44 protein-coding genes and 1 tRNA gene are annotated in these 47,692 nt (G+C 61.8%); 17 read left to right on the top strand and 28 right to left on the bottom strand.

From position 1 onward, the window contains the following. Positions 1–1,320 (bottom strand): CTP synthase (locus tag R3F00_RS17085; RefSeq protein ID WP_371282936.1); only part of this gene is annotated, 1,320 nt, incomplete at its 3' end. A 254-nt stretch (positions 1,321–1,574) separates the two neighbouring features. Between R3F00_RS17085 and parE the strand changes: the two genes are divergently transcribed. After that, on the top strand, positions 1,575–3,476 hold the full coding sequence (gene parE, locus R3F00_RS17080) for a DNA topoisomerase IV subunit B (protein ID WP_371282935.1): 1,902 nt from the start codon (positions 1,575–1,577) through the stop codon (positions 3,474–3,476). Between the two features lie 197 nt (positions 3,477–3,673). Here the strand turns inward: parE and R3F00_RS17075 are convergent, their stop codons facing one another. From R3F00_RS17075 to R3F00_RS17060, 4 genes are all read right to left on the bottom strand, one after another. Further along, a complete protein-coding gene (locus tag R3F00_RS17075; protein ID WP_371282934.1) occupies positions 3,674–4,912 on the bottom strand; it encodes a cation:proton antiporter in 1,239 nt (412 codons plus the stop codon). 272 nt (positions 4,913–5,184) lie between these two features. Continuing rightward, positions 5,185–5,985 carry a hypothetical protein gene (locus tag R3F00_RS17070; protein WP_371282933.1) on the bottom strand — a complete coding sequence of 267 codons (801 nt, stop codon included), beginning with the start codon at positions 5,983–5,985 and terminating at the stop codon, positions 5,185–5,187. 140 nt (positions 5,986–6,125) lie between these two features. Then, on the bottom strand, positions 6,126–7,718 hold the full coding sequence (locus R3F00_RS17065; protein WP_371282932.1) for a sulfotransferase: 1,593 nt from the start codon (positions 7,716–7,718) through the stop codon (positions 6,126–6,128). Between the two features lie 301 nt (positions 7,719–8,019). Then, positions 8,020–8,433 carry a hypothetical protein gene (locus R3F00_RS17060; RefSeq protein ID WP_371282931.1) on the bottom strand — a complete coding sequence of 138 codons (414 nt, stop codon included), beginning with the start codon at positions 8,431–8,433 and terminating at the stop codon, positions 8,020–8,022. Between the two features lie 131 nt (positions 8,434–8,564). Between R3F00_RS17060 and R3F00_RS17055 the strand changes: the two genes are divergently transcribed. Then, entirely contained in the window at positions 8,565–10,289 is a 1,725-nt protein-coding gene (locus R3F00_RS17055) for a DUF1800 family protein (protein ID WP_371282930.1), read from the top strand. 4 nt (positions 10,290–10,293) lie between these two features. Beyond that, complete coding sequence (locus R3F00_RS17050; RefSeq protein WP_371282929.1) at positions 10,294–11,670, top strand: DUF1501 domain-containing protein; 1,377 nt, start codon at positions 10,294–10,296, stop codon at positions 11,668–11,670. 202 nt (positions 11,671–11,872) lie between these two features. On the opposite strand, the gene R3F00_RS17045 is transcribed toward R3F00_RS17050, so the two are convergent. Beyond that, positions 11,873–12,991 (bottom strand): alkane 1-monooxygenase, encoded by a 1,119-nt coding sequence (locus tag R3F00_RS17045; RefSeq protein WP_371282928.1) that lies wholly within the window; start codon positions 12,989–12,991, stop codon positions 11,873–11,875. A gap of 112 nt (positions 12,992–13,103) precedes the next feature. On the opposite strand from R3F00_RS17045, the gene R3F00_RS17040 reads away from it, so the two are divergent. Further along, entirely contained in the window at positions 13,104–14,141 is a 1,038-nt protein-coding gene (locus R3F00_RS17040) for an AraC family transcriptional regulator ligand-binding domain-containing protein (RefSeq protein WP_371282927.1), read from the top strand. A gap of 217 nt (positions 14,142–14,358) precedes the next feature. Next, positions 14,359–14,736 carry an HU family DNA-binding protein gene (locus tag R3F00_RS17035; protein WP_371282926.1) on the top strand — a complete coding sequence of 126 codons (378 nt, stop codon included), beginning with the start codon at positions 14,359–14,361 and terminating at the stop codon, positions 14,734–14,736. A gap of 209 nt (positions 14,737–14,945) precedes the next feature. On the opposite strand, the gene R3F00_RS17030 is transcribed toward R3F00_RS17035, so the two are convergent. From R3F00_RS17030 to R3F00_RS17015, 4 genes are all read right to left on the bottom strand, one after another. Next, positions 14,946–15,356, bottom strand: a complete 411-nt coding sequence (locus R3F00_RS17030) for a hypothetical protein (RefSeq protein ID WP_371282925.1) — start codon at positions 15,354–15,356, stop codon at positions 14,946–14,948. Between the two features lie 36 nt (positions 15,357–15,392). Next, positions 15,393–16,841 (bottom strand): magnesium transporter, encoded by a 1,449-nt coding sequence (gene mgtE / locus R3F00_RS17025; protein WP_371282924.1) that lies wholly within the window; start codon positions 16,839–16,841, stop codon positions 15,393–15,395. A gap of 304 nt (positions 16,842–17,145) precedes the next feature. Next, positions 17,146–17,592: a hypothetical protein gene (locus R3F00_RS17020; RefSeq protein WP_371282923.1), complete on the bottom strand. Its 447-nt coding sequence runs from the start codon at positions 17,590–17,592 to the stop codon at positions 17,146–17,148. After that, the gene (locus R3F00_RS17015; protein WP_371282922.1) at positions 17,589–18,176 is read right to left on the bottom strand and encodes an RNA polymerase sigma factor; all 588 of its coding nucleotides are present in this window, start codon (positions 18,174–18,176) and stop codon (positions 17,589–17,591) included. The genes R3F00_RS17020 and R3F00_RS17015 overlap by 4 nt, the downstream gene beginning before the upstream one ends. A gap of 118 nt (positions 18,177–18,294) precedes the next feature. Between R3F00_RS17015 and R3F00_RS17010 the strand changes: the two genes are divergently transcribed. Then, complete coding sequence (locus tag R3F00_RS17010; RefSeq protein ID WP_371282921.1) at positions 18,295–18,624, top strand: DUF6249 domain-containing protein; 330 nt, start codon at positions 18,295–18,297, stop codon at positions 18,622–18,624. A 79-nt stretch (positions 18,625–18,703) separates the two neighbouring features. Here the strand turns inward: R3F00_RS17010 and ssb are convergent, their stop codons facing one another. Further along, positions 18,704–19,183: a single-stranded DNA-binding protein gene (ssb, locus tag R3F00_RS17005; protein WP_371282920.1), complete on the bottom strand. Its 480-nt coding sequence runs from the start codon at positions 19,181–19,183 to the stop codon at positions 18,704–18,706. Between the two features lie 410 nt (positions 19,184–19,593). On the opposite strand from ssb, the gene R3F00_RS17000 reads away from it, so the two are divergent. The 9 genes from R3F00_RS17000 to R3F00_RS16960 all read left to right on the top strand — a co-directional run bounded on the left by R3F00_RS17000 (position 19,594) and on the right by R3F00_RS16960 (position 28,981). Beyond that, positions 19,594–21,735, top strand: a complete 2,142-nt coding sequence (locus R3F00_RS17000; protein ID WP_371282919.1) for an FAD-dependent oxidoreductase — start codon at positions 19,594–19,596, stop codon at positions 21,733–21,735. Positions 21,736–21,738: 3 nt separating this feature from the next. Next, positions 21,739–22,557, top strand: coding sequence for a DUF547 domain-containing protein (locus tag R3F00_RS16995; protein WP_371282918.1), 819 nt, complete (start codon positions 21,739–21,741; stop codon positions 22,555–22,557). Between the two features lie 77 nt (positions 22,558–22,634). Further along, a complete protein-coding gene (locus tag R3F00_RS16990; RefSeq protein ID WP_371282917.1) occupies positions 22,635–23,678 on the top strand; it encodes a methyltransferase domain-containing protein in 1,044 nt (347 codons plus the stop codon). Next, positions 23,672–24,373: a glycosyl transferase family 2 gene (locus R3F00_RS16985; RefSeq protein ID WP_371282916.1), complete on the top strand. Its 702-nt coding sequence runs from the start codon at positions 23,672–23,674 to the stop codon at positions 24,371–24,373. The genes R3F00_RS16990 and R3F00_RS16985 overlap by 7 nt, the downstream gene beginning before the upstream one ends. Further along, positions 24,370–25,059 carry a DUF2064 domain-containing protein gene (locus tag R3F00_RS16980; RefSeq protein ID WP_371282915.1) on the top strand — a complete coding sequence of 230 codons (690 nt, stop codon included), beginning with the start codon at positions 24,370–24,372 and terminating at the stop codon, positions 25,057–25,059. Before R3F00_RS16985 ends, R3F00_RS16980 begins: the two co-directional genes overlap by 4 nt. Beyond that, the gene (locus R3F00_RS16975) at positions 25,056–25,895 is read left to right on the top strand and encodes a sterol desaturase family protein (RefSeq protein WP_371282914.1); all 840 of its coding nucleotides are present in this window, start codon (positions 25,056–25,058) and stop codon (positions 25,893–25,895) included. Before R3F00_RS16980 ends, R3F00_RS16975 begins: the two co-directional genes overlap by 4 nt. Beyond that, a complete protein-coding gene (gene arsS, locus R3F00_RS16970) occupies positions 25,888–26,844 on the top strand; it encodes an arsenosugar biosynthesis radical SAM (seleno)protein ArsS (RefSeq protein WP_371282913.1) in 957 nt (318 codons plus the stop codon). Before R3F00_RS16975 ends, arsS begins: the two co-directional genes overlap by 8 nt. A gap of 49 nt (positions 26,845–26,893) precedes the next feature. Further along, positions 26,894–27,916 (top strand): XdhC family protein, encoded by a 1,023-nt coding sequence (locus R3F00_RS16965; protein WP_371282912.1) that lies wholly within the window; start codon positions 26,894–26,896, stop codon positions 27,914–27,916. A gap of 60 nt (positions 27,917–27,976) precedes the next feature. Further along, positions 27,977–28,981 carry a polyprenyl synthetase family protein gene (locus tag R3F00_RS16960; RefSeq protein ID WP_371282911.1) on the top strand — a complete coding sequence of 335 codons (1,005 nt, stop codon included), beginning with the start codon at positions 27,977–27,979 and terminating at the stop codon, positions 28,979–28,981. A gap of 812 nt (positions 28,982–29,793) precedes the next feature. Here the strand turns inward: R3F00_RS16960 and rfbB are convergent. The 7 genes from rfbB to R3F00_RS16925 all read right to left on the bottom strand — a co-directional run bounded on the left by rfbB (position 29,794) and on the right by R3F00_RS16925 (position 36,927). Beyond that, complete coding sequence (gene rfbB, locus R3F00_RS16955; RefSeq protein ID WP_371282910.1) at positions 29,794–30,849, bottom strand: dTDP-glucose 4,6-dehydratase; 1,056 nt, start codon at positions 30,847–30,849, stop codon at positions 29,794–29,796. 42 nt (positions 30,850–30,891) lie between these two features. Beyond that, on the bottom strand, positions 30,892–32,016 hold the full coding sequence (tgt, locus tag R3F00_RS16950; protein WP_371282909.1) for a tRNA guanosine(34) transglycosylase Tgt: 1,125 nt from the start codon (positions 32,014–32,016) through the stop codon (positions 30,892–30,894). Positions 32,017–32,075: 59 nt separating this feature from the next. Next, positions 32,076–33,134, bottom strand: a complete 1,059-nt coding sequence (queA, locus tag R3F00_RS16945) for a tRNA preQ1(34) S-adenosylmethionine ribosyltransferase-isomerase QueA (RefSeq protein WP_371282908.1) — start codon at positions 33,132–33,134, stop codon at positions 32,076–32,078. 103 nt (positions 33,135–33,237) lie between these two features. After that, positions 33,238–33,840: a response regulator transcription factor gene (locus tag R3F00_RS16940; protein ID WP_371282907.1), complete on the bottom strand. Its 603-nt coding sequence runs from the start codon at positions 33,838–33,840 to the stop codon at positions 33,238–33,240. A gap of 73 nt (positions 33,841–33,913) precedes the next feature. Continuing rightward, on the bottom strand, positions 33,914–35,107 hold the full coding sequence (locus R3F00_RS16935) for a sensor histidine kinase (RefSeq protein WP_371282906.1): 1,194 nt from the start codon (positions 35,105–35,107) through the stop codon (positions 33,914–33,916). A gap of 138 nt (positions 35,108–35,245) precedes the next feature. Then, complete coding sequence (locus tag R3F00_RS16930; protein WP_371282905.1) at positions 35,246–36,031, bottom strand: ABC transporter permease; 786 nt, start codon at positions 36,029–36,031, stop codon at positions 35,246–35,248. Continuing rightward, positions 36,028–36,927 carry an ABC transporter ATP-binding protein gene (locus R3F00_RS16925; RefSeq protein WP_371282904.1) on the bottom strand — a complete coding sequence of 300 codons (900 nt, stop codon included), beginning with the start codon at positions 36,925–36,927 and terminating at the stop codon, positions 36,028–36,030. The genes R3F00_RS16930 and R3F00_RS16925 overlap by 4 nt, the downstream gene beginning before the upstream one ends. A gap of 279 nt (positions 36,928–37,206) precedes the next feature. Here R3F00_RS16925 and R3F00_RS16920 point away from each other — a divergent pair, with 279 nt between their 5' ends. Together R3F00_RS16920 and R3F00_RS16915 are read left to right on the top strand one after the other, a co-directional pair. Continuing rightward, positions 37,207–38,718, top strand: coding sequence for an aminotransferase class III-fold pyridoxal phosphate-dependent enzyme (locus tag R3F00_RS16920; RefSeq protein ID WP_371282903.1), 1,512 nt, complete (start codon positions 37,207–37,209; stop codon positions 38,716–38,718). 105 nt (positions 38,719–38,823) lie between these two features. Continuing rightward, positions 38,824–39,147 carry a PsiF family protein gene (locus R3F00_RS16915; RefSeq protein WP_371282902.1) on the top strand — a complete coding sequence of 108 codons (324 nt, stop codon included), beginning with the start codon at positions 38,824–38,826 and terminating at the stop codon, positions 39,145–39,147. A gap of 74 nt (positions 39,148–39,221) precedes the next feature. On the opposite strand, the gene pip is transcribed toward R3F00_RS16915, so the two are convergent. From pip to thrS, 10 genes are all read right to left on the bottom strand, one after another. Beyond that, positions 39,222–40,184 carry a prolyl aminopeptidase gene (pip, locus tag R3F00_RS16910; RefSeq protein WP_371282901.1) on the bottom strand — a complete coding sequence of 321 codons (963 nt, stop codon included), beginning with the start codon at positions 40,182–40,184 and terminating at the stop codon, positions 39,222–39,224. 123 nt (positions 40,185–40,307) lie between these two features. Beyond that, positions 40,308–40,384: transfer RNA gene (locus tag R3F00_RS16905), tRNA-Pro, on the bottom strand. Positions 40,385–40,481: 97 nt separating this feature from the next. Then, the gene (locus R3F00_RS16900) at positions 40,482–40,838 is read right to left on the bottom strand and encodes a MerR family transcriptional regulator (protein WP_371282900.1); all 357 of its coding nucleotides are present in this window, start codon (positions 40,836–40,838) and stop codon (positions 40,482–40,484) included. Continuing rightward, a complete protein-coding gene (gene ihfA / locus R3F00_RS16895) occupies positions 40,816–41,118 on the bottom strand; it encodes an integration host factor subunit alpha (protein WP_092403997.1) in 303 nt (100 codons plus the stop codon). The genes R3F00_RS16900 and ihfA overlap by 23 nt, the downstream gene beginning before the upstream one ends. 1 nt (position 41,119) lies before the next feature. Beyond that, positions 41,120–43,498 carry a phenylalanine--tRNA ligase subunit beta gene (pheT, locus tag R3F00_RS16890; RefSeq protein ID WP_371282899.1) on the bottom strand — a complete coding sequence of 793 codons (2,379 nt, stop codon included), beginning with the start codon at positions 43,496–43,498 and terminating at the stop codon, positions 41,120–41,122. A 157-nt stretch (positions 43,499–43,655) separates the two neighbouring features. Beyond that, a complete protein-coding gene (gene pheS, locus R3F00_RS16885; protein WP_371282898.1) occupies positions 43,656–44,651 on the bottom strand; it encodes a phenylalanine--tRNA ligase subunit alpha in 996 nt (331 codons plus the stop codon). A gap of 102 nt (positions 44,652–44,753) precedes the next feature. After that, positions 44,754–45,113, bottom strand: coding sequence for a 50S ribosomal protein L20 (gene rplT / locus R3F00_RS16880; protein ID WP_371282897.1), 360 nt, complete (start codon positions 45,111–45,113; stop codon positions 44,754–44,756). A 12-nt stretch (positions 45,114–45,125) separates the two neighbouring features. Beyond that, positions 45,126–45,323 (bottom strand): 50S ribosomal protein L35, encoded by a 198-nt coding sequence (gene rpmI, locus R3F00_RS16875; protein ID WP_371282896.1) that lies wholly within the window; start codon positions 45,321–45,323, stop codon positions 45,126–45,128. 142 nt (positions 45,324–45,465) lie between these two features. Beyond that, the gene (gene infC, locus R3F00_RS16870; protein ID WP_371282937.1) at positions 45,466–45,987 is read right to left on the bottom strand and encodes a translation initiation factor IF-3; all 522 of its coding nucleotides are present in this window, start codon (positions 45,985–45,987) and stop codon (positions 45,466–45,468) included. 42 nt (positions 45,988–46,029) lie between these two features. Continuing rightward, positions 46,030–47,692, bottom strand: a 1,663-nt coding sequence (thrS, locus tag R3F00_RS16865) for a threonine--tRNA ligase (RefSeq protein WP_371282895.1), incomplete at its 5' end; no start/stop codon positions are given.

The following is a 47,692-nucleotide window of genomic DNA, read 5'->3' as shown; positions in this document are numbered from 1 at the left end:
GAGACGCATCGTGCCGCCGAGGTCCGAACTCTCGTCGCGCTTTTCGACGTCACCCGAACTGGTCGTCCACTCGGTGATCAGGGCGATGACCGGGTCCTTGCAGGCGCGATCGTTCTCGCTGGAATTCGCGCCCTCGAGCCCGGCCACGTTTCGCGCGAATTCCACTACCGCAGCGTGCATGCCATAGCAGATGCCGAAATACGGCACGCGATTCTCACGGGCGAATTTCGCCGCCCCGATCTTGCCCTCGAAACCGCGCTTGCCGAATCCGCCCGGAACCAGGATGCCATCGACATCCCTGAGCGCATCACCGCCGCGGCGTTCGACTTCCTCGGATTCGACCCAGCGCAGGTTGACCCGCGTGTGCTGCTTGAGGCCGCCGTGCCGGAGTGCCTCGCCGAGCGACTTGTAGGCATCCTTGTGCTCGACGTACTTGCCGACGATGGCGATGCTGACTTCATCCTTGGGATGCTCGATCGCCTCGACCGCAGCTTTCCATTCGCCGAGATCGGCCGGCTTGGCCTTGAAGTTGAGCCGGTCGAGAACGATGTCGTCGAGGCCTTGCTGGTGCAGCCATAGCGGAAGGCGATAGATGATGTCGACATCGACCGCGCTGATGACCGCCTTTTCCGGAACGTTGGTAAACAGGGCGATCTTGCGCCGGTCCGATTGCGGCAACGGCTGCTCGCAGCGGCACAGCAGCACGTCGGCCTGGATGCCGATCGAACGCAACTCCTTGACCGAATGCTGGGTCGGCTTGGTCTTGATCTCGCCAGCCGCCTTGATGTACGGCACCAGAGTCAGATGCATGAACATCGACATTTCCGGGCCGTGCTCGATGCGTATCTGGCGAATCGCCTCGAGGAAGGGCAGAGATTCGATATCGCCCACGGTTCCCCCGATCTCGACCAGGGCAACGTCGTAGCCACTGGTGGCTTCGTAGATTCGGTGCTTGATCTCGTCGGTGATATGCGGAATCACCTGAACGGTGGCGCCGAGATAGTCGCCGCGACGCTCCTTGGCGATAACGCTTTCGTAGATCTTGCCCGTGGTAATCGAGTTCTTGCCGGTCAGGCGGGTGCGCATGAAGCGTTCGTAGTGACCCAGATCGAGGTCGGTTTCCGCACCGTCGTCGGTGACGTAGACCTCGCCATGCTGGAATGGGCTCATCGTGCCCGGATCGACATTGATGTAGGGGTCCAGCTTCATCATGGTCACGCGCAGGCCGCGCGCTTCAAGGATGGCCGCCAGAGACGCGGCAGCAATGCCCTTGCCAAGCGAGGACACCACGCCACCGGTCACGAAAATCAAGGGGGTCATGGAAAGCCATCCGCAGGAAAACCGTATTCTACCGGCTAAAGTCGGTGGCTGCGAGAGGCGGCCGGCTGTCGATGGCAAGCGGCAGGCAGGCTGCATGAAGGCGGCAAGGCGCTCCGGCGAAGCGAGTGACCTGCACGCCGCCGCTTCTCGCTATTCCCGCCAGGCGCGCGTTCGCTTGCCGCAGCCGGGCGACTCTTGCCAGTTCTGATGGTTCCCGCCACCATGCGCGGTCACCTTTCCAATCTCCCAATTCAATGAGCAGTCGCTACAACGCCGCAGATATCGAAGTACTTTCGGGGCTGGACCCGGTCAAGCGTCGTCCCGGCATGTACACCGACACGACGCGACCGAATCATCTTGTTCAGGAAGTCGTCGACAATTCGGTGGACGAGGCGCTGGCCGGCCATGCCAAATCGATCCAGGTGGTCGTCCACGCCGACGGCTCGGTCTCGGTCAGCGACGACGGTCGCGGCATGCCGGTCGACATCCATCCCGAAGAAGGCATACCGGGAATCGAACTGATCCTGACCCGGCTGCATGCCGGCGGCAAGTTTTCCAACAAGAACTACCAGTATTCCGGTGGACTGCACGGTGTCGGCGTGTCCGTGGTGAACGCGCTTTCCACGCGCGTCGAGGTCCTGATCCGTCGCGAAGGCCAGATTCATCGGATGGATTTCAAGGATGGCTTCCGGGCCACGCCACTGGAGGTGGTCGGCAGCGTCGCCAGGAAGCAGACTGGAACAACCCTGCGCTTCTGGCCGGATCCCAGGTATTTCGACTCGCCGAAGATCCTGCTCGGCAAACTCAAGCATGTACTGCGCGCCAAGGCCGTGCTTTGCGCAGGTCTGACTGTTGGCTTGACCGACGAAGCCAGCGGCGAGGAAACCACGTGGCACTACGAAGACGGCTTGCGCGACTACCTGCGCTCGATGATTGGAGATGCCGAACGCCTCCCGGCGGAGCTGTTCATCGGTTCGCAGCAACGCGAAAAAAGCGCGGTTGATTTTGTCATCGCCTGGATGCCGGAGGGCGAGTTGACCCAGGAGAGCTATGTCAACCTGATACCCACCGCGCAGGGGGGTACCCATGTCAACGGATTGCGTACCGGACTGACCGAAGCGCTGCGCGAGTTCTGTGACTTCCGCAACCTGCTGCCCCGCGGCGTCAAGCTGGCCCCGGAAGATGTCTGGGATCGACTCTGTTTCGTTCTTTCGCTGCGCATGCAGGAGCCGCAGTTCTCCGGCCAGACCAAGGAGCGCCTGTCCTCACGCGATGCCGCAGGGCTCGTGCAGGGCGCTGCGCATGACGGCTTCTCGCTCTATCTGAACCAGCATGTGGAGATTGGAGAAAGGATCGCGCAGCTCGCGATCGAGCGCGCCGCCCTGCGCCTCAAGGCCGAAAAGCAGATCGTGCGCAAGAAGATCACCCAGGGACCGGCCCTGCCCGGCAAGCTGGCCGATTGCGCTTCCAGCGATCTCTCGCGCACCGAGCTCTTCCTCGTCGAGGGCGATTCCGCCGGCGGCTCGGCGCGGCAGGCGCGCGACAAGGATTTCCAGGCCATCCTGCCCTTGCGCGGCAAGATCCTGAATACCTGGGAGGTGGAGTCTGGCAGCGTGCTCGCTTCGCAGGAGGTGCACGATCTCGCCGTCGCCATCGGCTGCGATCCGGGCAAGAACGACATCACCGGCTTGCGCTACGGCAAGATCTGCATTCTTGCCGATGCCGACTCTGACGGCCTGCATATCGCCACGCTGCTTTCAGCCCTGTTCCTCAGGCATTTCCCGGCGCTGGTACGCGAAGGGCACGTCTTCGTGGCCATGCCGCCGCTGTTTCGTGTCGATGTCGGCAAGCAGATGTTCTATTGCCTGGACGAGTCCGAGCGAGATGCGATTCTTGATCGCATCGAACGCGAAAAGATTCGCGGCACGGTCAACGTGACCCGCTTCAAGGGCCTCGGCGAAATGAATCCCAGTCAGCTTCGCGAATCAACCATCAATCCGGATACGCGCCGGCTGGTCCAGCTGACGATCGAGGGTATCGACAGCACCGATGACAGCACGCGAAAGATCATGGACATGCTGCTCTCGAAGAAGCGTGCTGCCGATCGCAAGAGCTGGCTCGAGGAAAAAGGCGATCTCGCTTCGCTGGACGTCTAGGGCAACGCTGAACAAGTGGCGCAATCGTCATGGCATTCAGAAGGTCTGCCAGTCGTGCTGCGAGGCGAAGTGAAGGCGGGTGGCCTTGGCAAGATTCGCGGTGCGGCTGGCGGGCTTTCTGAAAGCCACCTGTTTCAATAGAGAATCAATCGGTCAGGCGGCGCCTGCCGGAATGTCTGAAACCACTGCGCGCCGATTCAATCCGGTGCGTGCATGGCACGACGTACGACCCTGCCGATCGACAGTCCCTGCCCGAGTATCGAGAAGACCACGACGGCGTAGGTCATGGCCAGCACGACGTTGCGCTCGGAACCATGCGGCAACGACAGCGCCAGGGCGACGGAAATGCCACCGCGCAACCCTCCCCAGGTCAGCACCTGCCATGAGCCGCGAGGCAGGGCGAAAACGCGCCCCAGGGCGGCCACCGGCGCGCCGACAGCCAGCAAGCGGGCAAGCAGGGTTATCAGGACCGTGCCGAGCGCAGCGACCGCCAGATTCGGAGAATAGGGGATGACCAGCGCTTCCATACCGATCAGCACAAACAACACCGAGTTGAGGATTTCATCGAGCAGCTCCCAGAACATGTCGAGGTGCTGGCGGGTCTTGTCGGACATGGCACGGGCGCGACCGTGGTTTCCAATGACCAGACCGGCGACGACCATCGCCAGCGGGCCGGAAACATGCAAGTGCGTGGCCAGCAGATAGCCACCGAGTACGGCCGCCAGAGTCAGCAGCACCTCTTCCTTGTAGCTGTCGATGCTCTTGAGCAAACGAAACGTGACATACCCCAGCATCAACCCGAAAGCGATGCCACCCCCGGCCTCATGGAGCAGCAAGGTGCCTGCCTCGGCGGCCGTAGGTGTCTGACCCAGAGCAATGGCGCCGAGCAGGATCGAAAATACAACCACGCCGACACCGTCGTTGAACAGGGATTCTCCGGAGATCACGAGCTCCAGGTTCTTTGGCGCACCGGCAGACTTGAGGATGCCCAGCACCGCTATCGGGTCAGTCGGTGAAATGAGCGCACCGAACACCAGGCAATACATGAACGGCAACTCGATCCCGGTCATCGGCAGGAAGACCCAGACGCAACCTCCCACGATCATCGTGGAAGCCAGGGTGCCGAGGACCGCCAGCGATCCCACCTGCCAGCGATAGGTACGCAACTCGCTCAGATCGACATGCATCGCGCCGGCAAACAGCAGCACGGACAGCATGCCCTCCATGAGCACGTCGGAAAAATCGATGGATGCCAGCAAGGAGACTTCGAGATCGTGCAACTCGCTGAAGCCAAGCTTGTCGAGGCCGATCAGCGCCAGCGAAAGGATCAGGGCAATCGCCATGACGCCAATCGTCGTCGGAAGGCCGACCAAACGATGGTTCACATAGGCCAGCAGGGCAGTCAACACAAGGAAAATGACGGCAATTTCAAACACGTCTGCACCTCGACTTGCCAGACGCCTGACCGATACGGGAAAGTGGCCAGCCTGGCCTGGCGAGTGTGGCTGATCCCAGCGCCGCACGGACAACTGGCACACTGCGGGTCGATGGATTGCCGGGCCCCTGCGTGAATACCCGCGCCCGTCGGAATTCCCGGCTACCCTCCGAAGCTTGCGCAGGATGCCACTTGAACAGTGCTAGCGCCCAGGCCAAAAAAACCGGGGGCCCTGAGGGCCCCCGGTCGATGCAGCGATGCAGCAAATGAGTATCAGCGACGCGAGCGGCGACGCAGGCCGAACATGCCGAGCATGGCCAGGCCAAATGCACCGAGCAGCATGCTCCACTGTCCGAGGGTCGGCAGTTCGCGAGCCGGAGCCAGCGGCGTTCCGCCACCACCCACCGTGCCGACGATCTGGAACAACTGGTCAGGGTTCGTGCCGCCACCCACGCCACAGGTAAGAACCGGTGTGAATGTCGTGCAGCCCGAGCCGAAACCGTCACCCGGATTGGACCAGACGGCCTCATTGCCAGTCTGAGTTGTACGATTCGACCAGAAGATCTGCCCGTTCGTTGCAAAGTTGACGTCAACCTGTACGGCTACCCAGTAGGTACCTGCACCGATGGCGCAAGGCGCATTCAAGGTAATGGTCGTATTCGTTGCGGTCACGTTTGCAGCAGCTCCGGGAGAGCTGCAGGCGGGTGCTGCGGCCGGCAAACCGCCGGCGTCCGGGTAGATGTTGACCGTGGCGGTCGTCGCCAGTGGCGTGCCAACCGTGGAGACGATGTTCACCGTATCGATGGTCCAGCCGCCGGCCGGCACCACGAAATCATCCGCGCCTTCGGAGTCATAAGCATCATAGCTGGCTTCGAAATTCTGGACCGGAAAGCCGTTGCCTGCCGCGTTGTCGGTCTGGTCGTACAGCACCACCGATCCGCCATTCGGAGCTGGGAAATTGGGCTGAACTGCCGATCCTGGATTGCTTGCAACCGGCGCTGCAATACCCGCGCTGGACATGGCGAAGACGGCCGCAGCCACACCGCTGGCGAGCAGGTTTTTACGATTGATCATTTCTATCCCCAAAAGTAGTTGAATACGCTCCGCCGACCCCAATCAGGCGGGGCGGATCTGAAGTCGCTGGCGCAACCAAACCGAAACGTAGCAAAGTGTGATGCGGCGCGCAATAAGCACAGGCAAGGATTTGCGGGACTTCAGGCCTGTCGACAGGCGCTCAAGGCGTCTCGAAGGGGCGCCAATGCCTGCCCGTACTTCGCGGCACGAGCCGTGGTTTGACGCAAAGGCTGACGGACCTGGGCAGCGCTCGCCGTGCGTACGCTGCGCGTCGATTCATGAAATCTCAGGCAAGCCTCATCGAACGGCAATCCACAGAACGCGAGCAGTCGCGAAGTTGCTTCTCGTGGCTCGGCCAACAATTCTTCGTGTATCACCTCGTGGACCTGCCCCGGGTAGCGTTCGCTCCAGTGACGGCTCAGTCGATCGAAATCGGACCAGTAGGCAGCCAGTTCATCCATCCTGTAGCTGTATTCCTGACCGCGTGCGAACAGCTGATGGAAGCAGGAAAGGCACGTCTCGAGCGGGTCTCGGCGGCATATGACGACTCTTGCCGACGGCAACATCGCGAGGGCCGCCCCCACGTATTGCCAGTTGAACAGGCCCTTGTCGGTGGACAGGGGACGCTCAGTACGCCAACGGCGGGTCGATTCAAGATAGGACTCACCCAGTCTTGTCCAATCTTGCGGACTCGCATCGACCACCCAGTCGGGAAACGCGACTCCCCTGCGCCTGGATTCCCCTTCGATCACGTTGGGCAGGTCCGGGAGCTCACTGGCCCCCTCGACCTGCGGATGGGCAGCCAGAATCTGCTCCACCAGTGTCGAACCCGAGCGCGGAAGACTGACGACAAAGATGACTTCCTTGCCGTTGTCGCTCCTGCTTGCGGCGGAGACTCCAACGGGAAACGCGGACAGCAGTGCATCAACCTTGGCCGAAAACGCAGCGGCATCCCAGCTCAGTTGTCTGCGCTTGCGCGCATTGGCCAGTACAAGACCGGCAAAAGCGTCCTCGTGCCGACCCGCATCCTCAAGCGCCTTGACGCGGGCAAATCCCAGTGCAATCCGATCGTCCTCGTTCAGATCAGGCAGGGAGAGTGTGTGGGTCATGCGAGCCAATTCCTCGGCAGAGAATCGAACCGTCTTCAGATTGGCCAGTGAATACCATGCATTGCCTGACCTCGGATTCAGGCGAATCGCCTCCCGGAACGAAGCCGCAGCGCCGTCAATGTCGCCGGTGGCCTTGCGCGTATCGCCCAGCACGATTCTGGCTGGCGCGTGCTCTGGCGAGAGTTCGACCGCCCTTTCAAGTGCAACACGCGCCTCATCAAGATCGGCATGTGCCTTGCAGGTCTTGCCGAGGTTGAACCAGGCTGCGGCAAGACCGGGATCGAGCACGGTTGCTTGCCTGAAACTGGCCACGGCGGCCTGGACATCGCCTGACGCGCGCAGGGTGCTGCCCAGATTGTTGTGGATCAGCGGGTCATCCGGATTTTCGACCAGGGCAGCGCGAAGCGCGCGCTCGGCCTCGGCATAGCGTCCCTGGAGATGACTGAGCACCCCTTGCATGCGCAAGACTTCGGGATGCCGCGGCGCCAGGGCCAGCACACCCACCATGGCGCGACCAGCCTCCGTGAAGTTGCGGCTTTCGATGCCTGCCGCAGCTGCTTGCAGCATTCGCTGAGCCGCAGGATCCAGTCCCTGCAGACGCTGGCGCCAATCGGATTTTCCCATTCCCGGCGCACCGGACTTGCTGGACTTGCTGGACTTTTTGCGCTTCAAACGGTGACCGACCATGGCTGAGCCTGAGACCAATACTCTAACCGGAACGCCGCGCCGGGCACCTGCCACACTCCAGGAGCCCACAAACCCTTTGGGTCATCCGATCCGAAGCGTCGCTTTCCCGGGTATCCCGAAGGTCCCGCCAACGCCGCAATTGGCGCGCTGCTTTGGTGTCGAAGGCCTTTTCTATAGCCAGCATGCCGGCTATTCAGCGACTTCCATTTTCAGGCCCCCGCTGAATCGGTGACCGGCCTCAGTCGAATCCGTCGGCAAACAGTTCCGGCACCACACGGATGGATCCCATCATGCCCGATGCGAAATGGAAGTCGCAGAAATAGGGGTATTCGCCCGCTGCCACTAGCATGGCTTCGCCCAGGGTACCGCTGGTGAAGGGGCCAATCGGACTGGCAGGATCGATGGTAGCCACTCCCCCCGACACCGTGCCGCCGAACAAGGGGTGCATCCCGAAATTCGGCACTGCGCGGAACTCGACCAGCGTGCCTTCGCTGATGGTTACGCAGCGCGGCCGATAGCGGAACATGTTGGTGGGATCGTCATTGGCGATCTGGACGACAGCCTCGCCCCGCCTGTCCGCGAAATCATTGTCCAGGCAGTTGTTGAGGGCAAGAGCCGAAGTCGCAGCAGACTGCAGCACCACAAACAGCACTATTGGCAATATCCGGAACTTGCACAGTGATCGCGCAGTGTGAGCCATGCTGTGACTGGCCTCACATCGCTGCACGGTCAATGCCGATACTGTGCCGTTCCGGGATGCGGCGGAGCGGACGAGGGGCTGACATGAAGATTTCATTCTTGCGGGTTGCATTGTCTCTGATCCTACTCGGCCAGTTGCCGCAAGTCTGGGCTGGTGATCACGTCTTCGACGCGGGGTTCGAGCATCGCGCAGAAGGCCCCTACACCGATGCCGACGCGGCACGTTTCCTCACCCAGGCCACCTTTGGCCCGAGCCTCGAGGAAATTTCACGCCTGCGCGATATCGGCTATAACGCCTGGCTGTCCGAACAGGCAAGTCTCCCCGCCTCGCGCCACCGCCCCTATCTCGAAGCGGTCGCCACTAGCGGTGAAGACGTCTACCAGAACATCCGCCAGGAGATCTGGTGGCAGCATGGCATAACCGCGCCGGACCAGTTGCGCCAGCGCGTCGCCTTCGCACTCAGCGAACTGCTGGTCATTTCCGATCAGAATGGTGCGATCGAAGGCTATCCAGTCGCGATGGCCAACTACTACGACCTGCTGGTCGATGGCGCATTCGGCAACTACCGGACCCTGCTCGAACAGGTGACCCTGAGCCCGGTCATGGGTCACTACCTGTCGATGTTCAAGAACCGCAAGCCGGATACCGACCTCAACATCCGCCCGGATGAAAACTACGCGCGCGAGATCATGCAATTGTTCTCGGTGGGCCTGGTGCGGCTGAATCCGGACGGCACCGTGCAAACCTCCGGAGGTCAGCCGATACCTGCCTACGACCAGGACACGATCAGGGGCTTCGCCCATGTATTTACGGGCTGGAACTGGGCCAATTGTCCGCGTACCGATGGCGGTCAATGGTGGGAATGGGAATATTGCCCTTCCGGACCCGTGGACTGGCCCAATCCGGGCTGGGATGCCTGGTGGATGGTCCCGATGGAGCCATGGGAGAGTTACCACGCCTCCGAAGAAAGCAAGCAGTTGCTCGCCTATTCCGGGTCAACCCTGCCCGGCGGCGTCCTGCCTGCGGGCGGCACCGCCGACAGTGACCTGCAGGCGGCGCTCAACAACATCTTCAATCACCCGAACGTTGCGCCGTTCATTGCCCGCCACCTGATCAAGCGAATGGTCACCAGCAACCCTTCACCGGCCTACGTCGGTCGCGTGGCCGCCGTCTTCTCCAACAACGGCATGGGCGTACGCGGTGATCTTGGCGCCACGGTGAGGGCATTGTTGATGGATACCGAAGCGCGCACGCTGCCGAGCCTGGCCAGCAACGGCGGCAAGATGCGTGAGCCCCTGCTCAAGCTGAGCCACCTATGGCGTGCATTGGATGGCCGCGCCGACGATGGGCGCTATCGCGAGTGGTACAGCGATTACTACCTGGCCCAGGCGGCCCTGCGTTCGCCAACCGTGTTCAACTTCTTCCTTCCCGACTACAGCCCTCCTGGCGAGTTGTCCTCGCTGGGGCTGTCCGCACCAGAGTTCCAGATCACCACGGACACGTCGATTGCCAGTGTCTCCAATGGCCTCGGTTACAAGATTTTCTACGATTGGCGTGGCCACAACGGTCAGACCAGCGAGGATATCGTCGTCGACCTCGGGACGGAGCTCGCGATTGCCGCAGATCCGGTGCAGCTGGTCGATCGCTACGACCTGCTGTTCATGAGCAGGACCATGTCGGACTTCATGTTCGACACGCTCGTGACTCACCTGCAGACGTTGCCCAATACCAGCACGGGGCGGCGTCAGCGCGTCCAGGACGCGGTCTGGCTGATCCAGAGCTCCCCCGAATACGCAATCGAACGGTGATGCCATGAAACGACGTGACTTTATCCAGCGCGCCCTGTGCGCAACCGCATCTTCGGCACTGTTCACGAGCTTCGCCGGCAAACTGTCGATTGCCCACGCTGCGGCGATGTCCGGTCGCCGCCTGCTCGGCACCGACTATCGCGCCCTGGTCTGCGTATACCTGTACGGCGGCAACGACGCGTTCAACATGCTGGTTCCGACCAGTACCGCGCTTTACAACGACTATGCCGCGGCGCGCGGCGCCCTGGCTCTGCCCCAGGCGGAACTTCTGTCGCTGAATCCGAGCGTGCCGCCCGTCGGTGGCGGAACCTACGGCCTGTCGCCATCGATGCCGCTGCTGCGCGACCTGTTCAACCAGACCCAGTCTCCCCTCGCGATAGCGGCCAATGTCGGCCCGTTGCTCTACCCGATCACCAAGCCCGAGTACCAGGCCGGCTCGGTGCCGGTGCCGGCACAGCTGTTCTCGCACAGCGATCAGACCGTCGTCTGGCAACGGCCTGCGGCCGACGCGCAGGATCGCCGTGGCTGGGGCGGACGACTTGCCGACATGTTCTTCGAAACAAACAACAACCAGCAGCTTTCGATGAACATCTCCATCGATGGCGAAAATGTCTTCCAGGCCGGAGACGAAGTGGTTCCGTATTTCGTGGGTCAGAACGGTGCCGAGGGCGTTGCCTTCGTTGAAGACTGGCAACCGGAGCGCAGGGCCGCCTTTCTCGCCTTGCGCGATGCCCCGCATGGCAATGCCCTGCAGCGCCAGTATGCAACGGTCATGCGCCGCTCGATGAACAACGAGGTGATGATCAACGAGGCACTGGATGGCGAGACGCCGCTTGCGACATCCTTCCCGAATACGCACCTGGGTCGCCAGCTGCGCATGATCGCGCGACTGATCAACGTGCGATCCTCGCTCGACATGCAGCGACAGATCTTCTTCGTCGGGCTGGGCGGGTTCGACACCCATGACAACCAGCTCGCCGATCAGGCCGATCGGCTCGCCGATCTGGATGGCGCGCTTGCCGCTTTCCATGCGGCAACGGTCGAGATGTCCCTGGATGATTCGGTCACGACGTTCACGGCATCGGAATTCGGCCGCACGACCAGCGTCAATGGCGACGGCACCGACCACGGCTGGGGCAGCCACCACCTGATCATGGGTGGTGCGGTCAACGGCCGGCGCATCTATGGGACACCCCCCAACCTGACCGTCGGCGGCCCCGACGATGCGGATTGGGGCCAGATCATTCCAACCACTTCGGTTGACCAGTATGCGGCAACCATTGCCCGCTGGTACGGCGTGCCGCCGAGCGACATGTCCACGGTATTCCCGAATATCGGTCGATTCTCTACTCCGGATCTCGGATTCATGAGTCCCGGCTGAGGCCGTCAGGTCTTGCATGCACCCCCATGTCCGGCAGGCGTGTCTGCAACCGGGCAGAATTCGGGTGACTGGCTTTCTGCGACCGACGGCCGTACCACGGTGCTCGCCTTGCCCTAGGCCAAGGCGCCGACCCTTGACGCACACTGCTCTGCGTATTTCGTAGTCGGATGGTTGATCTCGTCAGCCTTCTCGAGACCCGTCTTCAGCCCGGCTGGACATTGGCGCGCCGGATATCTCCCTTGTAGTGATCCAGCACACGATGATCCATGACAGCAAACCAGATACGCGGGAAATGAACCACGGGGATCAGGGCGGCATAGCCGACCGGAAGCTGCGGGCTGTCGTCGAAGTGGCGCAAGGTCTGATAGGCGCGGCGCGGGTTCGCGTGATGGTCTGAATGACGCTGCAACTGGTACAGCATCAGATTGCTGACGATCTGGTTGGCGTTCCAGGAATGCTCGGGCGCGCAACGCACGTATCGACCCGTGTCGTCCTTGCGTCGCAACAGTCCGTAGTGCTCGATGTAGTTGACAGCTTCGAGCAGGGCAGCCCCGTAGAACGCCTGCACCACAAGAAACGGCAGCGCGGCCCAGCCGAATACGGCAACCAGCGCGGAATACAGCACAAGAGTCATCAACCACGCCTGCAGGATGTCGTTGTGCAGGCTGATCGCCGACTTGCCCTGAAGTGCCAGTCTGGCTTTTTCTATTCGCCATGCCGAACGCAGGCTTCCGATCATGGTTCGCGGCAGAAACTGCCAGAACGTTTCGCCCAGTCGCGCACTGGCGGGATCCTCCGGCGTCGCCACGTTCTTGTGATGGCCGCGGTTGTGCTCGACATGAAAGTGACCATAGGCCGCTGGCGCCAGACTGAGCTTGGACATCAGGTCAGCAAACCATCCGCGCTTGTGGCCCCACTCGTGTGCGGTATTGATGCCTCCACCGCTGACGATACCAACCGTGATCGCCAGACCCAGCCATTGCAGTGCATTCAGCTCTGCCGTCGTCGCTACCCAGACACCAATGACCGTGCCCATCATCTGCAGCGGAAAGGTCGCCAGCAGAACACCGCGATAGTACGGATCACCCTCCAGCCGTTCGATGGCGGTTTCCGGAGGATTGCCGGCATCGCTGCCGACCCACCAGTCGAGCAGCGGCACCACGCCATAGATGACAACGGGCCCCGTCCACCAGAACCAGGCTAAACCGCTGAGTTCAACCAGCCCGAACGCAATCAGGGCCAGCGAGGGAACCACCAGACTGATCGGCCACCAATAGCGGCGCCGGTCAACCCAGCCGGGACGGGCAGCGAGTTCGGTCATCATTTGACTCCGCGAAGATTCGGCAGCGGCATTTTCTCTGCAATCCGACATCCTGTCTGGTCATTTCCAGCCATGCTATTGTCAATTCCAGCCACGCTTGCGACCGTTCCCGATGCCCTCCTCTGCCCGAACCCGTGCTTTCCTGCCCGCACGCTACTACGCCCTGCTGGTGCACATGATCCATGGGCCCGACCTTCCGGCAAGCGAGCTGCTGGAACCGATCGGCCTGGATCTCGAAACGCTGGACGATGCGGAGACGATGCTCAGCCCGGATCAGGTTGATGCCTTGCTCAAGCGCGCCGAGCGCATGAGCGGCCGCGATGACCTCGGCATGCAACTGGGCCGCCTGATCAAACCCAGCAGTCATGAGTACCTCGGCTACGCGTTGATGACCTCGGCCACCCTGGGGGACGCCTTGCAGATTGCGGCCCGATACTGGCGCCTGATAACACCGGCCTTCAGGCTGAGTCTGGCCCGGGAACAGCATGGGATTCGCATCATTCTTGAACCCGTTGTCGCGATGAGTCTGTCTTGCCTGCGCTTTCATGTCGACACGATTGCGACAGCGTTCCACGAAGAACTTCGCTTTCTGCTCTCGGGACACGTACCCGCCTATGAGGTTCACCTGCCCTCTGAACTGACGATGGGTCCGGGTATCCGGCGCTGGCTCGCACCGGCACGCGTGCATTTCGACGCGCCGGGAATGACACTCCAAATGCTCATTTCCGAACAGGTCACAGCGCGTCCACTGGCCCTCGCCGATCGCTCGGCATTGAGGATCGCGCGCCAGCGCTGCGATGAAGCCATGGCACGCATGACCGTCCGGGGATCGCTCGGCGACTGGGTCAGGCTGATGCTTGAAAAGGCCAGCGGTCATCAGCCGCGTCAGCAGGAACTCGCCACCATGCTGCATGTTTCCACACGCACGATGAACCGGCGGCTTGACGCCGAAGGCACCAGTTTTCGCCAGCTTGGAACCATTGTCCGCCAGGCCAGGGCTCGACGCATGCTGATCGAAAGCGACCTCAGCATCACCCGTATCGCCCTGCAACTGGGGTATGCGGACACGGCCAACTTCACTCGTGCCTTCCGCATCGAAAACGGAACCACGCCCGCACGATTTCGCAGCCTGAATCGCTCGCTGCAATGAATACTGCCGTTCCGGCAGGCGCGAGACGGGTCAGCCGGAATGGCAGACAACCCGGCACTTGACGCGTGCGGACAGCCGAGTTCCGGTCCGAACCGCAAAAAAACGCGGTGAAACACGTCTAAACCTGCTGTAAAGTGCTTGGCGGCGGGTCCGGCATGCACTACATTCCGACTTGCTACTCGATGGCACCCTTTACACCTCAACAGAAAGAAATCAAATGACCAAGAAACCAGCAAAGAAAGCCGCACCGAAAAAAGCTTCCGCCCCGGCAGCTGCACCGAAGCCGATCAAGGAAGCGATGAGCAAGTCCGGCCTGGTTGCGCACATCGCCGCAGCTACCGAACTCGCCGCCAAGGATGTCCGTGCCGTTCTTGCACACCTCGAAGCGACCATCGCCGGCTCGTTGAGCAAGAAGGGCGTGGGTGAATTCACCCTTCCCGGCCTGCTCAAGATCACCTCGGTCAAGGTTCCGGCCAAGCCGAAGCGCAAGGGCATCAACCCGTTCACGAAGGAAGAGCAGTGGTTCGCCGCCAAGCCGGCTTCCACCAAGGTCAAAGTGCGTCCGCTGAAGAAGTTGAAAGACGCCGCAGCCTGATCATTCAAGGCTGGGGGCAAGGTTTCGCCCCCAGCCGATTTTCCTGCCTCCCGCAGCGGGATGTACGGCAGACATCATCACGCCACGCTTCACTTGCGGCAGATTTGAATCCGCTTGCGCAACGCATTCGGACTTCCCATCCCTGCCCGCTTGCGTATTCCCCGCAGTCCGCATTGCAGCTGGCAGCTCAACGGCATGGCCGGGCCGATTCAGAATCGATGTATCAGGATGCTTGCACAGTAGCAGGCCAGAGCCAGGGTGATGCCTGCAAGCGGAATCCGGAACCAGTAAAGCCAGCCCAGCACCAGAAATCCGGCGAGCATGGCGAAGCCCAGAGCGAGCAGGAAAACCGACCCGAACAGCAGTTCGCCATGGCTCCAGGCGAGATAGCCGTAAATCAGTCCAAACAGCATTGCGCCCATGCTGTGGCTGGCGTTGAATCCAACCCACGCCTTCCACATGGTCGTCTCTCCGGTAATGACCGGTGATACGGCCTGCATGCTTGCGCGCAAGGAAAGGTCGCGTGGCAGCAATTTCGGTCCAATAAAGGTATAGACGAGATGAAGGGTGCCGAGCAGAAGGAAGATCCCTGCGCTGCATGACATGAGTAGCCTAGCCATTCGAACTTCTCCGCGGTCGGAGGGATGGGAGGGCAATCAGATCAGGAAGAGGGTCGCCAGGCCAAGGAAGATGAAGAATCCGCCACTGTCGGTCAGTGCGGTAATCAATACGCTGGCACCCATGGCCGGATCGCGATCGTAGCGGATCAGGGTCATCGGGATCAGAACTCCCATGAGCGCGGCCAGCAGCAGGTTCAGGGTCATCGCTGCGGTCATGACCGCGCCGAGCGCGGCATTTCCGTAGAGCAGCCAGGCCACGATTCCGATCACGCCACCCCAGATAAGTCCATTGAGCACGGCCACGCCGACTTCCTTGCGTAGCAAGCGCTTGGCATTCGCCGGGCTGACCTGACCCAGCGCAAGCGCACGCACGATCATGGTGATGGTCTGATTGCCGGAGTTGCCGCCGATTCCGGCGACGATCGGCATCAGGGCCGCAAGCGCAACCAGCTTCTCGATGGATCCTTCGAAGAGTCCGATCACACGCGAAGCGACAAAGGCGGTAACCAGGTTGATCGCCAGCCAGGTCCAGCGATTGCGCAATGATTTCCAGACTGACGCAAAGATGTCCTCGTCCTCGCGCAGGCCGCCGCGACTCAGGGTTTCCGCATCGCTTTCCTCGCGGATGACGTCGACCATGGCGTCGATGGTCAATCGCCCGATCAGGCGGCCATCAACGTCGACCACGGGTGCCGAGATCAGGTCGTAGCGCTCGAACGCCTCTGCTGCATCGACGACATCCTCGTCCGGGTGGAAGGTATTCGCGTCCACCGCCATGAGCTCGCTGACTTCGCGCGCCGGGTCATTCACCAACAGCCACTTCAGCGGCAGCACACCGGTCAGCAGGTTGTCGCTGTTGACCACGAACAACTTGTCGGTCTGTTCGGGAATTTCCTTGAGGAAACGCAGATAGCGCAGCACGACTTCGAGGGTGACGTCCTCTCGAATCGTGATCATCTCGAAATCCATGATCGCGCCGACCTGATCGTCCTCGTAGGACATGGCCGAGCGCAGCTGTTCGCGCTCGGGAGCATCAAGTCGCTGCATGAGCTCATGCACGACGTCGTCGGGCAGATCCTCGGCCAGATCCGCAAGCTCATCGGCATCCAGCTGCTCGGCAGCGGCGAGGATTTCCGGACCGTCCATGTCCGCAAGCAGCGACTCGCGCACCGCATCGGAGACTTCCAGCAGGATTTCGCCGTCACGATCCGCCTTGACCAGATGCCAGACGCTGAGGCGATCCTCGGGTGGCAAGGCGTCGAGGATGTGGGCCACGTCGGCCGGGTGCAGTTTGTCGATCTCGCGCTGCAATTCGGCGAGGTTCTGCCGGTGCACGAGGCTGTCGACGACGTCCTGATGTGCACCGCCTTCACGATGGACCAGATTCTCGACCAGACGGTGCCGATTCAACATGTCCGTCACCCGGGCCAGATGGCTCTGCAGTGGCGTGGTCGAACGGCTGCTGGTCTCGATTTCAGTCATCATGCGCTCGCATTCCGCCATGCGTGCGCATGGCAGGGATCAGGTCAGAATGTTGGTGGGCCGTTTTCGCGGCATTGCAGTCGACAGTTCGGGATTGGCGGACCGTACCTGGCCTGCGAGCCTTGCTCGTCGACCGATCATCCGTTGCCAACAGTGGCGGACGCAAATGATACGCCGCAGCGGCGGCGCTGTCGCGCCCGAACAAGGAACACGCGAGGGCTGCTCGCGCCGCACGGATTATCAGCCCGACCTGAGTGATGCCGGCAGCCCGGCGAAATGGAGCAGTCGGCTGATCCGAAACCGGGGATCAGACGGGATGCGCTGGCTCATCCGTCATTCGTCTGCGCACGGCCTCCGAGAACCAGGAGACCCCCAGGCAGGCGGCCAACGCCATCGGCCAGGCCAGATTCAGCGTGCCCACCTGGGCCAGCATGCTGAAGGAGTTGCCGAGCCAGTTGCTGCCGTAGATCACGACGGCAGCCAGCGCGCAGACGCCGAATGCGGCCGACAAGCCAAGCAGCAGGAAACGTTCCAGTCTTGACTCTATTTCGGTGGCTTGCCTTCCGGACGCAGCCAGTGCGGCCACGCGCGCGGCAAAGTCGGCCGGCAGCAACGGCTCCGGCGCCTGGTTCAATGCCTGGGCGACAGCCAGATAGGCCGTGCCCAATGTATCGGACGCGGGGATCTCGAGACCCGCACGCTCACATTGCATGGCCCTTTCCTGCGCTTGCCATTCGCGTTCGTCGGGAATCATGCGGCTACTCCTATTCGATCACACAGTGTATCGCGCAACTGTTTGCGGCTGCGAAACAGATGGCTCTTGATGGTGCCCTCAGCGAGTCCGGTTATGGATGCAATCTCTGCAATCGGCATTTCTTCGAGGTGGTACAGGGTCAAGACCGTTCGTTGCAGGGGCGGCAGGCAATCGATGGCCTCGTGCAGCTTTCTCGCCGATTGTCCTTCGATGCAGGCAGCCTCCAGATCGAAATCGTCACTGACCCGATCCAGCGGAGATTCTGCGTCCGCTTCCGCCGACGGCTCGGCTATCGGGATGCGCTTGCGCTCCAGGTGACGCTTGGCGACCGAGTAGGCCACCTGCGCAACCCAGGACTTGAGGGCACTTTCGTTGCGGTACTGATGCAGATAGCGGTACACGCGCAAGAACGCCTCCTGGCACAGATCCTGGGCATCCTGGGGGTGCTTGACCATGCGATGGACGACATGCCAGCAGAGCTTCTCGTACAAACGCACCAGACGTTCGAACGCACCGGGGTCGCCGTTCAATACGGCATCGACCAGGGCCTGGTCCTGCTCAAGGGTGGTCGGTTCGCTGCTCACCTGGACTTTGATACGCCCCAAAGGGCAATGGTTGCAAGTTCATCGATTGCAACCGGGACGGCCCCGGCCGTATCTCCTCTCCTGCACCCCGATTACCCCTCAAAAGGCAGCTACCACGATGGAACTCGAACTCTTCATCCCGATTGTCCTCTTCATCTGCATCACCTACGCCATCAAGGCGGTCGTCGATGCGCGCGTCCGCAAGCAGCTGGTCGCCTCAAATGTCTCGCAGGAGCTGATCCAGTCCATCGTCGAAGCCGACGAGCTACGCCGCCGCCAATCCACCCTGCGCTGGGGTGCGGTCCTGATCGCCCTTGCCTTCGGCTTCGGGCTCATGGAGGCGTTTGCCTGGCGTGACGTCACCCCCGGCGTATTCGCCGTATTGCTTGGCGCAACCGGTGTCGGCAACCTGGTCGCCTATTATCTTTCGCGCAAGTTGCCGGGCTGAACGCAATACCTGGCAGCGAAAAAGGGCGGTCGCAATGCGGCCGCCCTTTTCGCGTTTCTCCGATCAATGACTGGCACGCCTAGAACGGAATATCGTCATCCTCGAAATTGTCGTTCCTGGCTGGCGCTTCTGCCTGGCGCTGGGCAGGTGCGGACTGAGGACCGCGCGGCGCACCACGCTCGCGACTGAAGTTGCCGCCGCCACCGCCGCCACCCGCTTCATTTCCACCACCGAGCATTTGCATCTCGCTGCCGATGATGTCGGTGCTGTAACGCTGTACGCCTTCCTTGTCAGTGTACTTGTCGGTACGAATCGAACCCTCGATGTAGACCTGGCGCCCCTTCTTGAGGTACTCGCCCGCGATTTCGGCCAGACGACCGAAGAGCTTGACCCGGTGCCATTCGGTGCGTTCCTGCTGCTCGCCGGTCTGCTTGTCTTTCCACGACTCGGAGGTTGCGACGCTGAGCGTGCCGATCGCCATGCCGCCAGCGGTGTACTTGACCTCAGGGTCCGCTCCGAGATTGCCCACCAGGATCACCTTGTTGACGCCCCTTGCCATTGCATCGCTCCTCTAGATCGAAAATTCGGTTCAACCACGCCAACCTCGCCTACGCCGGTCTCAGGGACCGCGACGCACCGGACAGGCATACCCGTGCATGATACATGGCGGACAGCCACGGATCGCCGCGCCCGGATACGGAATCGCAGCCACCGCAACCAGCATCGCCCCGTGATTCGCCCGTGCATCGGAGAAACTCGATGAAGATGCCGCCGCGGACTCTGCATGCAAGGATTCGGTTGATTGCCGTTCCAGTACGCGTCAGGCTGAGCCAGGCTGCGGCTTGTCTGCTGCATTGGTCCTGCCCTGGAAAAGCCGGGTTTCGGGCCGAGTGAATGGAATCAGGCTCCGCACCGTTCTAGTAGATCGTCAGGGGAGCGCATGTTTCCCCGCCATTTCGAGGATATGCCGTGTCACGATCCTGGGTTCGCTGGACCGTCGTCGTCGTGCTCGCCCTGGCCGCATTCGCGCTATGGCGCAGCGGACTGCTCGCCGAACTGAGCCTGCAGGGTCTCAAGGCCCGCCAGGATTCACTGGCCGCCTGGGTTGCCGCCCATCACTGGATAGCGCTTGGCAGCTTCTTCCTTGCCTACGTTCTGGTCACCGGTCTGTCCCTGCCGGGAGCCGCGATCATGACCCTGGCCGGGGGGGCGCTGTTTGGCCTGCTTGAAGGTACGGTCCTGATTTCGTTCGCCAGTTCGATAGGCGCGACACTGGCCTTCCTGGTCTCGCGTTTCGTCCTTCGCGACAGCCTGCGCAGCAAATATGGCAAGCGTCTCAAATCATTCGACGAGGGCATCGAACGCGATGGTGCCTACTACCTGTTCACCCTGCGCCTGGTACCTGCAGTGCCCTTTTTTCTGGTCAATGTCCTGGCCGGACTGACCTCGCTCAAGACTCGCGTGTTCTACCTGGTCAGCCAGGCCGGCATGCTGCCGGGCACGATAGCCTACGTGTACGCCGGCACCCAGCTGGCGCAGATCGAAAGTCTCTCCGATATTCTCTCGCCCGGCCTGATCGGTGCCTTCGTCCTGCTGGGGATCCTGCCGCTGCTGATGCGCTGGCTGACACGCTGGATCAGCGCACGCCGTGTCTACGCGAATTACCGGCGCCCACGCACGTTTGATTTCAACCTGATCGTGATCGGTGCCGGATCCGCGGGTCTGGTGTCTTCCTACATTGCCGCCGCGGTCAAGGCCAAGGTGGCCCTGATCGAGCGCCACCGCATGGGTGGCGATTGCCTGAACACTGGCTGCGTGCCTTCCAAGGCGCTGCTGCGCAGTGCCCGACTGCTTGCCGAGGCGCGCAATTCGCAGCGCTATGGCATTGCGAAGATGGCCGCCGAAGTCGAATTCGCCGACGTCATGCAACGCGTGCATGACGTTATCGGCAAGGTGGCGCCGCACGATTCGGTCGAGCGCTACACCGAACTTGGCGTCGAGGTGATCCGCGGCGACGCACGCATCGTTTCGCCCTGGGAAGTGGAGGTCGATGGCAAGCGACTGACGGCACGCAGCCTGATCATTGCGACCGGCGCCCAGGCGCACGTGCCGGAGCTAGATGGCCTCGAGCGCGTCGACTTCCGAACCTCGGATACACTTTGGGAGATCCGCGAGCTTCCGAAGCGCCTGGTCGTGATTGGCGGCGGTCCGATCGGCTGCGAGCTGTCGCAGGCTTTCGCGCGGCTCGGCAGCGAAGTCGTCCAGGTGCAGAAAGGCCGGCATCTGCTGCCCAGAGAAGATGCCGACGCCTCCATTCTTGTCGAGCAGCAATTTGCCGAGGAAGGCATCCGTGTCGAAACCGGATGCGAGGCCGTCCGCGTCGAGCCCGTCGGCAACGGCGGCAGGCTGTTCTGCCGACAGGATGGAAAGGAAGTCGTCTTCGATTTCGATCGTCTCTTGCTCGCGCTCGGGCGCAAGCCCAACGTCAAGGGATTCGGTCTGGAGGAGCTTGGTGTCGTGATCGGGAAAAAGGGCACCGTACAGGCCGATGCCCTGATGCGTACCAACTATCCGAACATTCTTGTGGCCGGCGACGTCGCTGGTCCGTACCAGTTCACCCATGTCGCTTCGCACCAGGCCTGGTACGCCTCGGTCAACGCACTGCTCTCCCCATTCTGGAGTTTCAAGGCCGACTATCGCGTGATCCCATGGGCCACCTTCACCGACCCGGAGGTGGCCCGCGTCGGCCTCTCGGAAAGCGAAGCCAGGGAGCAGGACATCGAAGTCGAGGTAACGAAGTACGGCCTCGACGATCTTGACCGCGCCATCGCTGATTCATCCGACCACGGTTTCGTCAAGGTGCTGACGCCTCCGGGCAAGGACACGATCCTCGGCGCCACCATCGTCGGCGATCATGCCGGCGATCTGCTCGCAGAGTTCGTGCTGGCGATGAAGCACGGCCTGGGCCTGAACAAGCTGCTCGGAACGATCCACATCTATCCGACCATGAGCGAGGCCAGCAAGTACGCCGCTGGCGCCTGGAAGCGCGCCAACGCGCCGCAAGGCCTGCTGCGTCTTGCGCTGCGCTTCTTTGCCTGGCGCCGGGGCTGACCGGTGCGCTGGCTGATCGCGATCACCGGCCTGCTCTTCGCGGCCACATCAGGCGCTGTGAACGCCGCCGATGCCGGCGTCCACGGCATCTGGAATGAGCTTGTCGCAAGGCATGTCCGCTGGAATGCCGAGGGCACGGCGAGCCGCGTCGACTATGCGGGTTTTGCTCGCGATGCCGGCGCCTTGTCGAACTACCTGGAGGAACTCTCCCGTATCGAGCCTGGCGCATTCGAGCGCTGGGCTCGCGATGATCGCGAGGCCTTGCTGATCAATGCCTACAATGCGGCCACGGTCCAACTCGTGCTGACCCGCTATCCGGACCTCGAGTCGATTCGCGAACTGGGCGGGCTTTTCAGCTCACCGTGGAAAAAGCGGTTCGTGGAATTGCTCGGGCGACGAAGAAGCCTCGACGAGATCGAGCACGAACTTCTGCGCGGCGCCGACGATCACGAGGATCCGCGCATCCATTTTGCGGTCAACTGCGCGTCCGTCGGCTGCCCGGCCCTGCGCGACGAAGCCTATACCGGCGCAAGTCTGAAGTATCAATTGCAAGACCAGACACGGCGTTTCCTGAGCGATCGCACGCGCAACCACCTTGGCAACGATGGCGATACGCTCGTTGTCTCCAGGATATTCGACTGGTACGCCAAGGACTTTTCCGCAAGCGCCGGCAGTGTGACGGCTTTTCTTGCCCAGTACGGCGATGCGCTCGATCTCGACAGCGGGATGACTGTGAAGCTGAAGAACGGTTCGCTGCGCATCCGGTTCAGCGAATACGATTGGTCACTCAATGCGCTGCAACGGGGACAGAAATCTGATTGACTTCGCCTGACTCCGCGCATGGCTCCCTTCCCCCCGGACAGGACCGGCGCAGCACAGGAAACTCTTCGGGAAAGCACATGAATCCATCCAGCACGCATGAAGAAGTCCGCCACTACTACGGCGATGTTCTGCAGTCCTCCGGCGACCTCAAGACCGGCGCCTGCTGCCCCAGCGAATCCATGCCGCTGGCGGTTCGGCTGATGCTCGCCGACATCCATCCGGAGATTACCGAGCGCTTCTATGGTTGTGGATCACCGCTGCCGCCAGCGATCAAGGGCATGACCATACTCGATCTTGGCTGCGGGACCGGGCGCGATGTCTACCTGCTCTCGCGCATGGTCGGCGAACAGGGTCGCGTCATCGGTGTCGACATGACACCGGAGCAATTGGCGGTCGGCGCCCGCCACCAGCTGTGGCAAGCCGAGCGCTACGGCTATGCCGAATCGAATGTCTCATTTGTCGAGGGCACGATCGAGCGACTGGACCAATGCGGCATTGTCGATGCCAGCATCGATGTGGTCGTATCCAATTGCGTGCTCAATCTTTCACCGGAAAAGGAAAGGGTATTCGCCGAAATCTTCCGTGTCCTGAAGCCGGGCGGCGAGCTGTATTTCTCGGACGTTTTCGCCGATCGCCGCATTCCCGCCGAACTGAGGACGGATCCCGTCCTGCTCGGGGAATGTCTTTCCGGCGCCCTCTACCTGGAGGACTTCCGGCGACTGCTTGGGCGACTCGGATGTGCCGATGCGCGTTGCGTCAGCCAGGCACCGATACCGCTGCTCGACCCCGCGATCGAGGCACGCATCGGCATGGTCGGATTCCGATCCATGACCATGCGCGCATTCAAGATGGACCTGGAAGATCGTTGCGAGGACTATGGCCAGATCGCGACCTATCGTGGTGACGTCGAGGGCCTGCCACATGCCTTCGTGCTGGATGACCATCACCGCTTCGAGACCGGCAAGCCCATGCGAGTCTGCGGCAATACCTTCGACATGCTCGCCAGCTCGCGGTTTGCCGGACACTTCGTGCTGCAAGGCGACAAGCGCGTTCACTACGGTTTGTTCGACTGCGGACCGGTTCCAGCGGCAGCAGTGCCGGCGAATGGCAGCTGTTGCTGATCGCGATGGTTCCTGGCGTAGACATCATTGTTCCCGCAGGGCCTGGCGATGACGCCTGGCGGGGCCTCCTGCCGCAACTCGCCGAGGCCAATGCGAACCGGATCGCCCTCGTGCTCGCCGGAAACGATGACCCCGACATGGAAAACCCTCCGGCCGGATTGTGTATACACCGGAGTGCGGCCGGGCGCGCAATCCAGCTCAACGCGGGTGCGCGGGGATCGGACGCTGCATGGCTGTGGTTCGTGCATGCCGATTCGCGGGTCATTCCGGCGACTCTGCGCGCAATGCAGCGCTTTGTCGACGACGACGCGGCGGCCATAGGCTATTTTCGCCTGCGCTTTCTCGACGATGGACCGCGCCTGATGTTCCTGAATGCATGGGGCGCCCACTTTCGCAGTCGTGCGCTTGGACTTCCGTTTGGTGACCAGGGCTTGCTGATGCCGCGGCGCATCTTCGATGTACTTGGCGGGTTTGACGAATCAGTGGCCGCGGGCGAGGACCATGACCTGATCTGGTCGGCGCGCACGCGCGGCATACCCCTGCTCCCTGTCCCTGCACCGATCTTTACCAGTGCCCGAAAGTACGCCAAGCGGGGTTGGTGGCGTACGACGCGCGAACACCTCGGCATGACCCGCGATCAGGCGCGCCGCTTTTCCCGACGACATGCGCATCCGGACTCGATTGAGCCGTCATGAGTTGCGCTATCGCCATCTTCGTGAAAACGCCCGGGCATTCGCCGGTGAAGAGTCGGCTGTGGCCCGACATTGGGCGTGACCAGGCCGAACGCCTGCACCTGGCATCGGCCACGGCAGTGGCTTCGGTGGTTGCACGCGCATGTACGGAATCCGCACTGGTCGGCTACTGGGCAACCGCGGAAGCCGCGGCCGGCGTGGCCGCCGACTGGCCGGGTCTCGAGCACGTCGAGCAGGGCGAAGGGAGCCTCGGACTGCGCATGGCTACCGTGTATAGCCGCCTGCTGGCGCGCCATGCTGCGGCCATCCTGATCGGCGCCGATGCGCCGCAACTTGAATCCGCGCAGTTGTCGCAGGCAGCGGACTGGCTGCGGTCCGCACCCGATCGGCTCGTCATCGGGCGCGCCAACGACGGCGGCTTCTGGTTGTTTGGCGGCAACCGCGAACTGCCGCACGCCAACTGGACCGGTGTCGAGTACAGCCGGGCGGACACGGCAACCGGATTCGTGCACGCGATGAAGGATTGCGGCGACTGGCTTGAACTGGCCACACTGCGGGACATCGATGTCGCAGCCGATATCGCACCGGTCCGAGCGCAACTGCATGCACTGGAGCAACCCACACCGGAACAAATCCGACTGGGGTGCTTGCTGGCCGAGATGGGCACCCGGCGGGAGCAACGCGCATGACCCGTTGGCTACTCGATAACGCCGGCATCCTGCGCTTCATTCTGGTCGGCGGCGTGCTGGTGGCCCTGCTCCTGGTCCAGCGTTGGCTACCCCGGCGCGCAGAAACAGGCGCGCGCTGGCGTCGCCTGCGCAACGTGGGTCTGACCCTGATAGCTGCGGCGACGATTTACCTGATCTTGCCCTTGACCGCCGTGGGTTTCGCGGCCGTGGTCGACGACGCCCGCTTCGGCCTGTTCAATCTTCTCGAGCTGCCCTCCCCGGTCGAATTCATCATGTGCATTCTCGCTCTCGACCTTGCCATCTACTGGCAGCATCGATGGATGCATCAGTTCGCATGGTTGTGGCGCCTGCATCGGGTGCACCACAGTGACATCCAGTTCGAAGTGACGCTCGGGCTACGTTTTCATCCGTTCGAGATCATTCTTTCGCTGCTGTACAAGTTTCTCGTCATCGCCCTGCTCGGTGTCGGTCCGGTGACTGTGCTCGCCTATGAGATACTGCTTGCCGTGTTTTCCCTGTTCTCGCACACAGACATGGCCCTGCCCAGCGAATGGGATCGCCGCCTGCGACGGTTGATCATCACGCCGGACTGGCACCGCGTCCACCACTCGGTGCATCGTGCAGAGACTGACAGCAACTACGGCAACTTCCTCAGCCTGTGGGATCGTCTGTTCAAATCCGCCATTGAGCAGCCACGCGATGGCCACACCACGATGCAGATCGGCTTGCACGAATTTCGCGAACCCGACTCACAATCGCTGCCCGCCCTGCTGATCAATCCCCTGGCTCGTTCCAGCCAGTCCGATCGTCCAAGGAATGATTCCGACCATGCGTGATACCTGGCCAAAACTCGAACACAGCGACTTTCCCTCGATCCGGCGCGGAACGATGACGACGCTGCAATTGAACCTCGGCTATCGCTGCAACCTCAGTTGTATTCACTGCCATGTCAACGCCGGACCGCGCCGCACCGAAACCATGAATCGCGCGACGATGGAACTGGCCCTCGAAGTCGGGCGAAAGCTCGGCGTCACGATTCTCGACATGACCGGCGGCTCGCCGGAGATGAACCCGAATTTTCGCTGGCTGGTCGAACAGGCCAGGAGCCAGGGCCTGCACGTGATGGACCGACTCAATCCGACCATCATGGAAGAGCCCGGCTACGAATGGGTAGGCGAGTTTCTCGCCGCCAACAAGGTCGAAGCTGTCGCCTCGCTGCCCTGCTACAGCCAGGAAAATGTCGACGAACAACGCGGCGATGGCGTCTTCGAAAGTTCGATCAGGGCGCTGAAGAAACTCAATGCGCTGGGCTATGCCCAACCGGGCAGCGGACTCGTGCTCAATCTCGTCTACAACCCGAATGGTGCATTTCTTCCTCCCGATCAAGCCAGGCTCGAGGTGCAGTATCACCAGTTGCTCGGGGACAACTTCGACATCCGCTTCAATCACCTCTATGCGCTGGCGAACATGCCTATCCAGCGCTTCGGATCCTGGCTGCTGTCGAAGGGCCAGTTCGAGACCTACATGGCCACCCTGCGCGAGGCGCACCAGGACAGCAACCTGGATTCGGTCATGTGTCGGTCCACATTGAGTGTCGGCTACGACGGAAGCGTATTCGACTGCGATTTCAACCAGATGCTCAAGTTGCCACTGGCCGGCCGCGAGACGAACACGCACCTGCGCGACTTGCTCGACCACGCGCTGCCACAGGAGATCGGCGTTGCCCGCCACTGCTTCGGATGTACCGCGGGACAGGGCTCAAGCTGTGGTGGCGCGCTGAACTGAACTCATTGCAGTCGACGCAGGAGCGCGGCGTCGCTACATTGTCACGCACATGAACGCCGACCCAACCCAGACGCCCGATCCGGCTCGAATCGTTGTCGAGCGAGGATCAGCGGGCGGAATTCGCGCCGTTGTTGAAGCTGCATGTACAGCGCTGGGCACGCCGCAATCACCGACTCTGGCCATCGTGCTTGAAACCACCGGCTCAACCTATGTCGGATCCGGAGCGATCGCCCTGTTCGCCGGCGCTTCACAGACCGGCTGGCTCAGCGGCGGTTGTCTCGAACCGGAAATTGCCCGTCGCGCGGCACAGGCGGCAAAGACTGCATCCATTGAATGGATGGAGGTGGACACGCGAGACGACGAGGCACTGTTCGGCGGCTCGGCCGTCGGCTGTCGCGGACGCCTGCGCCTGGCCCTTCTTCCGCTGCGGGCCTTGCGAGGCTGGTCCGCCCTGGCTGCCGCCTGGCTGGCTCGCCGTGGACCGATGGATATTTCGCTGTCGGCGGATGGAAAGCTCCGCTGCTCGGTGGACCAGGAATCGGCCAACTGGCAGTTGCCTGTCGGCGCCAGCGCCTGGGCCAGCGGACCGACGCCGCCAGTCTGGCAGGTGCGCATCGAGGCTCCTCCGTCCGTGCTCATGTTCGGCGCCGGCCCCGAAGCCCCGGTCCTGCTGCCCTTGCTCCGATCGATGGGATGGATAACCGGCGTCGCCGAGCGCCGCGAGCGCTGGATGGCGGCATCAGGACTGGCCGATCACTACTTCCGGGATGCCCCCGCGGAGGTCCTGCTTCAGGAGGCAGCCACTGGACTCCATGCGGCACTCGTCATGCACCACAATTTCGAACTCGACCTGGACGCATTGCTTGCCCTTGCCGAAAACCCGCCTCCCTTCATCGGCCTGCTTGGACCTCGCAGGCGCCGCGACGACCTGTTCAGGCTCTTGCCGGAATCTGCGCGAGAACGGCTCCTGCCGACCCTGCATTCGCCGGTCGGCCTGAATCTGGGTGGCCGAGGCCCGGAAGCCATTGCACTGAGCATCGCGGCCCAATTGCAGTCGAAACTGCATGACTGACAGGCGGCCAGAACGCTGTGGCCGGCTATACTGCAAGCCAACGATTTCGGGATGCCACACTTGAGTTCAGTTTCCAGCCCAGCCGCGACGGCCATCCGCAACTTTTCCGACGTCCAGGCCCTCGCCGCTGCCGACATGGGTGCGGTCAATTCGCTGATTCGTTCGCGGCTTGCCTCGGACGTGGTCCTGATCAACCAGATAGCCGAACACATCATCGGCAGTGGCGGAAAGCGTCTGCGCCCCATGCTCCACCTGCTGGCTGCACGGGCCGCCGGCTACAAAGGTGACGGGCACCTTGCGCTGGCCAGCCTGATCGAGTTCATTCACACCTCGACCTTGCTGCACGATGACGTCGTCGATGAATCGGACCTGCGCCGCGGTCGCAAGACAGCCAACGCGTTGTGGGGGAATGCGGCCAGCGTGCTGGTCGGCGATTTTCTCTACTCGCGTTCGTTCCAGATGATGGTCGAACTCGACGACATGCGCATCATGCGCATTCTCGCCGACACCACAAACCGGATCGCCGAGGGCGAAGTGCTGCAGCTGCTCAACATCGGCAACGCCGACACGACCGAGCAGGCCTACCTCGATGTGATCGAGCGCAAGACCGCCGTGCTGTTTTCCGCCGCGACCCGACTCGGCGCCGTTCTCGCCGATCTGCCGGGCGAACAGGAGCAAGCACTCGCCCGGTACGGCCTCGATCTTGGCTATGCATTCCAGATTGCAGACGACGTGCTCGACTATGTCTCCGACGCAGACACCCTCGGCAAGAACATCGGTGACGACCTCGCCGAAGGCAAACCGACCCTGCCTGTCATTCACGCCATCGCCAACAGCCCACCTGACCAGGCCGCCAGCCTGCGTCGTGCCATCGAGTCCGGCGGCCTCGACTCGCTCGACAACATCATCGCCGCCATTCGCGATTCGGGTGCAATCGAACATTCGCGCGAGCGGGCAGAACGCTACGCGCGTTCGGCCAGGTCGGCGTTGTCGGCCTTGCCGGCTTCGGCGGCACGGGACGCACTTGGGGTGTTGGCGGATTATTCGGTGAATCGGGCTTCGTGACTCGCGAAATTTTCTGGACAGCAGAGCCGTCTGTGCGCTTGTTCAACTCGCCGGCGCCGTATATAGCAGAGCAAAGCTTTCACACGCCTGCGGCATCAACCCAAAGCTTGCACTCGCCTCCGGCGAGCGCCCTACTTTCTCTTGCGTGGCCAAGAGAAGAGTAGGCAAAGAGAAGGCCACCCCACGCACGCGCCTTGCGCACAGTCCCTGTGCTCAAGGTGCGCGAGTCAGCTCCGGGGTTTGCTGACAGTCCATCCATGGACTGGCAGCAAACTGGCCCACGTCCTGTGGGCCATCCTTCGGACAATTCCTGCGCAGCCTCGCCACGTGCGACGGGACACATTCAGCGCGCGTCCTGCGCGCCAGATCCAAAGCCAAAGAAAAAGCCTGCGGAACTCTGCTTCGTCTTTGCATCGGCTCTGCTGCGCAGGAAGCGCAGTGACCGGGGCCCCTATGCAGTGGCGGAGTGGCGCAGGAAAGGCCCGAAGGGTGGGCGCGAGGGATCGCGCCCAGTTGGCTGCCAGCACAAGGATGTGCTGTCAGACAACCCCCGGAGCTGCGCCGCGAAGTCGTAGGGCAGGAGCCGGAGACCGCTGCGTCGGGGTGGCCTTTCTTTGGGTTACCTTTCTTTGGCCACGCAAAGAAAGGTGACTCGCGCGCCGAAGGCGGGTGAAAGCACTGCTTTTCCAATGCGCCGAAATATGACCCGCAAATCAGAAAAGAAAAGACAAACTAGATGAACAGGTATTCGGCAGTTGTGACTAGCTTCCAGACTCCGCCGGAATGACGTCCCAAAAATTGAAAGTCCGAGATCAACCCCCTCCCAACCTCTCCATCCGATAGCTCCCATCCAGTACCCGCCGAACCCACTGGTCGTTCGCGAGATACCAGTCGACCGTGCGCGCCAGTCCCGACTCGAAGGTTTCGGTCTGGCGCCAGCCAAGTTCACGCTTGATCTTCGAGGCATCCACGGCATAGCGTCGATCATGACCGGGGCGATCCTTAACGAAGGTGATCAGGGATTCGCGCTTGCGTCCGTCGGCGAGGGGGCGGCGCTCGTCGAGCAGCGAGCACACCGTCTTCACGACATGGATGTTCTCGCGCTCGGCATCGCCACCCACGTTGTAGACCTCGCCGGCACGACCGATTTCGAGTACGCGCAGGATCGCACTGCAGTGATCCCTCACATAGAGCCAGTCGCGGATGTTGCGGCCGTCTCCGTAGACCGGGAGGGACTCACCGGCAAGCGCCTTCTGGATCATCAGCGGAATGAGTTTTTCCGGGAACTGGAACGGCCCGTAATTGTTCGAACAGTTTGTGGTCAGCACCGGCATGCCGTAAGTGTGATGAAACGCGCGCACAAGATGATCCGATGAAGCCTTTGATGCCGAGTACGGTGAATTCGGCTGGTACGGCGATTCCTCGGTGAATCGACCTACCGGACCCAGCGAACCGTAGACCTCGTCGGTCGATACATGCAGGAAACGGAATACGTCCTGACCTTCAAGCGGCAAGGCTCGCCAGTAGGCGAGCGCACACTCGAGCAGATTCAGCGTTCCGACCACATTCGTCTTGACGAACTCGGCCGGGCCGTCGATCGAACGGTCGACATGCGATTCCGCCGCGAAATTGATGATCGCGGTCGGCCGATGCTCCGACAACAGCGCCTGGACACACTCACGATCACCGATATCGCCATGCATGAAGCGATAGTCGGCATGCGCGGCGACCTCGGCCAGCGTGTCGGGATTGCCTGCGTAGGTCAGCGCATCGAGATTGACGACTCGATAGCCTCCGAGTGCGAGCAGCTGCAGAATGAAGTTGCCTCCGATAAATCCTGCGCCACCCGTGACGAGTACTGTCTTCATTGAGCTTCGTAGTCCATATGGGTCATCGGTCACAATCCCAGTCTATTCGATCGTCTCGCCATCCATCGACCGTTCCGCATAGAAGGCGGCAACGAATGCGTCGAGACGGGACTCCTCGATGGCCAGGCGCAGCCCACGCATGAGGTCCTGGTAGTGGTGAAGGTTGTGGATCGTCGCCAGCTGACTGGCGAGGATTTCGCCGCAGCGATCGAGATGGCGCAGATAGGCGCGACTGAATCCGGACCGGCAGGTGTAGCAGGCGCAGCCGTCTTCGATGACCCGCGTATCACGCGCAAACTTTGCATTGCGGATACGCAGGGTGCCATGGCGCGTGAACAGGAATCCGTTGCGCGCATTGCGCGTCGGCATCACGCAGTCGAACATGTCGACACCGCGCAGGACCGACTCGACAATATCTTCGGGTCGCCCTACCCCCATGAGATAACGTGGCTTCTCCACCGGCAGGAACGGCTCGATGGTTTCCAGCGTTGCGTTGCGCTCGTCCTCCGGCTCGCCCACGGCCAGGCCGCCAATGGCGTAGCCGTCAAATCCGATCTCGATCAGGCCATCAGCGGAACGTTTGCGAAGATCCGGGTAGATTGATCCCTGGACGATGCCGAACAGGGCATTCGAATTCCCGAGTTCGTCGAATCCCCGTCGCGAGCGCAGCGCCCAGCGCAGGCTCAGCTCCATCGATTCGCGAGCTACCTGTTCGGTTGCCGGGTACGGCGTGCACTCGTCGAAGATCATCGCGATATCGGAATCGAGCACATGCTGGATGCGCATCGATTCCTCCGGGCTCAGGAACACCTTCGAACCATCGACCGGCGACGCAAAGGTGACGCCTTCCTCGGTGATCTTGCGCTTGTGCGCGAGCGAGAAAACCTGAAACCCGCCCGAGTCGGTCAGGATCGGCTTTTCCCAGCCAATGAATCGGTGCAGCCCGCCGAAATCTCCGATGATCTCGAGCCCGGGACGCAGGAACAGATGAAACGTATTGCCGAGGATAATCTCGGCACCCGTCTCTTCGACGTCGCGCGGCGTCATCGCCTTGACCGTGCCATACGTGCCCACCGGCATGAACGCCGGCGTCTCGATGCTGCCGCGATCAAACGTCAGCCGACCGCGGCGGGCCTTGTTGTCGTTGTTGAGGAGCTTGAAGTGCATGGCGTGGGATTCGATATGGGAGATAGGGGATTCGATAGAGCTCTCGACTCGCGACTCTCCTACGAATCCCTGATCCCTATTCCCGACTCCCGGCTCTTTGGCCATATCAGCATCGCATCACCATATGAGAAAAACCGGTAGCGTTGCTTCACGGCATGGCGATACGCGTCGAGGATGAATTCGGTGCCGGCAAGAGCCGAGACCAGCATCAGCAAGGTCGATTCGGGCAAATGGAAATTGGTCAGCAGGCCGTCGATGCTGGTGAACCGATAACCCGGAAAGATGAAGATCTGGGTTTCCCCCGCGAAAGGACTGAGTACGCCATCACGGGTGGCGCTCTCGAGCGCGCGAACCACGGTCGTGCCGACCGCGATAACACGACCGCCGCGCCCGCGCGCATGCCTGATTTTCTCGACGAGCTCCGCACCGACATTCAGCCATTCGCGATGCATGGTGTGATCTTCGAGCTTCTCCGCCCGCATAGGCTGGAAGGTGCCGGCACCGACGTGCAAGGTCACATGTGCCGACTCAATACCGCGTTCGGCGAGCCGATCAAGCAGGGCCGCGTCGAAATGCAGGCCTGCGGTTGGCGCGGCGACGGCTCCGGGCTCACGCGCGAAAACGGTCTGATAGCGCTCCATGTCGATCGCGTCCGGCGTGCGCTCGATATAGGGGGGTAATGGCATGCGGCCAAGTCGCAAGAGCAGGTGCTCAAGTGATTCAGCGGACTCGAAGTGCAGGCGGAAGAATTCGCCATCACGGCCGAGCACGCGCGCCAGCGTTCCATCGGCCAGCTCGATCGCTGCGCCCACCTTCGGTTTCTTGCTGACGCCGAGCTGCACGGTGGCTTCGTGGGCAGCGGTCAGTCGCTCGATCAGGATTTCCACCGCGCCGCCCGACTGCTTGCGTCCGAAAAGGCGCGCCGGCAAGACCCGCGTGTCATTGAAGACGAGCAGGTCGCCAGCGCGAAGCAACTCCGGCAATTCCCGAAACTGGCGATCCTGCATGCTCGCGCTGGCTGCATCGAGCAGCAACAGGCGGCTTGCAGAGCGTTCGGCCAACGGCTCTTGGGCGATCAGCTCGGGGGGCAGCTCGAATTTGAAATCGGACTTTTTCAAGTGGACGGCAGTGCTTTGCGGGCGCGCATTGTAGGCCGACTGCCTGCATTTCTCACCAAAACCCGAATGGCAACCCTGCCAGTGCCGGGAAAAAGCGAGCCAGTCAGAGCCATCCCTTCTGACGCGCGAGTCGATAGGCCTCGATGCGATTGTTGACACCCAGCTTGCCGATTGCCTCGGACAGGTAGTTGCGCACCGTGCCATGGGACAGGTTGAGCCGGCTGGCGATATCGCCCGCGCCGATGCCCTCGCCGGCCAAGCGCAGGACCTGGCGCTCGCGCTCGTTGAGCGGATCCGCCTCGGTCCAGGCATCAAGGGCCAACTGCGGATCGATCGAACGCCCGCCACGGTGCACGGTGCGCAATGCTTCGGCCAGATTTTCCGCGGGTGCGTCCTTGAGCAGGTAGCCGGATACGCCGGCATCCAGTGCGCGGCGCAGGAATCCGGGGCGCGCGAAGGTTGTCACGATGACGACCTTGATCGGCAATTCATGGCGCTGGATTCGCTGCGCCAGCTCGAGTCCGGTCAGGCCCGGCATCTCGATATCCGTTACCAGCACATCGGGCTTCAGCCGCTGCAATTCACGCCAGGCCATTTCGCCGTCTGCAGCCTCCCCCAGCACATCAATATCCGTCTCCAGATTGAGAAGCGCTGAGAGCGCACCGCGCACCATGGCCTGGTCTTCTGCAAGCACGACGCGAATCATCGGTTTCCCGGGTTCTGCATTTGACGGAATTCAACCTAGCATCAGCGCATCGATCTGCACAATCTGGACAGTATCAATGCAAGGCGATCGGTCGCTGGGCGGTCGCGGATTGGAGCGTCTGATCGGATAATTCCGGAGCAGGCAGTTCGAACTTCAGTCGAGTTCCTTTGCCGCTTGACGACTCGACGACAAGACTTCCGCCAAGTTGCTCGATGCGCTCGCGCATTCCGCGCATGCCGTTTCCAGGCTCCATCTTGCCGCCTCGACCGTTGTCGCTGACGTACAGGTGGACACGTCCACCGACGGTATCCAGAATGACTTCGGCACGGCGCGCCCGCGCATGCCGCTGCACATTGGTCAGCGCCTCGCGCACGACCAGTGCAAGCGCGGTTTCCTGTTCGGTCTGCAGGGCAACGTCACCCAGCGAATAGTTGAAGGCGATGCCGTCGGATTCCAGCAACTGCTTGGCCGAAGCCAGTTCGGCTGCGAGTCCGGCGACACGGATGCCGCTGACCGCGCGGCGAACCTGCGACAGTGCATCGCGGGCGACACGGGTGACCTCGCTGATCTCCCGGGCAGCCTTGGCAGGGTCTCGATCCAGCAGCTTTCCGGCCAGTTCCGACTTCAGCGCGATCAGTGACAGGGTATGTCCGAGCAGATCATGCAGATCGCGGCCAATGCGTTCGCGCTCTGCCAGCGCGGCAAGTCGTCTGACTTCATCGTGCGAGAGCTTCAGGGCCGCGCGCCTGCGCGACGCTTCGACGAAGAAATGGTTTCCGAAGAACACGGCAACAGAAATGATGGTAGTCAACGCGACCACGAACAGAGGCCCGTCAAGAAGGACGATTTCGATCAGAAACGCAGCCAGCATCGCCAGCACCCAGGCAAATTTATGCCAGAGGCTGGCATTGATCAGTGCCGCGAATGCACAGGCGAACACGATGTAGGTATTGGCGAAACCATTGATCGGAATCAGGCAATAGCCAACCGCTGCCATGCCCAGCATGCACAGGACTTCGGCCGCCCCGCTGCAGCGATAGCTCATGAAGTAGATCGGCAGGAATATCGCAATCGACAACAAGGTCGGCCACAGAATGCCCAGCGGCATTCCTCCGGAGACAACCTGCCCCGATCGGTCGAAGACGATCGGCATGAACAGGAATGCCAGATAGCCGAGTATGAAAATCGGCATCCAGCCCAGCTGCAGGTCGTCGGGTACCAGGCGCGCGCGGATCCGCAACAGGCTGGCATGCAATGCATTGCTCATCGTGTTCTCCCGGCACTTGTCATCTTTCTGGACCCGTCCAGTCGAGGGCGATCATGCATGTTGGGCCATCCTGCCCGGCAGAGTCTGCCGGGCCGATTGCGACAAGAATAGGCTGATCTTCGTGGATTGCCACGCCGCTCAGCGCCCCGAGCCGTCGCTTTCGCGGTCAAGACGCCCGCGTGCCAGAAACAGGCACAAGGCGGACATGGCCACCAGGAACCCGACATGCGCGAGCACGTTGCCGGAATCGGCATGCCCGACAACGCCCAGGGCGATCTGGCCAAGATGGTAGGAGGGCCACATCGGGGCGAACCTGGCAATGAAATCGGGCAGGACCGAGAGCGGCATCCACAATCCGGAAAGGAATGACATCGGCAGATAGATCAGATTGACCACCGCCGGCGCGGCCGAGCCGCTGACGAGGGATCCAAGCCAGAGCCCGAGCGCACAGAACGGCAAGGTTCCGGACACGTTGATCAGGAACAGCAGTATCCATTGCTGAGGTGCCAGCCTGACGCCTGCCAGCGTTGTCGCGAGCAGCGCAAGCAGTACCGAGATGATCGCGGCAAACAGCATGGCCATGACGAGCTTGGCGAAAAGGAAGGCTCCAGGCGGCATCGGCTGGGCGCGCTTGAGAGTAAGGAATCCACGCTCGCGCTCGATCGCAATGGTGACACCGAATCCGAACAGGGACGCCCCCATGATGCCGAATACGCCGTAGCTGGCCAGCAGATAGCCGGATACCTGCACGCCACCGCGTGACCCGGCCAGAACGACGCCAAACAATACGTAGAACAGTGCCGGAAACAGCAAGGTAGGCAGGACGAACGACGGCGTTCTGAGCAGACGCAGGAACTCGTGGCGCGCTTCACGCAGGTAGCAGGCCATCAGGTGCCCGATTTCGCTCCGGGCAACGGTGATCATGCTGCCTCCCTGGTCAGTTCCACAAAGGCCTCGGCCAATCCGCCGCGGTGAATTTCCAGTTCTGCCAGACGTTCGTCCTCGGCCAGCAATCGGCGCACGACCGGCTCGGCGACATCGGCGATGATTTCCATGCGACCCGCCCTGCACGAAACATCGCGCACATGAGCCCAATGCCGAACAGTGTCCGGTTCCAGTGATGTAATGCAGCCGATCAGGCGATTGGAGATCAGCGAACGCAAGCTCTCCACGCTGCCTTCGGCGATCTGCCGGCCGTGGTTCAGGACCACGACACGATCAGCCAGTGCTTCCGCCTCCTCGAGATAGTGCGTGGTCAGGAATACCGAGCATCCCTCGGCCACCATGGCGCGGATCGCCACCCAGAAGCCCTTTCTGGCTTCGATATCGAGCCCGGTGGTGGGCTCATCGAGAAACAGCAATTCGGGGTTTCCGCAGATCGCCAGGGCAAACTGGACCCGGCGCTGCTGGCCGCCGGACAAGCGTCCGTAACGGCGCTCCAGCAGGCCCTGCAGACCGGCCAGCCCGACGCATTCCTCAACGCTGCGCGGATGCCGATAGTAGCCGCGCGTGACCTCAAGCAACTCGCCTACCTTGAAGGCATCGGGTATGCCTGCCGACTGCAACATCACGCCAACACGGCAACGCGCAGCCAGCTTCCGCGGGGCGTCCCCGAAAAGGGACACCAGTCCCTGGTCTACCGAGGCGAGACCCAGCAGCGCGGCGACTGCCGTACTCTTGCCTGCGCCATTCGGCCCCAGCACCGCCAGCAGCTCGCCACTCCGAAGCCGCAGGTCCAGGCCATCCAGCGCGACCTGCTTTCCGTAACGCTTGCGCACGCCTTTCAACTCGGCCAGAACCGTGTGATTCGCTGAATCCATCGACCTTTCTCCCGTTCTGAAGCCAGACTAGTCAATGCAGATCCCGCCACGCAGTCGCAACAATCAGCGTTCGGGGGTGACAGCCGTCATGCCGGCGACGCGGACCTGGCCGCGGCCTTGGGAAAGCCGCCCAATTCGGTTTACGAAGTCGTCCGGGGTATCGAAAACGGCCCTGACGTGATAGTCTTGCAGGACGTTTTCCCTTATTTAATCAATGGCTAAGCCTTGATTGCCCGCGACGTTCCACGGCGCGGGCTTTGTGCTTTTCAGGAGATCACAATGAATGCGTTGTTGGTGAAGTTGCACGAAATGCGCGCTGCAGGTGGCCCGGTTCGTACCGCAGGTCTGAGCAATGACTGCCTCGAGACGCTGGTGGGCCAGTACCCGGAGCTTGCCGAGGCCATCGACGCGGCCTATGCCGCATTTCTGGCCCTGCGTTCGAGCAGCCCCGAGTTGCTCAAGCTCGATGAAACGGCCCAGTTCCACGCCATCCAGTCCGACTTCGTCAACTTCTACCCGGATGACGGCGTCAACCCCTATGTCGCCCTGACCGCGCGCGGCCCCTGGATCATCACCCTCAAGGGAGCTGTCATTCACGACTCCGGCGGCTACGGCATGCTCGGATTCGGGCATACGCCCAAGGCCGTTCTCGACGTGCTGTCGCGCCCGCAGGTGATGGCCAACATCATGACGCCCAACCTGTCGCAGTTGCGCATGGCCGAGGCGCTCAAGCGCGAAATCGGGCACACCCGCGGGGGCTCGCCCTACTCGCGATTCCTGTGCCTGAATTCCGGCTCCGAATCGGTTTCGCTGGCCGGGCGCATCGCCGACGTGAATGCCAAGCTGATGACCGACGAAGGCGGACGCTACGCAGGGCGTGAAATCAAGCGACTGGCCGTCAAGGGCGCCTTCCATGGGCGCACCGACCGGCCCGCCCTGTATTCGGACTCTTCGCGTAAGGTCTATGAGCAGAATCTCGCCAGCTACCGCACCGAGCGCAGCGTAATCACCGTCGAGGCCTACAACATCGACCTTCTGCGCAAGGTGTTTGCCGATGCGGACGCCAATGGCTGGTTCATCGAGGCGATGTTCCTGGAGCCCGTCATGGGCGAAGGCGATCCGGGTCGTGCGGTAACCGTCGAGTTCTACAAGGCGGCCCGCGAGCTGACCAAGGCACACGGCAGCCTGTTGCTGATCGACTCGATCCAGGCCGGCTTGCGCGCGAATGGCGTGTTGTCCTTCGTCGACTATCCCGGTTTCGAGAATGTCGAGGCACCGGACATGGAGACTTACTCCAAGGCCTTGAATGCCGGACAGTTCCCGCTCTCCGTGCTGGCCGTGAACGACCGCGCTGCCGATCTCTACAAGCGTGGCATCTACGGCAACACGATGACCAGCAATCCGCGTGCGCTGGACGTCGCCTGCGTGGTCCTCGAAATGCTGACTCCCGCGATCCGTGAAAACATTCGCGCCCGCGGCCGTCAGTTCATCGAACGCCTTGAAGCGCTCAAGGCCGAATTGCCCGGATACATCACCAAGGTCCAGGGCACCGGATTGTTGTTCTCCTGCGAGCTTTCGCCCGAGTTCAAGTGCTACGGCTCGGGCAGCACCGAGGAGTGGATGCGCGAGCATGGGTATGGCGTCATTCACGGTGGCACCAACTCGCTGCGCTTCACGCCGCATTTCGCGATCACCGATGCCGAAGTCGACCTGTTGATCGACGGTGTGCGTCGGGCACTGGTGGAAGGTCCTCGCCTGAGTCAGACCGAAGCGAAGCGCGACGCGGCCTGATCAGGGCGGTCAGGTGCTCCTCCAATGCGTCCCGGATTCAGGGGGCGTAGACTCGACGATTCCGGCACTGACCGGTGCCGGATTCAAGCGAAGGAGGAAATCGTCATGACATTCCGTACAACGCTGTTGATGGCGGTCGCACTGTGTTTCTCGGTCGCTGCATTTTGTGCGTGGGCTGGCGGCAAGGGATCCAGCAACGCGGACTGCAACGCGCAGGCGGCAGGCAAGAGCGGCGCCGAGCGCGAGGCCTCCATGCAGGCCTGCATGGGCAAGAGCAGCGCCGCTGCGCCCTCACAGTCGCCAGCGGCAACATCTGCCCAGCAAGGCAACAAGAGTGCCTGTCAGGCCGAAGCCCAGTCGCGAGGCTTGACGGGCAATGAGCGCAAGAACTTCATGGCCGATTGCATGAGCAACTCGGGCGGGCACTAGTCGCCGCAAATACGGGAATGCCCGCTACCGCGGGCATTCTTGCTGACGGTTCACCCATCGGAAACTCGCACGGCCTAGCGGAAGCGATCTGTCGCCTCGATCAGTTCGTGGGCAATGCCAGGCTCAAACGCAGAATGGCCCGCATCGGCAACGATGCGCAGGTCGGCCTCGGGCCAGGCTCGATGCAGGTCCCAGGCGCTGCGTGCCGGACAGACGACGTCATAACGCCCTTGCACGATCACGGCCGGAATGTTTTTCAGGCGATGAGCATTGCGCAACAGCTGGTCGTCGTGCTCGAAAAACCCGCCATGCACGAAATAGTGGCATTCGATGCGGGCGAACGCCAATGCGAATTCATCCTCCGCACTGCCGTCGATGTGCTCGGGATCCTGCAACAGATAGCTGGTGGATCCTTCCCAGACCGACCAGGCCTTGGCTGCGGCCAGACGGACATCCGGGTCGGAACTGGTCAGGCGCCGATAGTAGGCGCTCATGAGATCGCCGCGTTCCGCCTCCGGAATGGCCGCCAGATAGGTTTCCCAGGCGTCCGGAAAGATCGCGTCACAGCCCTCCTGGTAGAACCACTCCAACTCCCGTCGACGCAACATGAAAATGCCGCGCAATACGAGTTCGGTGACGCGTTCCGGGTGAGTTTCCGCGTAGGCAAGTGCCAGGGTAGAACCCCAGGAGCCCCCGAATACCTGCCAGCGATCCACCTCCAGATGCGCACGCAGGCGCTCGATATCGGCAACCAGGTCCCAGGTCGTATTCTCGGCAAGTTCGGCATGCGGCGTGGATTGCCCGCAGCCGCGCTGGTCGAACAGGATGATGCGATAGTGGGAGGGGTCGAAGAATCGGCGCACCTTCGGGCTGCTGCCGCCGCCCGGGCCGCCATGCAGAAAAACCACAGGCTTGCCATTCGGGTTTCCGCTCTGCTCGTAGTAGAGCTTGTGCAAGGGCGACACCTGAAGGAATCCGGTGTCGTAGGTCGAGATCTCGGGGTAAAGGCTTCGGCGGCCGCTGCGATCGGTACTCATGAGAGACAGTCTACCCGAACAGCTGGCGTGCTCGTGAGCTTTGCAAACTCGAGATCTGCGCCGCAAACGATTTGCAGCGGAGCAACCCCGCACTGGAAAAGCAGGACGTGGCCGGATCCGGAATGGTCGGGGCGGCGGGATTCGAACCCACGACCCCCTGCCCCCCAGGCAGGTGCGCTACCAGGCTGCGCTACGCCCCGACGAAGGCGGATCAGATGTTGCGAGGGGCGCGGATTGTATCAGGACTGTGCCCGATCGTGGACCCGCGCGGGAGATTTCGAACAAGTGGTGCGGGAATCAGCGTCGCAGGATCTGCAGAACTTCTTCAAGCTCCATGCGAACCTGGCGCACGATCTGTCCCGACATGCTCACTTCCATGCGCGCCTGCGGGCCTTCCAGGCGCTGGCGCGCACCGGTGATCGTGAAGCCCTGATCGTAGAGCAGCGAACGGATCTGGCGAATCATCAGCACGTCATGACGCTGGTAGTAACGTCGGTTTCCGCGACGTTTTACCGGCTTCAAGTTGGGAAATTCCTGCTCCCAGTAGCGAAGAACATGCGGCTTGACCCCGCAAAGCTCGCTAACTTCGCCAATGGCGAAATAGCGCTTTGCCGGAATCGCCGGTAGTTCGCTATTGCTCCCCTGATCCAGCATAGGCTTCTACTCGGACCTTCAGCTTTTGCCCCGGCCGGAACGTCACCACTCGCCTCGCGGAGATTGGAATCTCCTCGCCGGTCTTCGGGTTGCGTCCGGGACGTTCATTTTTCAAGCGCAGATCGAAGTTGCCGAACCCCGACAGCTTGACCTGCTCTCCCCTTTCAAGTGCATCGCGTACGGACTCGAAGAATGCATCCACGAATTCCTTGGCTTCGCGCTTGTTCAATCCAACGTCCACAAAAAGACGTTCTGCCATTTCAGCCTTCGTCAGCGCCATCCTACCCTCGCAACTTCGCGTTGTAACCAGTCGCCAGAGCGGAGACCGCCAGATCGACGCACTGATCCGCGTCCTGATCCGTTAGGGTGCGTGAACGGTCCTGTAAAATCAAGCCCATAGCGAGACTTCTGACACCATTTCCGAGATTCGATCCGGCGTATTGGTCAAACAGAACCAGATCCACCAGATGCTCGCCCACGGCGGCGCGAATGCTCGCCTCGATCTCCGAGCACGCCACGCTGTCGGAAATCAGCACGGCAATGTCCCGGCGCAGGGACGGGAATCGGGACAAGGGACGGGCCACCGGTACGCTGCGCCAGGACAATCCTTCCAGCTGCAGCTCGAAAACGTGGACATCGTCATCAAGATCAAGCTTCCCTTGCAGGCGCGGATCAAGCGCACCCACGAAGCCGATCACCCTGTCACCCCGCCAGATCGTCGCCGAGCGACCCGGGTGCAGCCAGGACGGGCCTCCCGACCTGAATTCGAACGAGGTCGCGTCGGCGCCGGTCAGCCGAATCAGCGACTCGACATCGCCCTTGATGTCGAAGAAATCGAGCTTTCGCCTGGCTGTGCCCCACTGCTCCCCGTCAGCGTCGCCGATCGCCACGCCTGCGATTCGCTCGATCTCGACGGGGGCGTCCTTCCCTTCATGATAGCTGCGCCCTGTCTCGAACAGGCGCACGCGGAGTTGCTGGCGCTTGCGGTTTCGGTCCAGAGCCGCGACCAGCCCCGGCAGCAGGCTGGTGCGCATGACGGCCAACTCGGCCGATAGCGGATTCTTCAGCGCAATCGCGTCCTCGCCCATGCCCCAGGTCTGCAGAAGTTCGGCGTCCACGAAGGCGAAGTTGATCGCTTCGGCATAGGCGCGCGCCGCCAGCTGTTCGCGAATCAGCGACAGGGCGACCCTGTCCTCCGGGATGGAAACGGGCGTGATCTCCCCACGTGGCGCCTGCACCGGAATCCTGTCATAGCCGTGGATCCGGGCAACTTCCTCGATCAGGTCTTCCTCGATGGCCAGATCGAACCTCGCCGAGGGTGGAATAGCCGACCAACCCTGTTCGGTCTTTGTGACTTTCATGCCAAGCGACTCGAGAATCCTGCTCACTTCGGAATCAGCCACCTCGATACCGAGAATCCGGCCCAGGCGACTTCTGCGCAATGCAATTTCCGAGCGGGCCGGAAGGTGCGCCGGCGAGGACTCTTCGATCAACGGTCCGACCGACCCGCCGCAGATCTCGAGCACAAGGGCCGTAGCGCGCTCGATGGCCTGGCGCGGCAGCTCCGCGTCCACGCCGCGCTCGTAGCGATGCGAGGCATCGGTATGCATGCCAAGCCGGCGTGCTCTCCCGCTGATGCTGCCTGATGCGAAGTGCGCCGCCTCGAGGAACACGTCCTGCGTCGCGTCGGTCACGCGCGTGTCGTGACCGCCCATGATCCCGCCCAGCGCAACCGGCTTGTCCTGGTCGGCGATGACGAGGAATTCCTCATCCAGCTCGACGGTGCGCTCATCAAGCAGCTTGAGTTTCTCGCCCTTGCCCGCCGCACGCACGACGATCGGTCCATGCAGGGTCGCCGCGTCGAAGGCGTGCATGGGCTGGCCCAGCTCGAGCATGACGTAGGCGGTCACGTCGACAACGGCACTGATCGGTCGGATGCCCGCGCGGCGCAAGCGGTCTATCATCCACTGCGGTGTTGCGGCGCGCGCGTTCACGCCACGCAGAATGCGCCCGCAATAGCGCGGGCAAGCAGCCGGAGCCTGCAGCTCCACCTTGAACACATCCTCGATAGCGGCCGACTGCTCGGGGATCTGCACCGGTCTGGCGGATATGCCGAATTCGGCACCGACTTCGCGTGCAAGACCGACCATGCCCAGACAGTCAGCGCGATTCGGAGTCAGGCCCAACTCGATGGCAGCATCCGGAAAGCCCATCCAGGCAGCCAGCGGCTTGCCCACGGGAGCATCTGCAGCCAGCTCGAACAAGCCATCGGCGTCGCTGTCGAACCCCAGTTCGCGCCCGGAACAGAGCATCCCGTTCGATTCGACACCGCGCAGTCTGGCCGTCTTGATCGTGACCGTACCCACGCGGGTACCGACGGTCGCCAGGGGCGCCTTCAGACCGACTCGAGCGTTCGGGGCCCCGCAAACGATCTGCAGCGGCGCACCCAGGCCCGCCTCCACCCTGCATACACGCAACTTGTCGGCATCCGGGTGTTTTTCCGCCGCCACGATCTCGCCGATGATCACGCCGTCGAGGTTTGCACCAAGGATTTCGACATCCTCGACCTCCAGGCCACTCATGGTCAGACGCTGCACGAGCGCCTCCCTGGCAACCGGGATGTCGACAAGTTCACGCAACCAGTTTTCGCTGAATTTCATTGGGAGCCGGGAATCGAGAATAGGGAATCGGGAATGGGACAAACAAGAGCGGAGCTCGTGGGACCAGGAACTCGGGACAGGGTGTCAGGGGGAAGATTTGCAAGCTGCAGGAAGCCAGCTTACCGACTCCCCATTCCCTATTCCCGACTCCCCGCCCTCAAGCAAACTGCCTCAAGAAGCGCAGATCGTTCTCGAAAAATGCGCGCAGGTCATCCGCGCCATAGCGCAGCATCGCAAAGCGGTCGACGCCCAGACCAAATGCGAAGCCGGTATAGCGCTCCGGATCGATGCCGCAATTCTTGAGTACATTGGGATGGACCATGCCGCAACCGAGCACTTCGAGCCAGCGCGTCTCTCCGTTTTCCGAACTCCAGCCGATATCCATTTCTGCCGAGGGTTCTGTGAACGGGAAGAAGCTCGGGCGCAAACGCATCTCGAAGTCGCGACCGAAGAACGAGCGCACGAAAGCTGCCAGGGTGCCCTTGAGATCGGCAAAGCTCGAAGTCTCGTCGATCAGTAGGCCTTCGACCTGGTGGAACATCGGCGAATGGGTCTGGTCCGAATCGCTGCGGTACACCTTGCCCGGAGCAATGATCCGGATGGGCGGCGTGCGTCCGGACATGCTGCGGATCTGCACGGGCGAGGTATGCGTGCGCAACAGCCGCCCGTCCGGAAACCAGAAGGTGTCGTGCATCGTGCGTGCGGGATGATCGGGCGCGAAATTCAGCGCTTCGAAATTGTGCCAGTCGTCTTCGATCTCGGGGCCATCCACGCGCTCGTAACCAAGCCGGGCGAAGATGTCGCAGATGCGCTCCATGGCGCGGGTCACGGGATGCAGATTCTCGCGGCTGGAGCGTCGGCCCGGCATGGTGACATCGATGCGCTCGCTGGCCAGTCGCGCCTCCACCGCGGCTTCTTCAAGAACATGCCTGCGTGCGGCAATGGCTTCGAACAGGTTGCTCTTGGCGATATTGATGCGCTCGCCCGCGGCCTTGCGCTCTTCGGCCGGCAGCTTGCCGAGTTGCTTGAGTTGTTCGGTTACAAAGCCCGACTTGCCCACTGCTGCCACGCGCACGGCATCCAGCGCCTCGAGACTTGAAGCGGAAGCTATCGCCTGCAGCGATTCGTCGATGCGGCTGCTCAACGGATCCATCGGTTTTCCCCCAGCAGAAACGAAATGGGGAGCAAGGCCAGAGCCTGCTCCCCACGTTCATCGAACATCAACGGCCGGCGTCAGAAAGCGGCGCCAGCGGACTTACGCAGCCAGAGCGGCCTTGGCCTTTTCTGCCAGCGCGCCAAACGCCGCGATGTCATGAATGGCGAGGTCAGCCAGCACCTTGCGATCCACGTTGATGTCGGCCTTCTTCAGGCCATTCATCATGCGGCTGTAGCTCAGGCCGAACATGCGGGCACCCGCGTTGATGCGGACGATCCACAAGGAACGGAACTGGCGCTTGCGCTGCTTGCGGCCGATATAGGCGTACTGCAGGGCCTTGATGACAGCCTGCTTGGCAACGCGGTAGACCTTGCGGCGGGCGTTGTAATAGCCCTTCGCGCGCGAAAGCAGCTTCTTGTGCCTGCGGTGGGCGGTGACGCCACGTTTTACTCGTGCCATGGGTCAGTCCTCCTACAAGTACGGCAGCATGCGGGCGACGCGGCCGGCATCTTCCGCGCGCACGTGATTCGTGCCGCGAAGGTTGCGCTTACGCTTGGTCGATTTCTTGGTCAGGATGTGGCTTCTGAAAGCATGGCCACACTTGAATTTTCCTGACGCGGTCTTGCGGAACCGCTTGGCAGCGGCCCGGTTGGTCTTCATCTTGGGCATGGGCCCAACTCCTTTTGTGGTTTTCGTTACTGGCCCGAGCGACGACTGGGTCGTGCTTTCCATCCTGCTCGTTCCGGTGTGTATGACCCGACAATCCGGGTCGCTCCTCATCTGCCAGCGGAAAATGCCGCCGGCAAAAATCCTACTTGTTCTTCTTTGGCGCGATCATCATGACCATCAGGCGACCTTCCATGCGCGGGTACTGCTCGATGACGGCTTCCTCGGCAATGTCCGCTGCGATCTTCTTGACCATGGCGTCACCAAGCTCTTGGTGAGCCATTTCGCGACCACGAAAACGAATCGTGATCTTGACCTTGTCGCCTTCATCGAGGAAGCGGCGCAGGTTGCGCAGCTTGATCGCGTAGTCGCCAACGTCGGTAGTCGGACGGAACTTGAGTTCCTTGATCTCGACCTGTTTCTGCTTCTTCTTGGCCGCATGCGCCTTTTTCTGCGCATCAAACTTGAACTTGCCGAAATCCATGATCCGGCAGACCGGCGGATCGGCCGTCGGCTGGATCTCGACCAGATCCAGGCCCAGCTCCTGAGCCATTTCCAGTGCCTCGTCGCGCGATAGAACGCCTACCTGTTCTCCGTCAGCGCCGATGACACGTACCCGCGGAACCCGGATCTCCTGGTTTCGGCGGTTTGCTTTTTCAGTTGCGATACTTCGTACTCCTGGCGATTAATCTAATCGAATCAATGACTTTCAGGCGACACTTGATTCGGACTTGAGGCGCCCGGCGAAGTCAGCGATCGAGAATGATCCCAGGTCCTCCCCTGAACGCGCACGCACGGCAACGGCCCCCGCCTCCTTTTCGCGGTCACCAACGACCAGCAGATAGGGAACCTTGTTAAGCGTGTGTTCGCGGATTTTATATCCGATCTTCTCGTTTCGCAAATCCGCTGTCACCCTGAACCCTTGCGCGACAAGGGTTTGCGCCGCTTCGGCGGCAAAATCGGCCTGCGCATCGGTAATATTCAGGACCACGGCCTGTACCGGGGCCAGCCAGGTCGGGAATTGCCCGGCGTGATGCTCGATCAGGATGCCGATGAATCGCTCCATCGAGCCGACGATGGCGCGGTGCAGCATGACCGGCACGTGGCGCGCCGAATCTTCGCCCACGTACTCGGCGCCGAGGCGTCCGGGCATCGAGAAATCCACCTGCATGGTGCCGACCTGCCAGGCGCGGCCCAGCGAATCACGCATGTGGTACTCGATCTTCGGGCCATAGAACGCGCCCTCGCCCGGCAATTCCTGCCATTCGACGCCCGAAACGCGCAAAGCCGAACGCAGGGTCTCCTCGGACTTGTCCCAGACTTCGTCCGAGCCGATGCGCTGATCCGGGCGCAAGGCCAGTTTCAGGGCGATCTCGGTAAAGCCGAAGTGCGCGTAGACCTGCATGGCCTGGCGATGAAAGGCCACGACCTCGGCCTCGATCTGGTCTTCCGTGCAGAAAATGTGGCCGTCGTCCTGGACAAAGCCGCGCACGCGCATCAGTCCGTGCAACGCACCCGACGGCTCGTTGCGCGTACAGGAACCAAATTCGCCGTAGCGGATCGGCAATTCGCGATAGCTGTGCAGGCCGTGATTGAAGACCATCACATGACCAGGGCAGTTCATCGGCTTGAGCGCGTAGTCGCGGTTTTCCGACGAGGTGATGAACATGTTCTCGCGATAGTTCTGCCAGTGCCCGGTCTTTTCCCACAGGCTCTTGTCGAGGATCTGCGGACACTTGATTTCGTGATACCCGGAATCCCGATAGACCTGACGCATGTGCTGCTCGACGATCTGCCAGATCTGCCAACCTTTCGGATGCCAGAACACGAGTCCGGGGGCTTCGTCCTGCATGTGAAAGAGGTCGAGCTGCTTGCCCAGCTTGCGGTGATCGCGCTTCTCGGCTTCCTCGATGCGTGTGATGTATGCGGCCAATTGCTTCTTGTCGGCCCAGGCGGTTCCATAGACGCGCTGCAACTGCTCGTTCTTCGCATCGCCGCGCCAATAGGCGCCTGAAATGCGGGTCAGCTTGAAAGCCTTGAGGAAGCGGGTGTTCGGCACGTGCGGGCCCCGGCACATGTCGACGTATTCCTGATGGTAATAAAGACCCATGGCCTTTTCGTCGGGCATGTCCTCGACCAGGCGCAACTTGTAGTCCTCACCGCGCTTCTTGAACTCGGCGATCACTTCGTCGCGCGGCGTCACCTTCTTGATGACGTCGTACTCGGTATCGATCAGCTCGACCATGCGCTGCTCGATCGCCGCCAGATCTTCCGGCGTGAACGGGCGCTCGTTCCAGATGTCGTAGTAGAAACCTTCCTCGATGACCGGGCCAATCACCATCTTGGCCTCGGGGAACAGCTGCTTGACCGCA

It is taken from the genome of Dokdonella sp. (genome assembly GCF_041395345.1).
Classification (GTDB): domain Bacteria; phylum Pseudomonadota; class Gammaproteobacteria; order Xanthomonadales; family Rhodanobacteraceae; genus Dokdonella.
This window is presented reverse-complemented; position numbering and strand designations above follow the sequence as displayed.

Excerpts from the sequence above, each read along its gene's own strand:
- pheT (WP_371282899.1), bottom strand. The coding sequence starts at position 43,498 with ATGAAATTCAGCGAAAACTGGTTGCGTGAACTTGTCGACATCCCGGTT.
- R3F00_RS16915 (WP_371282902.1), top strand. The coding sequence starts at position 38,824 with ATGACATTCCGTACAACGCTGTTGATGGCGGTCGCACTGTGTTTCTCG.
- R3F00_RS16920 (WP_371282903.1), top strand. The coding sequence starts at position 37,207 with ATGAATGCGTTGTTGGTGAAGTTGCACGAAATGCGCGCTGCAGGTGGC.
- rpmI (WP_371282896.1), bottom strand. The coding sequence starts at position 45,323 with ATGCCCAAGATGAAGACCAACCGGGCCGCTGCCAAGCGGTTCCGCAAG.
- tgt (WP_371282909.1), bottom strand. The coding sequence starts at position 32,016 with ATGCACTTCAAGCTCCTCAACAACGACAACAAGGCCCGCCGCGGTCGG.
- ihfA (WP_092403997.1), bottom strand. The coding sequence starts at position 41,118 with ATGGCGCTGACGAAGGCTGAAATGGCAGAACGTCTTTTTGTGGACGTT.
- rplT (WP_371282897.1), bottom strand. The coding sequence starts at position 45,113 with ATGGCACGAGTAAAACGTGGCGTCACCGCCCACCGCAGGCACAAGAAG.
- mgtE (WP_371282924.1), bottom strand. The coding sequence starts at position 16,841 with ATGATGACTGAAATCGAGACCAGCAGCCGTTCGACCACGCCACTGCAG.
- rfbB (WP_371282910.1), bottom strand. The coding sequence starts at position 30,849 with ATGAAGACAGTACTCGTCACGGGTGGCGCAGGATTTATCGGAGGCAAC.
- R3F00_RS17020 (WP_371282923.1), bottom strand. The coding sequence starts at position 17,592 with ATGATTCCCGACGAACGCGAATGGCAAGCGCAGGAAAGGGCCATGCAA.
- R3F00_RS17050 (WP_371282929.1), top strand. The coding sequence starts at position 10,294 with ATGAAACGACGTGACTTTATCCAGCGCGCCCTGTGCGCAACCGCATCT.
- R3F00_RS16990 (WP_371282917.1), top strand. The coding sequence starts at position 22,635 with ATGAATCCATCCAGCACGCATGAAGAAGTCCGCCACTACTACGGCGAT.
- R3F00_RS17045 (WP_371282928.1), bottom strand. The coding sequence starts at position 12,991 with ATGACCGAACTCGCTGCCCGTCCCGGCTGGGTTGACCGGCGCCGCTAT.
- pheS (WP_371282898.1), bottom strand. The coding sequence starts at position 44,651 with ATGGATCCGTTGAGCAGCCGCATCGACGAATCGCTGCAGGCGATAGCT.
- R3F00_RS17040 (WP_371282927.1), top strand. The coding sequence starts at position 13,104 with ATGCCCTCCTCTGCCCGAACCCGTGCTTTCCTGCCCGCACGCTACTAC.
- pip (WP_371282901.1), bottom strand. The coding sequence starts at position 40,184 with ATGAGTACCGATCGCAGCGGCCGCCGAAGCCTTTACCCCGAGATCTCG.
- R3F00_RS16935 (WP_371282906.1), bottom strand. The coding sequence starts at position 35,107 with ATGAGCAATGCATTGCATGCCAGCCTGTTGCGGATCCGCGCGCGCCTG.
- R3F00_RS16900 (WP_371282900.1), bottom strand. The coding sequence starts at position 40,838 with ATGCTGGATCAGGGGAGCAATAGCGAACTACCGGCGATTCCGGCAAAG.
- R3F00_RS16930 (WP_371282905.1), bottom strand. The coding sequence starts at position 36,031 with ATGATCACCGTTGCCCGGAGCGAAATCGGGCACCTGATGGCCTGCTAC.
- R3F00_RS16925 (WP_371282904.1), bottom strand. The coding sequence starts at position 36,927 with ATGGATTCAGCGAATCACACGGTTCTGGCCGAGTTGAAAGGCGTGCGC.
- R3F00_RS16965 (WP_371282912.1), top strand. The coding sequence starts at position 26,894 with ATGAACGCCGACCCAACCCAGACGCCCGATCCGGCTCGAATCGTTGTC.
- R3F00_RS17030 (WP_371282925.1), bottom strand. The coding sequence starts at position 15,356 with ATGGCTAGGCTACTCATGTCATGCAGCGCAGGGATCTTCCTTCTGCTC.
- R3F00_RS17055 (WP_371282930.1), top strand. The coding sequence starts at position 8,565 with ATGAAGATTTCATTCTTGCGGGTTGCATTGTCTCTGATCCTACTCGGC.
- parE (WP_371282935.1), top strand. The coding sequence starts at position 1,575 with ATGAGCAGTCGCTACAACGCCGCAGATATCGAAGTACTTTCGGGGCTG.
- R3F00_RS16940 (WP_371282907.1), bottom strand. The coding sequence starts at position 33,840 with ATGATTCGCGTCGTGCTTGCAGAAGACCAGGCCATGGTGCGCGGTGCG.
- arsS (WP_371282913.1), top strand. The coding sequence starts at position 25,888 with ATGCGTGATACCTGGCCAAAACTCGAACACAGCGACTTTCCCTCGATC.
- R3F00_RS17065 (WP_371282932.1), bottom strand. The coding sequence starts at position 7,718 with ATGGGAAAATCCGATTGGCGCCAGCGTCTGCAGGGACTGGATCCTGCG.
- R3F00_RS16980 (WP_371282915.1), top strand. The coding sequence starts at position 24,370 with ATGAGTTGCGCTATCGCCATCTTCGTGAAAACGCCCGGGCATTCGCCG.
- R3F00_RS17070 (WP_371282933.1), bottom strand. The coding sequence starts at position 5,985 with ATGATCAATCGTAAAAACCTGCTCGCCAGCGGTGTGGCTGCGGCCGTC.
- R3F00_RS17010 (WP_371282921.1), top strand. The coding sequence starts at position 18,295 with ATGGAACTCGAACTCTTCATCCCGATTGTCCTCTTCATCTGCATCACC.
- R3F00_RS17035 (WP_371282926.1), top strand. The coding sequence starts at position 14,359 with ATGACCAAGAAACCAGCAAAGAAAGCCGCACCGAAAAAAGCTTCCGCC.
- R3F00_RS16975 (WP_371282914.1), top strand. The coding sequence starts at position 25,056 with ATGACCCGTTGGCTACTCGATAACGCCGGCATCCTGCGCTTCATTCTG.
- ssb (WP_371282920.1), bottom strand. The coding sequence starts at position 19,183 with ATGGCAAGGGGCGTCAACAAGGTGATCCTGGTGGGCAATCTCGGAGCG.